The organism is Aequorivita sp. Q41 (genome assembly GCF_039831855.1).
Classification (GTDB): Bacteria; Bacteroidota; Bacteroidia; order Flavobacteriales; family Flavobacteriaceae; genus Aequorivita.
Map to the genome: position 1 here is coordinate 403701 of NZ_JBDPMS010000001.1, position 57671 is coordinate 461371.

The 57671-nt window shown below is 35.3% G+C and carries 58 protein-coding genes and 1 tRNA gene (2 of these 59 cut by a window edge); 18 read left to right on the top strand and 41 right to left on the bottom strand.

Translation table 11 applies throughout. From position 1 onward, the window contains the following. Positions 1–637, top strand: the final stretch of a protein-coding gene (locus tag ABJ955_RS01830; protein WP_347372897.1) for a YCF48-related protein. Its footprint begins 2012 nt before the window's first position; only the last 637 of its 2649 coding nucleotides appear in the window; its start codon lies off the left edge, out of view; the stop codon is at positions 635–637. 162 nt (positions 638–799) lie between these two features. On the opposite strand, the gene ABJ955_RS01835 is transcribed toward ABJ955_RS01830, so the two are convergent. The 3 genes from ABJ955_RS01835 to ABJ955_RS01845 form a co-directional block, all read right to left on the bottom strand. Further along, entirely contained in the window at positions 800–1366 is a 567-nt protein-coding gene (locus ABJ955_RS01835; RefSeq protein ID WP_347372898.1) for a phosphatase PAP2 family protein, read from the bottom strand. After that, positions 1363–1593 carry a hypothetical protein gene (locus tag ABJ955_RS01840; protein ID WP_347372899.1) on the bottom strand — a complete coding sequence of 77 codons (231 nt, stop codon included), beginning with the start codon at positions 1591–1593 and terminating at the stop codon, positions 1363–1365. Before ABJ955_RS01840 ends, ABJ955_RS01835 begins: the two co-directional genes overlap by 4 nt. An 88-nt stretch (positions 1594–1681) precedes the next feature. Continuing rightward, positions 1682–3055: an MATE family efflux transporter gene (locus ABJ955_RS01845; RefSeq protein WP_347374350.1), complete on the bottom strand. Its 1374-nt coding sequence runs from the start codon at positions 3053–3055 to the stop codon at positions 1682–1684. 147 nt (positions 3056–3202) lie between these two features. On the opposite strand from ABJ955_RS01845, the gene ABJ955_RS01850 reads away from it, so the two are divergent. The 5 genes from ABJ955_RS01850 (at position 3203) to rlmF (ending at position 8819) form a co-directional block, all read left to right on the top strand. Then, a complete protein-coding gene (locus tag ABJ955_RS01850) occupies positions 3203–5041 on the top strand; it encodes an ABC transporter ATP-binding protein (RefSeq protein ID WP_347372900.1) in 1839 nt (612 codons plus the stop codon). Between the two features lie 156 nt (positions 5042–5197). Further along, positions 5198–7042 (top strand): cystathionine beta-synthase, encoded by a 1845-nt coding sequence (locus tag ABJ955_RS01855; RefSeq protein ID WP_347372901.1) that lies wholly within the window; start codon positions 5198–5200, stop codon positions 7040–7042. A gap of 88 nt (positions 7043–7130) precedes the next feature. Further along, positions 7131–7298, top strand: a complete 168-nt coding sequence (locus ABJ955_RS01860) for a hypothetical protein (RefSeq protein WP_347372902.1) — start codon at positions 7131–7133, stop codon at positions 7296–7298. A gap of 157 nt (positions 7299–7455) precedes the next feature. Continuing rightward, positions 7456–7875, top strand: a complete 420-nt coding sequence (locus tag ABJ955_RS01865) for a hypothetical protein (protein ID WP_347372903.1) — start codon at positions 7456–7458, stop codon at positions 7873–7875. A 98-nt stretch (positions 7876–7973) separates the two neighbouring features. Further along, entirely contained in the window at positions 7974–8819 is an 846-nt protein-coding gene (gene rlmF, locus ABJ955_RS01870) for a 23S rRNA (adenine(1618)-N(6))-methyltransferase RlmF (RefSeq protein WP_347372904.1), read from the top strand. Positions 8820–8857: 38 nt separating this feature from the next. Here rlmF and ABJ955_RS01875 read toward each other — a convergent pair whose 3' ends face one another. Further along, positions 8858–9193, bottom strand: a complete 336-nt coding sequence (locus ABJ955_RS01875) for a hypothetical protein (protein WP_347372905.1) — start codon at positions 9191–9193, stop codon at positions 8858–8860. A 192-nt stretch (positions 9194–9385) separates the two neighbouring features. On the opposite strand from ABJ955_RS01875, the gene ABJ955_RS01880 reads away from it, so the two are divergent. Both ABJ955_RS01880 and ABJ955_RS01885 read left to right on the top strand, forming a co-directional pair. Further along, entirely contained in the window at positions 9386–9841 is a 456-nt protein-coding gene (locus ABJ955_RS01880) for a DUF1801 domain-containing protein (RefSeq protein WP_347372906.1), read from the top strand. Positions 9842–9981: 140 nt separating this feature from the next. Further along, on the top strand, positions 9982–10647 hold the full coding sequence (locus tag ABJ955_RS01885) for a DUF1853 family protein (RefSeq protein WP_347372907.1): 666 nt from the start codon (positions 9982–9984) through the stop codon (positions 10645–10647). Between the two features lie 17 nt (positions 10648–10664). Here the strand turns inward: ABJ955_RS01885 and ABJ955_RS01890 are convergent, their stop codons facing one another. From ABJ955_RS01890 to ABJ955_RS01925, 8 genes are all read right to left on the bottom strand, one after another. Then, entirely contained in the window at positions 10665–12056 is a 1392-nt protein-coding gene (locus tag ABJ955_RS01890) for a M20/M25/M40 family metallo-hydrolase (protein WP_347372908.1), read from the bottom strand. A gap of 34 nt (positions 12057–12090) precedes the next feature. After that, entirely contained in the window at positions 12091–12969 is an 879-nt protein-coding gene (locus ABJ955_RS01895) for a PPK2 family polyphosphate kinase (protein WP_347372909.1), read from the bottom strand. A gap of 6 nt (positions 12970–12975) precedes the next feature. Beyond that, positions 12976–14139, bottom strand: coding sequence for a sigma-54 dependent transcriptional regulator (locus ABJ955_RS01900; RefSeq protein WP_347372910.1), 1164 nt, complete (start codon positions 14137–14139; stop codon positions 12976–12978). Next, positions 14139–15080 (bottom strand): hypothetical protein, encoded by a 942-nt coding sequence (locus tag ABJ955_RS01905; protein WP_347372911.1) that lies wholly within the window; start codon positions 15078–15080, stop codon positions 14139–14141. Before ABJ955_RS01905 ends, ABJ955_RS01900 begins: the two co-directional genes overlap by 1 nt. 36 nt (positions 15081–15116) lie before the next feature. After that, complete coding sequence (locus ABJ955_RS01910) at positions 15117–16424, bottom strand: ABC transporter permease (protein WP_347372912.1); 1308 nt, start codon at positions 16422–16424, stop codon at positions 15117–15119. Between the two features lie 6 nt (positions 16425–16430). Next, positions 16431–17357, bottom strand: coding sequence for an ABC transporter ATP-binding protein (locus ABJ955_RS01915; RefSeq protein ID WP_347372913.1), 927 nt, complete (start codon positions 17355–17357; stop codon positions 16431–16433). Positions 17358–17645: 288 nt separating this feature from the next. Then, positions 17646–18764: a molecular chaperone DnaJ gene (gene dnaJ / locus ABJ955_RS01920; protein ID WP_347372914.1), complete on the bottom strand. Its 1119-nt coding sequence runs from the start codon at positions 18762–18764 to the stop codon at positions 17646–17648. Between the two features lie 2 nt (positions 18765–18766). Continuing rightward, positions 18767–19333: a nucleotide exchange factor GrpE gene (locus tag ABJ955_RS01925; protein ID WP_347372915.1), complete on the bottom strand. Its 567-nt coding sequence runs from the start codon at positions 19331–19333 to the stop codon at positions 18767–18769. Between the two features lie 139 nt (positions 19334–19472). Between ABJ955_RS01925 and ABJ955_RS01930 the strand changes: the two genes are divergently transcribed. After that, positions 19473–20126 carry a YceI family protein gene (locus ABJ955_RS01930; protein WP_347372916.1) on the top strand — a complete coding sequence of 218 codons (654 nt, stop codon included), beginning with the start codon at positions 19473–19475 and terminating at the stop codon, positions 20124–20126. 55 nt (positions 20127–20181) lie between these two features. On the opposite strand, the gene ABJ955_RS01935 is transcribed toward ABJ955_RS01930, so the two are convergent. The 3 genes from ABJ955_RS01935 to ABJ955_RS01945 all read right to left on the bottom strand — a co-directional run bounded on the left by ABJ955_RS01935 (position 20182) and on the right by ABJ955_RS01945 (position 22349). After that, the gene (locus tag ABJ955_RS01935) at positions 20182–21090 is read right to left on the bottom strand and encodes a TIGR01777 family oxidoreductase (RefSeq protein WP_347372917.1); all 909 of its coding nucleotides are present in this window, start codon (positions 21088–21090) and stop codon (positions 20182–20184) included. 68 nt (positions 21091–21158) lie between these two features. Next, positions 21159–21827: a tRNA (5-methylaminomethyl-2-thiouridine)(34)-methyltransferase MnmD gene (gene mnmD, locus ABJ955_RS01940; protein WP_347372918.1), complete on the bottom strand. Its 669-nt coding sequence runs from the start codon at positions 21825–21827 to the stop codon at positions 21159–21161. 6 nt (positions 21828–21833) lie between these two features. Next, a complete protein-coding gene (locus tag ABJ955_RS01945; protein ID WP_347372919.1) occupies positions 21834–22349 on the bottom strand; it encodes a DUF4920 domain-containing protein in 516 nt (171 codons plus the stop codon). Between the two features lie 113 nt (positions 22350–22462). Between ABJ955_RS01945 and ABJ955_RS01950 the strand changes: the two genes are divergently transcribed. Continuing rightward, positions 22463–23533: a branched-chain amino acid aminotransferase gene (locus ABJ955_RS01950; RefSeq protein WP_347372920.1), complete on the top strand. Its 1071-nt coding sequence runs from the start codon at positions 22463–22465 to the stop codon at positions 23531–23533. Positions 23534–23610: 77 nt separating this feature from the next. Here the strand turns inward: ABJ955_RS01950 and ABJ955_RS01955 are convergent, their stop codons facing one another. Then, on the bottom strand, positions 23611–23997 hold the full coding sequence (locus tag ABJ955_RS01955) for a nucleoside triphosphate pyrophosphohydrolase family protein (RefSeq protein ID WP_347372921.1): 387 nt from the start codon (positions 23995–23997) through the stop codon (positions 23611–23613). 553 nt (positions 23998–24550) lie between these two features. On the opposite strand from ABJ955_RS01955, the gene ABJ955_RS01960 reads away from it, so the two are divergent. Continuing rightward, entirely contained in the window at positions 24551–25360 is an 810-nt protein-coding gene (locus tag ABJ955_RS01960; protein WP_347372922.1) for a hypothetical protein, read from the top strand. 73 nt (positions 25361–25433) lie between these two features. On the opposite strand, the gene ABJ955_RS01965 is transcribed toward ABJ955_RS01960, so the two are convergent. Next, positions 25434–27473 carry a dihydrofolate reductase gene (locus ABJ955_RS01965; protein WP_347372923.1) on the bottom strand — a complete coding sequence of 680 codons (2040 nt, stop codon included), beginning with the start codon at positions 27471–27473 and terminating at the stop codon, positions 25434–25436. 146 nt (positions 27474–27619) lie between these two features. On the opposite strand from ABJ955_RS01965, the gene ABJ955_RS01970 reads away from it, so the two are divergent. Both ABJ955_RS01970 and crcB read left to right on the top strand, forming a co-directional pair. Next, entirely contained in the window at positions 27620–28675 is a 1056-nt protein-coding gene (locus ABJ955_RS01970; protein ID WP_347372924.1) for an SRPBCC family protein, read from the top strand. A gap of 73 nt (positions 28676–28748) precedes the next feature. Continuing rightward, positions 28749–29120, top strand: coding sequence for a fluoride efflux transporter CrcB (crcB, locus tag ABJ955_RS01975; protein WP_347372925.1), 372 nt, complete (start codon positions 28749–28751; stop codon positions 29118–29120). Here the strand turns inward: crcB and ABJ955_RS01980 are convergent. Beyond that, positions 29117–29722 (bottom strand): DUF1684 domain-containing protein, encoded by a 606-nt coding sequence (locus tag ABJ955_RS01980; protein WP_347372926.1) that lies wholly within the window; start codon positions 29720–29722, stop codon positions 29117–29119. The two genes, crcB and ABJ955_RS01980, sit on opposite strands and share 4 nt — an antisense overlap. Before the next feature lie 271 nt (positions 29723–29993). On the opposite strand from ABJ955_RS01980, the gene ABJ955_RS01985 reads away from it, so the two are divergent. Further along, positions 29994–31217, top strand: a complete 1224-nt coding sequence (locus tag ABJ955_RS01985) for an MFS transporter (RefSeq protein WP_347372927.1) — start codon at positions 29994–29996, stop codon at positions 31215–31217. Between the two features lie 25 nt (positions 31218–31242). On the opposite strand, the gene ABJ955_RS01990 is transcribed toward ABJ955_RS01985, so the two are convergent. Beyond that, positions 31243–31686, bottom strand: coding sequence for an Lrp/AsnC family transcriptional regulator (locus ABJ955_RS01990; protein WP_347372928.1), 444 nt, complete (start codon positions 31684–31686; stop codon positions 31243–31245). A 118-nt stretch (positions 31687–31804) separates the two neighbouring features. Here ABJ955_RS01990 and ABJ955_RS01995 point away from each other — a divergent pair, with 118 nt between their 5' ends. Next, positions 31805–32200: a hypothetical protein gene (locus ABJ955_RS01995; protein WP_347372929.1), complete on the top strand. Its 396-nt coding sequence runs from the start codon at positions 31805–31807 to the stop codon at positions 32198–32200. A gap of 105 nt (positions 32201–32305) precedes the next feature. Here the strand turns inward: ABJ955_RS01995 and ABJ955_RS02000 are convergent, their stop codons facing one another. After that, the gene (locus ABJ955_RS02000; protein WP_347372930.1) at positions 32306–35731 is read right to left on the bottom strand and encodes a methylmalonyl-CoA mutase family protein; all 3426 of its coding nucleotides are present in this window, start codon (positions 35729–35731) and stop codon (positions 32306–32308) included. 164 nt (positions 35732–35895) lie between these two features. Here ABJ955_RS02000 and ABJ955_RS02005 point away from each other — a divergent pair, with 164 nt between their 5' ends. The 3 genes from ABJ955_RS02005 (at position 35896) to ABJ955_RS02015 (ending at position 37924) form a co-directional block, all read left to right on the top strand. Next, the gene (locus ABJ955_RS02005) at positions 35896–36834 is read left to right on the top strand and encodes a T9SS type A sorting domain-containing protein (protein ID WP_347372931.1); all 939 of its coding nucleotides are present in this window, start codon (positions 35896–35898) and stop codon (positions 36832–36834) included. A gap of 79 nt (positions 36835–36913) precedes the next feature. Continuing rightward, entirely contained in the window at positions 36914–37624 is a 711-nt protein-coding gene (locus ABJ955_RS02010; RefSeq protein ID WP_347372932.1) for a DUF4197 domain-containing protein, read from the top strand. A gap of 123 nt (positions 37625–37747) precedes the next feature. Further along, a complete protein-coding gene (locus tag ABJ955_RS02015) occupies positions 37748–37924 on the top strand; it encodes a Lacal_2735 family protein (protein ID WP_347372933.1) in 177 nt (58 codons plus the stop codon). On the opposite strand, the gene ABJ955_RS02020 is transcribed toward ABJ955_RS02015, so the two are convergent. From ABJ955_RS02020 to ABJ955_RS02120, 21 genes are all read right to left on the bottom strand, one after another. Continuing rightward, the gene (locus ABJ955_RS02020; protein ID WP_347372934.1) at positions 37925–38707 is read right to left on the bottom strand and encodes a helical backbone metal receptor; all 783 of its coding nucleotides are present in this window, start codon (positions 38705–38707) and stop codon (positions 37925–37927) included. It lies immediately after the preceding gene. Beyond that, complete coding sequence (gene pyrF / locus ABJ955_RS02025; RefSeq protein ID WP_347372935.1) at positions 38694–39515, bottom strand: orotidine-5'-phosphate decarboxylase; 822 nt, start codon at positions 39513–39515, stop codon at positions 38694–38696. Before pyrF ends, ABJ955_RS02020 begins: the two co-directional genes overlap by 14 nt. 27 nt (positions 39516–39542) lie before the next feature. Further along, the gene (gene prfA, locus ABJ955_RS02030) at positions 39543–40619 is read right to left on the bottom strand and encodes a peptide chain release factor 1 (protein WP_347372936.1); all 1077 of its coding nucleotides are present in this window, start codon (positions 40617–40619) and stop codon (positions 39543–39545) included. A gap of 71 nt (positions 40620–40690) precedes the next feature. Next, the gene (locus tag ABJ955_RS02035; protein ID WP_347372937.1) at positions 40691–41869 is read right to left on the bottom strand and encodes an AIR synthase related protein; all 1179 of its coding nucleotides are present in this window, start codon (positions 41867–41869) and stop codon (positions 40691–40693) included. Between the two features lie 83 nt (positions 41870–41952). Next, complete coding sequence (locus ABJ955_RS02040; RefSeq protein ID WP_347372938.1) at positions 41953–43452, bottom strand: carboxypeptidase regulatory-like domain-containing protein; 1500 nt, start codon at positions 43450–43452, stop codon at positions 41953–41955. A 7-nt stretch (positions 43453–43459) separates the two neighbouring features. Then, positions 43460–44872, bottom strand: a complete 1413-nt coding sequence (locus ABJ955_RS02045; protein WP_347372939.1) for a CsgG/HfaB family protein — start codon at positions 44870–44872, stop codon at positions 43460–43462. A 6-nt stretch (positions 44873–44878) separates the two neighbouring features. Continuing rightward, positions 44879–45250, bottom strand: a complete 372-nt coding sequence (locus ABJ955_RS02050) for a curli assembly protein CsgF (protein ID WP_347372940.1) — start codon at positions 45248–45250, stop codon at positions 44879–44881. A 67-nt stretch (positions 45251–45317) separates the two neighbouring features. After that, a complete protein-coding gene (locus ABJ955_RS02055; protein WP_347372941.1) occupies positions 45318–46109 on the bottom strand; it encodes a CsgE family curli-type amyloid fiber assembly protein in 792 nt (263 codons plus the stop codon). A 6-nt stretch (positions 46110–46115) separates the two neighbouring features. Beyond that, the gene (locus tag ABJ955_RS02060) at positions 46116–46646 is read right to left on the bottom strand and encodes a hypothetical protein (RefSeq protein WP_347372942.1); all 531 of its coding nucleotides are present in this window, start codon (positions 46644–46646) and stop codon (positions 46116–46118) included. Between the two features lie 103 nt (positions 46647–46749). After that, positions 46750–47604: a hypothetical protein gene (locus ABJ955_RS02065; RefSeq protein WP_347372943.1), complete on the bottom strand. Its 855-nt coding sequence runs from the start codon at positions 47602–47604 to the stop codon at positions 46750–46752. Positions 47605–48108: 504 nt separating this feature from the next. Continuing rightward, a complete protein-coding gene (locus tag ABJ955_RS02070) occupies positions 48109–50295 on the bottom strand; it encodes a glutamine synthetase III (RefSeq protein ID WP_347372944.1) in 2187 nt (728 codons plus the stop codon). Between the two features lie 138 nt (positions 50296–50433). After that, the gene (locus ABJ955_RS02075) at positions 50434–51387 is read right to left on the bottom strand and encodes a calcium/sodium antiporter (protein ID WP_347372945.1); all 954 of its coding nucleotides are present in this window, start codon (positions 51385–51387) and stop codon (positions 50434–50436) included. 314 nt (positions 51388–51701) lie between these two features. Then, the gene (locus ABJ955_RS02080; RefSeq protein ID WP_347372946.1) at positions 51702–52214 is read right to left on the bottom strand and encodes an adenine phosphoribosyltransferase; all 513 of its coding nucleotides are present in this window, start codon (positions 52212–52214) and stop codon (positions 51702–51704) included. 55 nt (positions 52215–52269) lie between these two features. Further along, positions 52270–52343, bottom strand: a tRNA-Arg gene (locus ABJ955_RS02085). A gap of 64 nt (positions 52344–52407) precedes the next feature. Beyond that, a complete protein-coding gene (locus tag ABJ955_RS02090) occupies positions 52408–52683 on the bottom strand; it encodes an ATP-dependent Clp protease adaptor ClpS (RefSeq protein ID WP_347372947.1) in 276 nt (91 codons plus the stop codon). A gap of 32 nt (positions 52684–52715) precedes the next feature. Continuing rightward, entirely contained in the window at positions 52716–53549 is an 834-nt protein-coding gene (gene prmA, locus ABJ955_RS02095) for a 50S ribosomal protein L11 methyltransferase (protein WP_347372948.1), read from the bottom strand. After that, complete coding sequence (gene tpiA, locus ABJ955_RS02100) at positions 53549–54298, bottom strand: triose-phosphate isomerase (protein WP_347372949.1); 750 nt, start codon at positions 54296–54298, stop codon at positions 53549–53551. Before tpiA ends, prmA begins: the two co-directional genes overlap by 1 nt. After that, the gene (locus ABJ955_RS02105; protein WP_347372950.1) at positions 54295–54771 is read right to left on the bottom strand and encodes a thioredoxin-like domain-containing protein; all 477 of its coding nucleotides are present in this window, start codon (positions 54769–54771) and stop codon (positions 54295–54297) included. The genes tpiA and ABJ955_RS02105 overlap by 4 nt, the downstream gene beginning before the upstream one ends. A 56-nt stretch (positions 54772–54827) precedes the next feature. Further along, a complete protein-coding gene (locus ABJ955_RS02110) occupies positions 54828–55904 on the bottom strand; it encodes an ABC transporter permease (protein WP_347372951.1) in 1077 nt (358 codons plus the stop codon). Positions 55905–55911: 7 nt separating this feature from the next. Then, on the bottom strand, positions 55912–57621 hold the full coding sequence (locus ABJ955_RS02115) for a BT_3928 family protein (protein ID WP_347372952.1): 1710 nt from the start codon (positions 57619–57621) through the stop codon (positions 55912–55914). A 48-nt stretch (positions 57622–57669) separates the two neighbouring features. After that, on the bottom strand, positions 57670–57671 hold a 2-nt sliver of the coding sequence (locus tag ABJ955_RS02120; protein ID WP_347372953.1) for a DUF1599 domain-containing protein. The gene runs 538 nt beyond the window's last position; just 2 of its 540 coding nucleotides fall inside the window; the start codon falls outside the window, past its right edge — the gene reads right to left on this strand; the stop codon is cut by the window's right edge — 2 of its three bases fall inside, at positions 57670–57671.

Sequence of the window (57671 nt, forward strand, 5' to 3'; positions counted from 1 at the left end):
ACAATTACCTAGCGTTCCAACAAATGACGACTGTGTAGCATCAACTCCATTAGCTTGTGGCGATTTAGTTACTAACTCAACTATATTTGCTACAGACTCAGGCGGAAACGCCTCTCCAGATGTGTTTTATTCATATACAGGTTCTGGTACGCCAGAAACTATCACACTAAATGCTTGTGGTCCTGACACAAATTTCCCTACGACCGTTAGAGTTTATAACGATTGTACTTTGGCAACCCAAATTGCATTTAATGATAGCTCTTGTGTAAACCAAGAAGATTTAAATTTTGAGTCTGACGGCACAAGCACCTATATAATTATGATTGAAGGGTATGACGATACCAAATCTGGTAACTTCCAATTAGAATTAACTTGTGAAGACATATTAGGTGTGGGTGAAAATCAACTTTCAGATATAGCCTTATACCCTAACCCAGTTACAGATGTGTTGCAAATTTCAGCAAAAACACAAATAACTTCTGTGGCTATTTTCAATATAAACGGTCAGCAACTAGCAAAGATAAACCTCAATGGTATGCAAGGCGAAATAGATATGGCTGCTTATTCAACAGGAATTTACTTTGCGAAGGTAACTGCTAATGATACTGTTGGAACTTATAAAGTTATAAAAAACTAATCCCCAATTTAGAAGTTAACTTTTTATGGTTAATTCTGTGCTGCTCTCAAGCGATTGAGAGTAGCACTTTCTCTAGTTATAAAAAATCCCCCTTTATATAAAAAGGGGGATTTTTTTAAATCAATTTTCAAATGCATTACATAGTGATTTGCAGGGGTTGCTTTAGGTATTAAACCTACGTTGTGCCCACTGTTGTAATAGATAAAATAGCCAGCCTATTATTCCGCCAAAAGCCATACCCGTACTAACATCTAAGGGGTAATGAACACCTAGATAAATTCTGCTATAACCAGTCATTACTGCCCAAATAAGCAATAAAAAAGGCACGTATTTAAACCATTTTTGAAGACTTAATCCTAAAAAAACCGCTGCAGCCATCGAGCTTGCTGCATGTGCAGAAAAGTATCCAAACCTACCGCAACCATCAGCAACGTAACGCATATGTTCTTTTAGCTCTGCCACTTGGCAAGGCCGCGGGCGACGAATACCATATTTAAAAAGATTCGCAAGTTGATCAGTGGCGGTTATCATTAAAGCAACACAAACAATAATTATAAGCGTTCCTTTCAACCCATATTTCTTGTATATTAAATACAGAAGAACAGCGTAGATAGGAATAGAAGACCATTTTTCAGTTACAAAACGCCAAAATCCATCCCAAGAAGTGTTTCCTAAGTTATTTAGGAAAAGGAAAAGTTGGGTATCGTATTTTAGAAGTTCTTCAATCATTCTTCGTCGTAAAGGGCAATTTCTCTATCGTAAAATTCTGTAGCACCTTGAATTAAATTTTCAGCCTCTGCCTCCAATTCTTTTTGGTCTTCAGCATCAAAATCTTCCAACCATTCCACTTCATCATTTTCAAGATTAATAATAAAACGTGGAAACTCTGTATGTATTACGAAAATCGCCGTTGGAAAATCGCTGTTGTCACCTAATAAATATTTTGGAAAATCCATAGTATGATTGTTAATTGTTTGGTTGTAAAAATAAATATTCCTATCTCAATTCTTAGCCTTCTCCCCTCTTTTATCTTGACTCTTGTTTCTAATTATTCAATATCAATTTCTTCGAAAGATAATTAAATCTAATAACTAACATAATACCACTCGCTGAAAGCCCTGCCAGTAAACCGATCCAAATTCCCATGCTTTCCAATGAAGTATGCATACTTAAGTAATATGAAATTGGGAAGCCAATAATCCAATACGCTATAAAACAAATAACTGTAGGTATTTTCACATCTTGCATGCCGCGTAATGCGCCTAAAGCAACTACTTGTAACGCATCTGTAAATTGAAAAATAGCAGCAATAATCAGTAATTGTGCTGCAATAGTAACAACTTCAAGGTTATCGGCATAATCTACTACGCTATCAAAATCCAAAAATATTTTAGGTAAATCATTATTGAATATTATAAAAAATACTGCAAAAACCAAGGATAAAATACTCGTTAACAAGCCAATAGAAATGGCAACACGTCTTAATTCTTTAAAATTCCGAAGTCCTTTTTGGTTTCCTACGCGTATCATTGCAGCCACACTAAAGCCCATTGCCACCATAAAAGTCATAGATGCAAGATTTAAGGCAACTTGGTTTGCCGCTTGTGGATTTTTCCCAAGAATTCCAGAAAGCCATACTGCGGAAGTAAAAATAGCAACCTCAAAAAACATTTGCATCGCCGATGGAAAACCGAGTCCCAAAAGCTTCTTTAGCATTTTTTTGCTAAGTGTCATTATTTTAATCTGTGTAACAAAATAGTGAGATTTTTTGTCTCGGCTTAATAAATACCACAAATACCCCACCATAACTACACGAGAAACAAGCGTACCAATTGCTGCGCCAACCACCCCTAATTCAGGGGCGCCAAACTTTCCGAAAATAAACATATAGTTAAGCAATACATTTACCAAATTCGCTATAATCGTAGCATACATCGGGAAGCGCGTCATAGACATTCCATCGCTAAACTGCTTAAAACCTTGAAAAATTATTAATGGCACAAGTGATGCCGCCACTAAAGTTAAATAAGGCATCGCCAAATCCACAACTTCCGGTGGTTGCTTCATTACATACATCAAGGGTCTGGCTGCCATTACTACTCCAAAAAGCACAAGACCAAGCATTATGCATAAAAACAAACCGTGTTTAAAAGAAGACTTCCCTTTTTCTCGGTTTCCTTCACCATCGGCTTCAGCAACCAATGGAGTTATGGCAGTAGAAAAACCGACGCCCAGACTCATGGCTACAAACATAAAACTATTTCCTAGTGAAACAGCGGCAAGCTCCGCGCTTCCTAGCTGCCCAACCATAATGTTATCTACCAATGCCACTACTTGATGTCCCAGCATTCCTAAAATGACAGGTGTTGCTAATTTGGTATTGTATTTGAACTCTTTTGTGTAATCGCTAAATGCCAAACTAAAATTTTTGCGCAAAGATAGTTGTTGCTTTTTTTAAATATCTTAGTAAATCATAAAATTGTAGGAAGAAACGAGAATTTAATACGCAGCAGTAAACCGTGTCCCTTAAATAATTCATTAATCAGTATCTAGTACATATCCACCTTGCCAAGACCCATCCTTAAATCCATCACCGAAAAAGAAAAGAAAACCAGCATCAAGGATTCTTTTAAAGCGCTCAAAACAATTCCTCGTTTTTTTCGAGAAATATATCGAAGCAGTCCAAAACTGTTTTTTATAAACACCCTAAGCAGGCTGCTAAATGCTTTTACCCCAGTAGTAATTCTATGGGTAGGAAAAATGATTATCGATGAAATAATTCTCCAAGTTTCGCTTGAAGAGAAAGATTTCACTCTGCTTTGGAATCTTGTTTTAATTGAGTTCTGTGTTGCCGTACTTTCAGATTTGCTGGGAAGATTAATAAACCTAACCGATGGCTTGCTAGGGGATTTATACAGCAATGCTTCCTCCGAAAAAATAATTCGAAAAACTGCAGAGCTCACTATTGCCCAGCTAGAAGACCCAGAATTTTATGACAAATTAGAACGGGCGCGAACCCAAACCAACAGCAGAGTCGATTTAATGAGTAACGCTTTAGGACAAGCGGAAAGCTTAATTTCAATGGTTTCCCTTATTGTCGGACTTGTTTATTTTGAACCTATTTTAATATTAATTTTAGTGCTTAGTATTATTCCTTCTTTTATAAATGAAGCTAAATTTAGCAGCACACGCTATTCGTTAGCTAGAAGTTGGACTGCTGAAAGACGGGAACTGGATTACCTACGTTTTATTGGCGCCAACAACCAAACCGCCAAGGAAATAAAACTTTTCGGCTTGACCGATTTTATTGCCGAACGCTTTAAAAATCTTTCAAACGATTATTACGTAATCAATAAAAAACTATCCCTTAGGCAAAGTCTATACGGCTCATTATTTAACATACTGGGGGTGCTTAGCTATTACGGCGCCTATGTTTACATAATTATGCGTGTGCTTACAGGCGCCATTTCAATTGGGGAGCTTACCTTCCTTTCGGGGTCTTTCAACAGACTCCGCAACAATTTGCAAGGCTTCTTTTCGCGATTTACCCGGATTTCTGAAAGTGCGCTTTACCTTCAGGATTATTTCGATTTTATAGATTTAACGGTAGAGCAGACTTCGGAAGTAAAAACACCAATTCCCAAAACGATTACCAAAGGATTTCAGGTAAACAATTTACATTTCGCGTACCCTGGCAGTGAATCTGAAGTACTAAAAGGTGTAAATTTCACTATGAAAGCAGGTGAAAAAATGGCTTTTGTAGGCCAAAATGGCGCAGGAAAAACAACGCTTATAAAGCTATTTCTTCGGTTTTACGAACCTACGCAAGGGGAAATCCTTTTGGACGGCATTAACATTAACAGATTTGATGTAGATGCCTACCGCAAACGTTTTGGCGTTATTTTTCAGGACTTTTTTAGATACGAATTTACGCTACGTGAAAACATAGCTGTGGGCAATATAGACCAAGTGCAAAACGACGAAGTAATACATTATGCTGCCAGTAAAAGCCTTGCGGAACAAGTGGTAAACGAAATGGCTGACGGGCTGGAACAACGCTTAGGCAGAAGGTTTTATAAAGGCACCGAATTAAGCGGTGGGCAGTGGCAAAAAGTAGCCTTAGCCCGCGCCTATATGAAGGACGCCGATGTTATGGTGCTAGACGAACCTACTAGCGCACTAGACGCCCAAGCAGAGTACGATGTTTTTGAACGTTTTATAGCCCTTACCAAAGGCAAGACCAGTATTATTATTAGTCACCGTTTTAGCACCGTGCGTATGGCAGACCGTATTCTGGTATTGCAAAACGGACAAGTACTGGAGCTAGGCACTCACGATGAACTAATGGCACACCCAAAATTGTACTCAGAATTGTTTAAGTTGCAGGCAGCAGGATATCAGTAGATTTTATAATTCAATCATTTTCTCTGGCACGCTTTTCAAAAGCGCGCCAGGAGCGCGTCAGAATAACCCTGTTAAAAGCATTGTTACAAAAGTCTTAAAACACTTCAAAAAAAATCTAATTAATGTACCTTGCCGACCTATTAAAAAGTGATCGTTATGGAAGACACCAAAGTGCTGAATTATATAAAAAATGTAATAAAAAATATGCCAACAGATTGGTTGAAATTAACCACACATCGGTTGGATATTTATGATGAAAGCTTGGCGAAAACACAGTTTTTAAACCAGTTTGAAACTCTTTATAAAGAAAATAACTCAGAAACAGCTGCCCTAAAAAAACTACCCACTGCGTACGATTATATTCGCTTGGGGCATCCCTTATCGTGCGTTTTAGAATGGGGTATTGCTGCTTTAAATTCGGCGCCGTCTGATAATGTGATTAGTTTTTCTTCAAAAACATCGCCTATTTTGGCAATCCTTCGAAAAAATTTATTGGAAAATAAAAACACCCGAATTGTATATACAGGTGAATTACCACGTTTTTTTGATGCCGAAATACTAAAAAACGTATATGGATATACCTTTGATTTAAAACAAGTTGAAAAAACTTCAGACGTTTCAGCGTTTAGTGGTAGTACTGTCTTTATTTCACAAAAAGATGAAATTGGTGCTATAGATTTCACTGAAAACATAGATTTCTTCATCTGTTTTCACAATCAACTTGGAAGTATTCTAATAGTAAACGGCAAACAAAACGAAAGCTATATTTCAGAGATTCAACACGTTCGGAGACGAGAAACCATAGCAATGACGCCAGCAAATAGCCTTACTGCTTTACAGGCTTTAGTAACAAATTCCGCTATTAATCACCCTAAAAGCAAGCTTGCAGCGAGCAAAGCAAGCGTTTTAAGCTCTATAAAAAATATTACTGGGGCTCCTTCAAAACCGCTGGTAGCCTCTAGTGGGCTATCTATTCAGTATGCAATCATGATGGGGCTCATTCACGATGCGCAGGAAAACCATAAAGGAAAAGCGATCAAATTTATTGTTCCTCCCAATTGTTATGGAGGTACAAACGATCAAGCAAGACGTATTGCCGCCTGCCTTGATACCGTTGAAGTTGTAGATTTATTAGTGGATGGCGATAATAATATGGTGCAAAGTATTGATAGCGTTTTAGCTAATATTGCTTTAGAAGATGCTGTTCCGTATATAATTGCTGAAATTCCAACCAACCCTCGGGTCGAAGTTCCTAACCTTATGCAGTTGAAAGCGGCTTTAAGCAAAGAGCGTAGAACTGCAACAGGTGAAATTGCTATCGATCCTGTTTTTATTTTAGATCAAACGTTTTGTCCAAATTATCAATTTTTAGGTGAAGGCGAAATACTTGCTACGGTACGGGCTATATCGTATGCAAGTGGTTCAAAATTTCCGAGTGGTGGAAAATGTACTGCAGGCTATGTTGTTGGAAATGCAAAAACGGAAACCTTGATGAAAAAAATTGAGCGACACCTTTCCCTTTGTGATAATGAGGCAACCGAGCTGCAATATGAAATATTAGCACAACAATTACCTTCAATGAATCAACGAATTCTTGATGCGTATAAAAACACACGCGAGTTTGTAAATTTTATCCATAAAACATTACCAGCAGCGAAAATCAATTTTGTTTCTGATGAATTGGCAGCACAAGGCTTTACCCCATCAGTTTTTTCATTAGATCTTCCCACGAAAGGAAATTCAGATGCCGAAAAAGAAGAGTATAAAAGAGCTTTAAATTTAAAGCTTATCAACCTAATGATTACAGAAATACCGAACGAAAGTAAATTCTGTGTGAGTTATGGCCAGCTAAAAGGATGCTATTGGACCATACCAGCAACCTCAACACAAGGAACTACAAAAGAAGGTGATAAAGACTATATAGTACGTGCATCACTTTCTCCAAATTTGGACCTTAAGCTGCATAAAAAAGTTTTTCTAGAGTTTGTTGAAAATATATAGGTAATATTGCTGGTATCTCGTCCCTCCCCAGTTTTTTTAAACATTAACCACGCGTTTTATTAGCTACCATTTACTAAATACATAAATTATGAAAACAGAGAAAAAATTAATAATTGGCGCAGCAATCGGAGTTGCCATTGGAAGCCTTGTCGGGGTTTTAACACATAATATAGGGCTATGGATTGCCTTGGGAATTGCTATTGGCGCAGGCATTGGGGCAGCACTAACTCACAAAGAAAATAAAGGTAAAGAATAGTTGTTTTTCTGAAGTTGTGTTTTAAAACCGCTAAGCGATTTATTACAAGAATATATATTTCACTTTTAATTATTCAACACTCACTTTCATTATGATAATTTAAAAATTTTGTATTTTAGGAACCTTATCCATAATTGCAATCACAACAAAAACACACTTGGGAAACTTTTTAAAAAATTTAAAATTCATTCCAAAACCTCCCACTGCTTTAGGGTTTATCTTGCTATTGCTTGCTGTTTTTACATTATTTCAAGGTAGAAAATATGATGCTTTCAAAATAAAAAATATCGATACTCTGTTTCCCGGTTTCTATTCACATATTTCAAATTTTGCCATAAGCTATTTGATTTTTGCTGGCATCGGATATTTTTGGCTGATGGCTGGTGTACCATTTAAATTTATTATCGCCTTAGGTATTGTACTCGTTATTTGTAATTTTAGCTATGAATTATTTATTAATATCTTAAATACCACAGATATTATTGATGCATATTACGGGCTTGCAGGAACAATCGTAGCCTATTTATTTCTTCATATTAGCTATAAATATGGTTTTAAATCAAATACTCCGCAGTAATACCCCTCTCGCAACCCAAAATCTCAGGCTTAATTTTAAGTAACTGAGAAACTAAAAATAAGACTATTCATTTTTAATAACCTTCTAAAAACTAACCTGTGCATTCAAAAAATCCGTTTAAAAATGACTATAATTTTGATGACCTTATAAAACATCATGCTCCTTTAAAAGAATATGTTTTTATAAATGAACACGGCAATAAAAGCATTAAGTTTTCAAACAATCTAGCAGTAAAAGCACTCAACACCGCCCTCTTAAAAGCATATTACAATATCAGCTATTGGGATATTCCAAAAAACAATCTCTGCCCACCAATTCCTGGCAGATTGGATTATTTGTTTCATATAGCAGATTTGCTTGAAAAGACGGACGTAAAATTACTGGATATTGGCACAGGCGCCAACCTCATCTACCCTATTTTAGCCAGTAGACAGTTTAATTGGCAATGTACTGCAAGTGAAGTGTCCCTCGATTCTTTAGATAATGCACAGCAAATTATCGCAAAAAACGATAGCCTAAAAACCATTGAACTGCGCCATCAGAAGTTTAAGAGTAATATTTTAGAACATCTTATCCAACCAAATGATTACTTTGATGTTGTAGTTTGCAATCCACCTTTTTTTAAAAACCGAACAGAGGCTGAACAAAGCAACAGACGTAAGTTTAAAAATTTAGAGTTAAGTGAAGAAAACACTAAGAATTTTGGCGGCTTAAGCAATGAGTTATGGTATAAAGGTGGCGAGGTGGCATTTGTGCAAAAAATGGCCGAAGAAAGTATTCTATTTAAAGAGCAAATTCAATGGTTTACCGCCATCGTTTCCCAAAATGAAAACCTAAAGAAAATTAAAAGAGTAATAAATAAAACCAACCCCACTGAAGTAAGAATCGTTGGAATGGAACAAGGCAATAAACAAAGCCGTTTTATTGCTTGGACGTTTCGGTAAAACACTCGCAACTCTTAATACTTATGCGTCAACACTAACTATTTTCGTTTTCTAAAAATATAACTCATCCAAACTGGGTCATTATCTTCTGAAACTACAGCTTGACGGTCTAGAAATTCCCAGTCGTGGGCGTTCATATAATTAAGTAATGTAGAAGTCTCTTCAATGTCTTCAATTGCATCGATTGAAATGTTCTGTCCAATTAAGGAGGTTTGTTCTTCTACTTTTATACGTTTTACTTTCCCTCTGTTGTTGGCTTTTTGAACTACGATAACTTCAAGAAAGTCATATTTAGTTATTTCTTGCGAATACCCTTCTACTGCAAACATTACAAAAAAGGCTACTATTGAAAACACTATAAAATTTTTCATCATTTTTATATTTCATAGAAAAATACAATTATAATCTTGGGTATCAAAAGCATATTATGAATAATGTTAATACTCTATAAAGTATAGATAAGCTACACCTATTTTTTACTTTAGTAGCTTGAAGTTAAGCTTCAATTAAAGTACACTTCAATTAAAAACACATAACTTTGAGTTTTAAATCATATATTTTTCAACATGCAATCCCAAGCCACAACAGCAGACCAATATATTGCCGAACTCCCTGAAGAACGTAAAGAAATACTTCAAAAACTAAGGGAAATAGCACAGAAAAACCTTCCAAAAGGTTTTAAAGAAACCATGCAATACGGAATGATAAGTTATGTGGTGCCACACAGTATTTATCCTGCTGGCTACCATTGTAAACCTACAGACGCGCTGCTGTTTATGAGCATTGCCTCCCAAAAAAACTATATAAGCTTTTACCATTCTGGCCTTTATTCAGACCCAAAACTTATGGATTGGTTTGTAACTGAATATCCCAAACACCTAAATGGAAAATTAGACATGGGTAAAAGCTGTGTCCGTTTTAAAAATGAAAAAAATATTCCGTATACATTGTTAGGTGAATTAATCACTAAAATTACGGTAAACGAATGGATTGAAAAATATGAAAAAACGATTAAACCATAGTCATTAATACTGTTACTACCCTTCAAACATTTATAAATGCACCCGATTTATTAATCAATTCGGATGCCTTTCCGTTCGATAATTTTAAATTTGGTATTGACGTAATTGATACTACAGAAGTTTTACTTCCCTCAAATTTGATGCTCGGAAAACAAGCCGAAGCTTGCTTTGAAATTTATTTAAAGCATTCAAAAAAATACAAACTTCTTGTATCAAACATTCAAATAAACAGTGTGCATAGCACTTTGGGAGAGTTAGATTATATAATCCGTGATATAAATACGCAAAAAATTCTTCATATAGAATTGGCATGTAAATTCTATTTATACGACAAAAATGCAGGTATTTTGGAAGAAGAAAAATGGCTTGGCCCTAACCGAAAAGACAGGCTTTATGACAAATTGGAAAAAGTAAAAACGAAGCAATTCCCATTACTATATGCTCCTGAGACCATTCAAAAATTAGGGCATTATAACATTCCTGTTCCTATATGGCAACAACTATGTTTAAAAGCTTTTTTGTTTCTGCCGAAGAAATTAAATAGCAGTACGTTTCCTGAGAATTATAGAAACTGTATCGTTGGATATTGGATAAGGTTAAAGGATTTTGAAGAAGAGGAACAAAACTACTACTACACTATTCCCACTAAAAAAGAATGGCTCCTCCCCCCAAATTCACTTAAAAACTGGCTTTCTTTTGCTAAAGTAAAACAAGCAATTGAAACTCAAATTCAGGGCCGTAAATCGCCATTAGTCTATAAAAAAACGCCCTCTAAAATCGAGCGTTTTTTTGTTGTTTGGTGGTAAAAAAATTCTACCCTAACTTATTTAGTACCGTACATATCAAAAAGATAAACCAAGCTAGCCATAGAAGCTGCTCCAAGCTCAAGTTCGCGTTTGTTTACATGTTCAAAAATATCGTTAGCAGCATGGTGATGGTCAAAATATCTTTGAGAATCTGGACGTAAACCAGCGAGCACATCTATATTTCCTTCCAACGGACCAATATCTGCGCCCCCGTGTCCTTTTTCAAAATAGTGTATTAAATAAGGTTTAAACAAAGCTTGCCACGATTGTACTTTTTTAAAATTAGCCTCATTTGTTTGAAAAGAAAAGCCGCGAGGTGTAAATCCGCCAGCATCACTTTCTAATGCAAAAAGATGTTTTTCACCGGTGCGTTTTACTTCTTCCGCATATTTTTTACCACCACGCAAACCGTTTTCTTCATTCATAAATAAAACCACGCGAATGGAATGTTTTGGTTTATAGCCAATTTTTTTAAACAAACGCAACACTTCCATACTCTGCACACAGCCCGCGCCATCATCATGTGAACCATCTGCAAGATCCCAGCTGTCCAAATGACCGCCAACAATCATAAACTCATTAGGATTGGTGCTACCAGTTATTTCGCCAATTACATTGTGTGAGAGTACATCATCATAGGTTTTACAATTTTGCTTGAAGTAAAACATAAGATTAGGTTGTAACTTTAAAAGGCTACTTAAATATTCGGCACCATTGGTACTAATTGCTGCAGCGGGAATACGCATATTTACTGGTGTATCGCCATAACTCATAGCGCCGGCATGCGGTAAATCGTCTAAGCGCAAATTCATTGAACGAACAATTACACCAACTGCGCCGTATTTTCCTGCTTCTGCAGCACCAGAATAACGCTGATCTACGCAGCCGCCATACGCTTCAAACGTATTAATCAAACTTGCATCCATCGGTCTATTGAAAAAAACAATTTTTCCAGCGAGTTTTTCTTCTCCAAGCGAAGCAAGTTCTTCGATACCATGTACCTCTACTACTTCCGCTTTTAAGCCAAGATTTGGAGTAGGCACTGAACCTCCGAGTGCACAAATTTCGGTAATAGTCTTCTCGCCTGTTAGGGTTTCAATGTATGCGTATTCTTTAAAGCCACGAGTCCATCTAGGTACCATTACGGGTTGCAACCAAACCTTATCGAGCCCAAGTTCATTTAGTTGGGCTTCCGTGTATTTTACTGCAGTTTCAGCTTCTATAGAGCCCGAAAGTCGGCTGCCAATTTCATTAGAAAGGTAGTCTAACCATTCATAGCTTTTGCCTTCGGTAAGAGCTGCGGTATATATTTTTTTAAGCATAATAGAATCCTTAACGGCATTCTGTGATGTACTTATTGTTGAAAAAAGTAAAAGAAATAGTACTGTTGGGGTTGAAAAGAGTTTCATTATTGAAATTTTAAATATGGGAAAATAGCTAAAATTAATCATTCATAAGACGTTGTCTATACTCTGAAATTTTGGCTTTTATAGCATCATCCAGTTCGGGTTCTTTAATGTCTTTATACTTTTTGAGTTCCTGAAGCATAATCTCAGCCACAAGAACACGCGCTGTATTTTTATCATCTGCGGGTATTACATACCAAGGTGCATTGGCTTTTGAAGTGCGATTGATAGCCTCTTCGTAACATTTTTGGTATTCATCCCAAAGTTCGCGTTCATCTAAATCGCCTGGAGAAAATTTCCAGTTCTTTTCAGGTTTATCTAGTCTACGGAGTTGGCGATGCTTTTGTTCGTCTTTGGAAAGGTTTAAAAAGAATTTAAAAATAATAGTTCCATTTTCGTGAATCGTTTTTTCAAAATCATTGATTTGCTGAAAGCGTTTGTCCCAAAATTCGTCATTAATTGCATCCAAATTTGTTACATCTGGCAGATTTTCACCCAAAATATAATTTGGGTGCACACGTGTTACCAAAACATTTTCATAGTGCGTTCTATTAAAAACTCCAAATTTTCCACGTTCCGGAAGCGCTATATAATGACGCCATAAGTAATCGTGACGTTTTTCAAGTGAAGTTGGTGTTTTAAAGCTGTGTACCACCACGCCTCGTGCATTAAAATCTTTAAACACTTCACGAATTAAACTGTCTTTCCCCGCAGTATCAATTCCTTGAAGACAAACGAGTACAGCATATTTTCCGTGCGCATATAAGGTGTCTTGAAGTTTTCCAAGTTCCTTTCTGGTATTTTTCAATTTATCTTTTAACTCGGCTTTAGAAGCTTCAAGATTCCAAGTAGTTTTTGTGGTACTGATGTTTATTTTTTCAGAAACTTTAAAATCTTTTATGTGTACTGATTTCATAGGCGTTTATTTGCTAGCAAAGAGTTTTACGTCCTCTTCACTAATTTCACTTCCACCAAGAATTATTAAGCGTTCCACTACATTGCGAAGCTCTCTAATATTTCCAGTCCAGTCATATTCTTGTAAAAGTTTTATCGCTTTTACGGAAAATTTCTTTTGGGAAGTTCCGTGATCGTTTGCTATTTTTCCGGTGAAATACTCCACTAATAATGGAATATCTTTTCGCCTATCGTTTAAAGAAGGTACTTTTATAAGAATAACCGCCAGTCTATGGTATAAATCTTCACGAAAACGCCCTTCCTCAATTTCCTTTTTTAAATCTTTATTGGTAGCGGTAATTATGCGTACATCAACTTTAATATCCCGATCGCTACCTACTCTTTGCACTTTGTTTTCTTGCAAGGCACGAAGTACTTTCGCTTGCGCGGAAAGACTCATGTCGCCAACTTCATCTAAAAAAATAGTACCGCCATTGGCTGCTTCAAACTTACCTGCGCGGTCTTTATTTGCAGAAGTAAAAGCACCTTTTACATGACCGAACAATTCACTCTCAATCAACTCACTCGGAATAGCGGCACAATTTACTTCTATCATTGGTCCACCGCTACGTTCGCTTTTTTGATGAAGCCAGTGTGCAACCAATTCTTTTCCTGTTCCATTGGGCCCCGTAATTAAAACACGTGCTTCGGTAGGCGCCACTTTTTCAATCATCTCCTTTATTTGTTCAATTTCAGGAGACTCACCGATCATTTCGTAGTTTTTAGAAACTTTTTTCTTGAGACGTGTATTTTCAACAACCAGTTCTTTTCTATCTAAAGCAATGCGAACGGTATTCAGTAACCGATTTAAATCTGGTGGCTTAGAAATATAATCAAAAGCACCCAAACGCATTGTATTTACAGCGGTATCAAGATCCCCGTGCCCAGAAATCATAACCATTGGTATTTCTGGTTTTATTTTTTTTACGGCTTCTAAAACCTCAACCCCGTCCATTTTTGGCATTTTAATATCACAAAGCACTAAGTCGAAGTCTTCTTTTTTAATTATTTCCATTCCTACAAGCCCGTCTTCAGCTTCAAAAACTTCATAACCTTGGTTTTCTTCGGAAAGAATTTTCACTAAAACTCTTCGTATTGCCGCTTCGTCTTCTATTATAAGTATTCTTGCCATTAATATTTGAATTTAATTCCAGCCCTAAAATAAGGCGAATTTTCAGTATTGATTTTATAAATTTTATCGCCTTCACCTGTTTCCAACCTAAAATCATTGTAAACAGCATGCGCAGCGTAGCCGTAAAAAAGTAAATTTTCAGTGAAGTAATGCTCATAACCTAATCCCAAAAGCACAATTGTTTCCTGAATACTTTCCGCCATTTTACTATCTGGATTTTGTGTTATAGTTTGCGGTATAAAATTTTGCTGTATGTTAGAATAGATGTTATCGATGGTAGCAAAAGCTTGTATTGCGTCTTTATGAGTATCGTTTAAGTAATACCGAATATTCGTCTTTGGAACCCCAATGGTATACGTCCAATTGGGTTTAAATTCTTTATAATAATTAATAAGCGGTAATGGAAACCACCTACCAGGAGTAGTAGAATACGAAAGCCCTATAATAAATCGATACGGCTTTTTTCCTTCTTCCACATTTTTCTTTTTATCTTTTATAGCATATACTCCAAAATCATAAATAAAATCATCGCTAAGTAAGTTTCCTTCAAAATCACTTTGAATTTTAACTCCTGCTCTAACGCCAAAGCGCCAGTTTTCATTTTGTTTCCAGATGTATCCTACATACCCATCCATTTGCTGTGCAGAGGTCACTACATTATTTCCGAAAGCAAAAGTATCTTCGGCGTCTTTTATATTAATAGCGACATACCGATATTCAAGCGTAACAACAAACATATTATCTTTTTCCTGATCTAAAGGAATTGGAGCTTGTACCAAGGCGCGATACCTATTTATAGCGTTATCCGACTTTGAAAACGGAAGGTATAAATATTCTATTCGAGCCAAATCTGTGGTTTGGGCTGTAATTCCTAGTGAAAAAAATACAAGAACTAGCGTTAGTAAATGGTTTCTCATCGGCATCATTTCTTTTTCATTCATAAATTTACTTATCTAATTTACGGCTTCCTTGTGTTTTTAATATTTAAGCCATTTAAATATTTCTTTATAAGTTGGTTTTTTCCCGTACATTAAAATTCCTACGCGGTAAATTTTTGCAGCAAACCACACCATTCCAATAAAGCTACCAAACAATATTGCAACTGAAACTAGCTGTTGCCAAAGTGGAACGCCAAATGGAATCCGCATTAACATGACCACTGGTGATGTAAAAGGAATGTACGAAAAAACTTGCGAAACAGTTCCATGTGGATTGTCTATGACTGTAAATACACCTACATAAACTGCTAGGATGAGCGGCATTAAAATTGGCATCATAAATTGTTGGGTGTCGGTTTCACTATCCACTGCAGCACCAATTGAAGCGTAAAGTGAAGCATAAAGTAAATAGCCCCCAACGAAGAAAAGGATAAACATCACAATTAAATTGGTAAGCGGTAAATTATTTATTTCTAGCAATACACTTTGCATCATTTGTTGTGTACCTCCATTAACACTAGTGTCTAGCATTTGTTGTGAAGGGGTTGCCGTTGCTGGATCTATTCCAAAAATAGAGGTTACAACAGTGGTAAGCACCAAAATTAAAACGACCCATACCATAAATTGAGTAATTCCAGCCAAAGTGGTTCCAAATATTTTTCCTAAAAGCAATAAACGTGGTTTTACTGAAGAAATAATCACCTCGATTACTCTACTTGTTTTTTCTTCAATTACACTTCGCATAATCATGTTTCCATAAATTATGATAAACATAAACAGCAAATAACCAGCTGCACCACCAAACACTACTTTTATACCCGAGCCAAGTTTTGAGGTTTCTTTGCCCTTAAATGTTTCTTGATTGGCGCTAATGCTTATACGAAGATTTTTAATAGCCTCAGAATCAATCCCTGCTGCTTTTAATTTTACTGTATTCACTTTGCTTTCAAGCATCTTATTTATTTCGCTCATCAATGACATTGCGGGAGCATCTTCAGAATAGAAGGTGATGGCTTTTGAAAGCGCATCCAGATTTTCAACTTTGGGTATGTAAAGCAAGCCGTAAACTTTTTCTGTTTCTGCTATATATTTTGCTTCTTTTAAATCGATTCCGGTAAGAAAATTATACTGTGTATGCGGGGTATTATTGAATTCATCAGTAAATAGACCACTTTCATCAAGCACAGAAATATTCCGAATAGTATCGCTATTTAAATTAGATAAATAAGCAACTAAGGCGAAAATTCCTACAAAAATAAACGGGCTTAAGAAAGTCATAACTATGAACGACTTATTGCGGACTTTAGTTAGATATTCTCTTTTAATTATAAGAGTAAGATGGTTCATCAGGATTTAATTTTTTTGGATGGTTTCAATAAAAATATCACTTGCAGAAGGAATTACTTCTACAAAATGTGTTAACTGTCCTTGGGTGGTCAAATAGCTTACAAAATCGTTTATAGCTACTGAATCCGGTAGTTTCACTTTATATTGAAGCGCTTCGTTAATGCTTTTGAAGGTTGCTGGATATACTTCAAACTTAGCCTTTAATTCAGCTGAAGTTGCCGCGTGGTTTGGAGCAATCAGTCCAATTTCAAAAGTATTGCTTTTGTATTGCCGTTTAATATCTATCAGTTTACCGTCTAAAATTTTGTTGGATTTATGAATGAGCGCAATATGATCACACATTTCTTCCACAGATTCCATTCGATGTGTCGAAAAAATAACCGTTGCTCCATCATCCCGAAGCTTTAATATTTCGTCTTTTATAAGGTTGGCATTTATGGGGTCAAAACCACTAAAAGGTTCATCAAAAATTAAAAGTTTTGGCTTGTGAAGCACGGTAACAACAAATTGAATTTTCTGCGCCATCCCTTTTGAGAGTTCTTGTATTTTTTTGTCCCACCAATCTCCAATTTCCAATCGTTCAAACCAATATTTCAATCGTTTTTTAGCTTCTTGCTTAGAAAGTCCTTTTAATTGTGCTAAATAAAGGGCCTGTTCTCCTACTTTCATAGATTTGTATAAGCCTCTTTCTTCTGGAAGATAACCTATATACTGAATATGATGAGGCTGTAATGGCTCGCCATCTAAAATAACAGAACCCGTATCTGGCATTGTTATTTGGTTAACGATTCTAATTAGAGTTGTTTTTCCAGCACCATTAGGCCCCAAAAGACCAAATATGCTTCCTTTTTCAACCTCGATAGATGCATTGTTTAATGCTTTATAATCTCCGTAGGACTTGGAAACATTATTGACCACTAAAAGTTTTTCCATAAATTTTGTTTGAAGAATGTAAATATATTGATTTGATAGGCTCCTAACCCTCAAGGGGGGAAGTTTTATGATTTTTTTAAACAAAAATTAAAATTGCTAAAAGTGGAATACACTAGTAACTACTATACAACACAGTTATTTCATTAAAGTATTGTTGTATTAAAACAAAACCCACCCAAAAATTAAATTCTTGGGTGGGAAAAAAAATTGCTATGAAAAAGAAAAATTGCCGCTTCTAAAACGAAGCGACAATCCAAATATATATAAAAATATTTATTTAACGTTTATTTAAGAGAACATATCTTTTACTTTTTCAAAAAAAGATTTGTCTTCTTTTTCAGGCTTCGGCTGAAAATGTTCATCGGAACTCATTTTTTCGAAAAAATCTTTTTGCTCCTTCGAAAGTGATTTTGGAGTCCAAACATTTACATGCACTAATAAATCTCCTGTTCCATACCCATTAATACTCGGAATACCTTTGTTTCGAAGTCTTAAAATCTTCCCACTCTGGGCACCTGAGTCTATTTTAATACGCACTTTTCCTGTAACTGTCTCTATTTCCTTTGAAGTTCCTAAAGCTGCTTCAGAAAAACTAATGTATAAATCATAATGTAAATTATCCCCTTCACGCTGCAAACTGTCATGAGGCTTCTCTTCAATTGCAACTAAAAGATCGCCCGCAATTCCGTTACCAGGAGCATCGTTTCCTTTTCCAGAGACCTTAAGTTGCATTCCATCTACAACACCTGCTGGAATTTTAATTGAAACCGTTTCTTCGGTTACCAACATTCCTTCAGCATCAGCATTTGCAGGTTTAGAAGCTACCATTTGTCCCAAACCACCACACGTACTACAAGTTGCTGAAGTTTGCATACGCCCCAAAATAGTATTTTGGATTCTGGTAACTTGCCCCTGTCCGTTACATGTTGCGCATGTTTTGTACGTTGTACCTTGAGCTAGTTTTTTGCGTTTTACTTTTATTTTTTTTTCAACTCCATTGGCAATTTCTTCCAAAGTAAGTTGTACACGAATGCGTAAATTACTTCCTTTTACGGTTCTACGCCCCCCGCCAAAACCACCGCCTCCGAAGCCGCCGCCGCCGCCGAAACCACCAAAAATATCGCCAAACTGACTGAATATGTCTTCCATATTCATTCCACCGCCACCGCCACCAAAGCCGCCACCTTCAAAGGCACGGTGACCATACTGGTCGTAACGAGAACGTTTATTAGGGTCGCTAAGTATCTCGTAAGCTTCTGCAGATTTTTTAAACATCGCTTCAGCTTCGCTATCACCCGGATTTTTATCTGGGTGGTATTGAAGTGCTTTTTTGCGATATGCCTTTTTTATTTCGGCAGCAGTTGCACTTTTTGATATTCCTAAAATTTCGTAAAAATCTTCCTTCATAATTATTGTCCTATAACCACTTTTGGATAGCGGATTATTTTATCGCCCAAGGTGTATCCTTTTGCTATCACATCTATGATTTTTCCTTTTAATTTTTCCTCAGGAGCTGGAATTTGAGTAATGGCTTCATGCGAATCTGCATCAAAGGTATCTCCTGTTTTTACTTCCATTAATTGAAGCCCTTTTGTTCTAAGGGTTTCAGTCAATTTACTATTAATGAGTTTTACACCTTTAAACAAATCGTCATCATCGCTTTTCTCTATTTCTTTTAAAGCACGGTCAAAATCATCTAGAATTGGCAACATTGCAGTAATTACTTCACCACCTGCTGTTTTGAACATTTCAATACGTTCTCGAGAGGTGCGTTTTTTATAATTTTCAAATTCTGCAAAAAGACGTAAATAGCGATCTTTTTCGCGTTCAAATTCGTCTTGTAAGTTTGCCAATGCATCCGTTTCGTTTTCTTCAGCTGGTTCTTGTGCTGTAACTTCACCTTCCGTGAAACCGTTTTCTTCAAGCTCGGTTTCCTTGAATTTATCATTTTTGCTCATAGTAGCGTTTCTTTTCATTTTTTTCAGAAGGGAGCAAAAGTACTGCCATTTGTTGAAAATTGCCAAAATGTCACAGCATTTAATTTAGTATTACTTTATGATAAATTGAATAGTGATACTATTATTTTTGCAGTTCAAAATAATAAACCATTAACAGATGAAATCAAATTTTTTAAAAATTACAATGATGGCTTTTCTTACAGTAGCTGCATTTTCATGCAAAAACACTGAAAAGGAAGCAGAAATAGCAACTGAAGAAGTTGCCGAAGCAACTGAAACTGCTGTAGCGTACACAGTAGATGCGGCAGCTTCACAAATTACTTGGGAAGGTGCAAAACCCGTTGGCACACATAACGGAACAATAAGCCTTACTTCTGGAACAATCCATTTAAACAACGGAGCTGTTGAAGCTGGAAATTTTGTGATTGATATGAATTCTATCAACGACCAAGATTTAGAAGGTGAACAAAAAGCAAATCTAGAAGCACATCTTAAAGGTACTGTTGAAGGAAAAGAAGGTCATTTTTTCAATGTGAAAGAATTTCCAACTGCAACGTTTGAAATGACTGGTGTTGAAAATAATGTAGTTAAAGGAAACCTAACTATAAAAGACAAAACGAACGCAATTGAATTTCCTGCTACTGTGACTATGGACGGTGACAAAATGATGTTAAAGAGTGAAACTTTTGAAATTGACAGAACAAAATGGGATGTTAATTATGGTTCAAAATCTGTCTTTGATAATTTAGGTGATAAATTCATCAATGATGCGATTAAAATTACAGTTTCTTTGGTTGCTACTAAAGCGTAATTAAGAAAACTAAATTTTATTAAAAAGAGAGGCAAAATAGCCTCTCTTTTTTTAATTATAATAAATCCTGCAAGGCGTTTTCCAAATTATAAAACTTAAAATGATAGCCAAGCTCTTCAATTTTATGAGAGCTTACCAATTGCCCTTCTAGTGCTAATATAGCCATTTCGCCAAGGGCAAGTTTTATTACAACTGCTGGTATATTTGGTAACCAAAGCGGATTATCCAGTTTTAAAGCAATCATTTTGATCATTTTTTTGTTTTGCACTGGGTTTGGTGCAACAGCATTGTATATTCCTTCCAATTGATTTTTAAGCAGAAAAAGATAAATACCTGCCATATCTTTAACATGAATCCAAGATTGCCACTGCTCTCCACTACCTAGCGGAGCTCCAACCCCCATTTTTATGGGCTTTACCATCTGGGGCAACGCCCCATCATTTTTAGCCAATACAACTCCCGTACGCACTTTACTTACTTCCATTCCTAAACTTTTAAACTTTACAGCTGCAGCTTCCCAAGCTACTACAACCTTTGCCAAGAAGGTGTCATCGACCTCTTTATTTTCTTCTGTATAAAGTTTTGTTTTTGAATTTGGATAAATACTTACACCACTGGCAGTAATAAAATGTACAATATTATGCTCTATCTGGTTAAGGGTCTCGTACAAAAGGTGCAGGCCATCCAACCTACTGTCAAGAATGATTTTTTTATATTTTTTTGTCCATCGCTTAGAAACTGTAGCACCCGCTAAATTGATTATTGCAGTAACACCCTCAAAAGCTTTTTCATCCAGTTCTCCTTTTTGAGGGTTCCAATAAAAGCCGTTGTAATTTTTAGAATTTTCAATCTTTTCTTTGCGCGTTGTAAAATAATTTACGGCAATATTATCTTCATGGCATTGTTTTACCAGTTCTTTTCCTACAAGCCCTGTGGCTCCTGTAATCAACACTTTCTTAATCATACTTCTAAATTTAAAAATTCAAAGACTAAAAACAAAGGGTGTTAACGGAAGATTGGGAATTAAAAATGCTAAACTTTTGTAGCGCGCAACATTTCTTTTTTTCCAGGGGGCCCTGGAAGCCGTTCCACTGTAAAACCAACTGCTTGCATGGCTCGTCTAGCATTCCCATTTGCGGCGTACGTTACCAATATTCCATTTGGTTTTAACGCTTTGTACATACTCGCAAAAATTACTTCTGTCCAAAGTTCAGGTTGCACACGGATACCAAATGCGTCAAAATAAATAATATTAAAGTCATTGTTTGCGGTAATTTCAGAAAAAAAACGTTTGTGCTTTGTAAGGTTAAAATTTTTAGCGATAGTTGTTTTTTCTTCCCAAGAACACTGGTGAAGTGCTCTAAAATTTTCTTCCGCAGTATTTAAAAGCGACGTATAGTTTAGTTTATTTATTTCATCAATTTCCAAAGGATAGGCTTCGATACCTGTATAATCAATTTGAAAAGGATTTTTTTCAGCTTCTAACAAACTTAGAAATGCGTTTAATCCTGTTCCAAAACCAATTTCAAGTATCGAAAGCTTCTGGGTATCATTTTTAGCAGTCCAATAATAAAGCCCTTCTTTAATAAATACGTGAAGGGCTTCTGCTATTGCGCCATGCTTAGAATGGTACTGTTCGTCCCATTCAGCAATATGTAGTGTATACGAACCGTCTCCAGTTTTTAGTAACGTACGTTTCAAAAAAAATTATTGTTTTTCTACTTCAGGAATAAGCACCCCATCAGCTTCAAAAGCAAGGGTGCGCTTTGGTTCCGTAATTGCTGCAATTTCTTCTGGAGTAGCACCACCATCTTCTGCATAATGACGTTGGTCTTCAACATTCATTTCTTCAGTATAAGCTTTTCCATTTACAATAATTTCTTTGCCAGCGATATCTTTAGGCATAAAGAAAGCATAATCTTTAAAGCGAACCATAGCTTCTTCTTCTCCCATATCTAGGTTCATCCAACATCCTTTTTTCTGACATACTTCTTTTACAAGGGCAGTAAATTTTACAGTTAAAGTATCTCCGGGTTTCATTTCTTTATATTTTTCCATCATTTCAGTGTATGAAATAACATCTTCATCAGAAATTTCATCTCCAAAAGATTGATAGGTTAACGTTATTGCTTCTGCTTCTGTGATTGGTGCTTCGGTTGATTTTTCGTTTTTACAACTTAAAGCGAGTAGTGCAAAACTGAAAATAAGTAGGCTTTTTTTCATTATTATAAGGTTTAATTAAAATATTGATTAGTATGCTATTGCAATTTTAATGATTTTTTGAATTTTATATGGTCTAAATTTTACCTATTTTTACCAAATAAACATTTCTTTTAATGAATTCTTCAACAGCACAAAAACTAGATATACAAAAAGTTAAAACTTCCAGAGTTACAGAGGTTGATTTTAATAATTTAACATTTGGCAGTACCTTTAGTGATCATATGTTTGAATGTGATTATAAAGATGGGGGTTGGCAAAAGCCAACCATTAAACCTTATGGGCCACTTACTATTTCACCTGCAGCAAAAGTTTTTCATTATGGCCAAGCCGTTTTTGAGGGTATGAAAGCCTATAAAGATGATCATGGAAAGGTGTGGTTGTTTAGACCAGAGGAAAATTTTAAACGCATAAACAAGTCATCTGTTAGAATGGCTATTCCAGAATTTCCCAAAGAAATATTCCTTGAAGCATTAACTACGCTTGTAAAATTGGACAAAGAGTGGGTTAAACCTGGGCTAGGAAATTCACTTTACATTCGACCATTTGTAATGGCAACCCAAGTGGGCGTTGGCGCATCTCCTTCTACCGAATATAAATTTATGATTTTAATGTCGCCAGCACAAGCGTATTATACAGGCGATGTAAAAGTGGTTATTGCAGATCATTATAGCCGTTCCGCAAATGGAGGCGTTGGTGCTGCAAAGGCTGCTGGAAATTATGGGGCGCAATTTTTCCCAACAAATTTAGCACGTGAAAAAGGATTTCAGCAAGTAATTTGGACAGATGCTAGCAATCATGAATATCTTGAAGAAGCTGGAACAATGAATGTTTTTTTTAGAGTAAATAACAGTTTGCTAACTGCACCAATTAGTGACAGGATTTTGGACGGTGTTACTCGAAAAAGTGTAATTGCACTTGCAAAAAAAGACAATATTACGGTTGAAGAAAGACCCGTTTTAGTTTCTGAAATAATTGAAGCAGCGAAAAATGGTACTTTAAAAGAAATTTTTGGCGCTGGCACAGCAGCTGTTATAAGTCCTGTAAGCGCTTTTAGCTATAAAGAAGACACATACGAACTTAACAAACAAGAAGACGGTTTTGCCACACGTTTCAAAAAAGAGTTAATGGAGATTCAGCATAATCTTAGTGAAGATCCTTTTGGCTGGAGACTTGAAGTGGTTTAACCCACTCACACCCTTAATATATAAATCCAAGTGCGATTCTAACTAGTTAGAATCGCACTTGGATTTTTTTGTCGTATTTATTTTTCTAGAATAGCCTGAATATTGGGTTTAAAGTAATTTGGTCCTTTTAAAACTTTTCCATCTTCACGATAAATAGGGTTTCCATCTGCGCCTAGTTTACTCATATTACTTCGTTGTATTTCATTAAAAACTTCTTCAATTTTGTGTTGCATGCCGTGTTCGATAATTGTACCACATAAAATATACAACATATCTCCCAACGCATCAGCAACCTCAACCAAATCGTTATTATTTGCTGCCTCCAGATATTCTTCATTTTCCTCCCGCATCAATTCATAACGCAATAGGTTTTTCTTTACAGTAAGATTAGCGGTAGGACTTTCTTTCATTCCAAGGCCAAAAGCTTTATGAAATTCGGAAACTGCAGAGATTTTATTCTTCATAATATAGTTTTAAGGTTGTAAATTTGCCTTGTAAAACTACACATTTATGTTCACTACTGGTCAGTTATTATTTGCACTCTTATTTTTTATTGCCTTTATTTTTGTAATGATATACAGTTATCGTGGCGACAAAAAACTACATAAAAAACAATACAAAGGAAGCCTATGGATTCTGGTTGGCTTTATTGTTTTTATCGCATTTTTATTAGCCATTAAAACATATTTAAAAGATTGAAAATTAATTTATTAAATCTCAATTTAAAAATCCAACTATTAACTACGCTCAAACTAGTTTTACAAATTTTATACCCTATCAAAAAAATACCCTTATAAGGGTATTTTTTTTTTTCATACTCCAAAGTAATTTTGCTACAACAAAACTTTGAATACCTTATAAAAGATCATTTAGTGCATTGCTTATGGGGTTACAATTATGGGAATTTTTTCTCTTTGAGGAGAGAGTGAAAAATTTTTAATAAGCAATGTGCTAGTGATTTTTAAAAAGTTGAATGAGCTCTAGTTTAAATAAATTTAACCTAAACCAGCATTACTTATGAAAAAAATTAAATTTCTATTACCACTAATCTTTATCTTTTCCTTCTTATTGATAAGTTGTGAAGAGGAAGAAGATTCTGAACCAGATGACGAAGTTGTTCAAGTAAACAGCACTTCTATCATACCTTCATCTTATCTAGGAAGGGAAAACAATTACTTAGGCTGTATTGAAATTTCCAGTAGAATTACAAACATTCGGGTATGGGACCACGGTGCTATTGATGGCGATATTGTTTCAATTATCGCAAATGGACGTACAATTATCGATCAAAGAACTCTTGATGGACCATCAAATCCTATTAGTGTAGATTATGATTTTGGATACAATGGTTTTAATTATGTTACGCTTTATGCGCACAACCTAGGAGATCTTCCACCAAATACCTGTACAATTTCAATAAACGGCGTAGAGTTTATACTTGAGGCTAATCTTGACGCAAACGGAGCGATTGATGTTATTGTTGGCGGATATGGAGTTGATTGTGGAGATGCTGGCGGCGGAAGTGGCGGCGGCGGCGGAACCGGCGGCGGCGGTGGCGGAAGCGGTAAAGGTGACGTTAAGTTTTGGACAAGCCAAGATTTTGGTTGCGGACCAATAACGGTAAACCTCAACAGCGTCGGCTCTAGTACAATAACTGGATATTACTATGCTGGAAGCCCTGACTGTACACCTGATGGCTACGGAGGAAACTTTAGCGATCTTACGCCTGGAACTTATACCTATACTGCAAGTTGTCAAGGTTACAACTGGGATGGATCATTGAGCATTACTGAAGATAGTTGCTTGCGATTTCAACTTAAAATTTGATCATTTCGTTTTTTTGTATAAAAAAAAGCTCTTCGAAATTCGAAGAGCTTTTTTTATTTAAACAATAACATTTTTAATTTTCAACAGGCAAATTGCTGTAGTTCTCTGAATAAAACAACATCTGTTCTGTAAATGTTTTAGGTTGCTTAATACTGAAGTTTTCAATCTCTCCATTGGCATCCATTTTTGGTGTAATCACTGGGTTTACAAAACCGCTGTATGGAGCAGCAGTAAATTGCTTATTGCGTTCCAAAATTTCAGCATGTAGTTTTTGATCTACTTTTACGCCATAGGTTTCAACTAAATGCTCTACTGCTGTATAATCACCTTCACTTTTAATACGTTGTGTTTCGCGAAGCAATTGCCCAAATAAATCGTGTAATTTTTCGTAATCATTAATGTTATAATACGTTTTTCCTTCACGTGTTATTTTTTCGATTACATTGTCTGCTTTTCCTTTTTCAAAAACCCAAGCCGAAACCCATTGGCGGTTACGCATATGTGCTTCTTCAACGTCGTCACCTAAATTTAAACGAATTAATTGCGTCATTAAACCATTACGAATATACCCATCATACGCTGCCATTCCCACTTTTTTCCAATCGTCAACCAAGCCAAGCTCTTGTAGTTTTGGATTGTATAAATAATAAAGGCCAACCAAATCTGCGCGACCTTCTTCTAAGGTAGAAGCGTAATTTTTAAGGGTTTCCTTGGTTTCGCCAACTCCAGGGTTTAATTGTCCTGAGGCATGACCTATTACTTCATGAAGTGCTGTATGAAGTTTATCTGCAACTTGACCGTATTTTTCTTCCAGTTCAAATTCGGTGTCATCATGTACAAATTCCTTTAACCTCCCTGTTGAATCAGCATTGTTATAGGAATCGATAATATTTCCAAGGGAAACAGATTTACTACCTACTGCTGCACGAATCCAGTTTGCATTAGGTAAGTTTACTCCTATTGGTGTACTTGGAGAAGCATCCCCAGCTTCGCCAGCAACATTCACCACCTTATAGGTTACCCCCACAACGTTTTTCTTCTTATGGGCATCCATTAACGGTGCGTTATCTTCAAACCATTGTGCATTTTCAGAAACAACCGACATTTTTTCAGACATATCAAAATCTTTAATCTGAACAATTGTTTCATAAGAACCTCTATATCCAAGTGGATCGTTATACACTTCAATAAAGCTATTTATATAGTCTATATTCCCTTCGGTTGCTGCAGTCCACGCTACGTTATAATCATCCCAAGTTTGTAAATCGCCTGTTTTATAATATTTAATTAAAAGTCCTAATGCGTCTCCTTGTGCTTGGTTTTCAGCAACTCCTTGTGCTTTTTCAAGCCACATTACGATTTTGTCTATTGCCGCCCCATAAAGACCGCCAGATTTGTACAGCAATTCTTTTAATTCGCCATTTTCCTTAACCAATTTAGAGTTTAAACCATATGAAAGTGGTTTTTTTGGATCTGGTGATTTCTTTTTTGAATAGAAATTTTCCACATCCTTATTGGTAATGTCAGGGCCATAAAAGTTTACTGCACTTTCCAAAACATTATCAACGCCTTTGGCTTGGTTTACTTTTTTAGAATCTTTATCGTTAAAAATTACATCAAAAGCTTCGCCTTCTAGTTTTGTATTTGTATCTACTAAAAGTTGTTTTAAATACGCTGAAGAAAAGTCAGGCTTAATTTTATCGTTTGAATAGTGATGATGAATACCATTACTAAACCAAATTCTTTTTAAATAGGTTTCAAAGTTATTCCAATCTTCGGTAGTTTTATCCCCTTTATAATTGGTATGAATATTTTCTAAAGCTTTTCTAATAGTAAGGTTATGGCGGTAGTTTTGATCCCACATTATATCTCTACCCTCCAGTCCAGCTTGAGTAAGATAATAAACTAATTTTTGCTCTTTCAGCGTTAATTTGTCCCAACCCGGTATTTGGTAACGCAAAACTTTTATGTCGCCAAACTGCTCCACATTATAATCAAAATCTGTGGATTCAGCTATTTCCACTTGTGCTACTTCTTTATCTTCCGTGTTTTCTTTACAGGAAAAAAAGAGTAGACCACTCATTGCCATTGCAATAAAAAAGGTGTTCTTCATTTTAGAAAATTTAAGATTTAAGCAAATGTACTAAAATATTATTCGCAATTTTAAGACAGTAAATCTTTACAAGATAGGAAGTGCTGATTTTCAAAAGCATCCATGTTTTTTCATTACCTTAGCAACTCCATTAACACCTCAACCAAATGAAAATTATAAAATACTTACTTTTTCTTATCCTAACAATCATTATTGGAAGTGCTATTTATTTTGGCACCAAAGACGGAAATTACGACATTCAAGAAAGCATGGTAATCCAAGCGCCACCTCAAGTTATCTTCAGTAAAGTGAATGACTATAGATCGTGGGAAACATGGGGGCCTTGGAAAAAAGAGGATTCTACAATCGTGTTTAATTATGCCGAAAAAACTTCTGGTGAAGGTGCTTCATATTCATGGGATGGTGAGATGAGTGGGGCTATGATGACAACGAAAGTAATACCGAATAAAGAAATAGAACAAAACTTAACACTGAATACTCCTGCCGGAGTACGTAATCCAAAAGTATCTTGGACTTTTGAAGAAGTTGCTGGCGGCACAAATGTAAGCTGGCGCTTGAAGGGCGAGCATACCATGATTGACAAAGCATACTATTCGCTTAGCGGGTTTGATTTTGATGCAGCAATGCACCAAATGTATAAAAACGGGCTTGAAGGAATTTCGGAAGAAGTTGCGGAAGACATGAGGCAGTATTCCATCAATGTAGATGGCGTTACCCAATATGGCGGCGGGTATTATATGTACACAACTTCAGTTGCAAAAGAAAATGAACTCGATGTAAAAACGGGCCCAATGATGAATGAAGTGATGCAATTTATTACAAAAAATAATCTAAATTTAGCTGGAAAGCCTTTTACATTATACAATGAAATAGATACTCAAAATGGAACTGTTATTTTTTCAACAGGAATTCCTGTAAAAGAACAAGTAATTACACCTCAAGGAAGCCCTGTGGTTTGTGGGTTTATGAACCCTGTTGTTACAGTTAAAACTTCTTTAAAAGGAAATTACAAGCATCTTTCTGAAGCGTATGCCAAAGGAAAGCTATACATTGAGAAAAATGGACTACAAATAGACCCGAAAGGAAAATTATTTGAAGTTTATATTACAGATCCTGAAGAAAATCCAAATCCAGCAAAATGGCTAACAGAGGTATACATTCCTATTATTACTAGTCCAGAATCTCATGGAGAAGCCTTATAAAAACCATTACGCGATTTTTTTAAACAAGCAAGAGTATATTCTCTTCCACTTTCCACAAAAACAATATAGATAAATGAAGCAATTAGCATTGGTTTTTATTGGTGGCGGCCTTGGAAGCACCTTGCGGTATGGCCTGTCAAAATACTTAAATAGCTTTGAAAGCGGAATTCCCTATGGAACGTTTGCTGCAAACATCTTAGGAAGTTTATTAATTGGTATTATCCTTGGACTAGCACTAAAAAACGAAACATTTTCAGCAAATACAGTTTTATTTTTAGCTACCGGATTTTGTGGTGGGTTTACCACATTTTCAACCTTTGCCTATGAAAATCATTTGTTCCTTAGGTCTGGAGATTTTATGACTTTCGCCCTCTATACGCTTGCTAGTTTTGTAGTTGGTTTTGCGATGGTTTTTTTAGGAATGTGGCTGGTAAAGCTTTTTTAATGCTTCCCAAAGTCCTTCACCCCTGCTTCAACTCTAATTAATAAATCATTTTCTCTCGGAGGAATCGGGCATGAATACCGCGCACTATAGGCACAATATGGATTATACGCCTTATTAAAGTCAATTAAAATTGTATCGCCTTTTGGTATGCGCTGATCTAAAAACCTTCCGCCGCCATAGGAACCGTCTCCACTTGTTAAATCAGTAAAAGGAAGAAATAAATAATCTTCATAACCAGGCTCATCATATGGCTGAGTGCTTTTAAATAGGTTTAACACAAAGTTTGCGCCTTCAATTGTAAAATGTGCTTCCCCATATTTTACGTATTCAGGCAATCGGTCTGTGGTAGTTGGCATTAAAAAAGGCTTCTCATTTGGTGTACGTACAAATTTAGCTTCGACTATAAATTTTTTATTAATTGGATAAAACTCTAACCCATGAAAATTTTTAAAATCTGCTGGCTCTAAAATCGTGGTTTCAGGATTGCTAAATTCTTCGTTCAACTCTAATTGTGCAGCTTTACTTTCAACTATTGTAGTATCATTCTGTGCAATTAGCACGCTGTAATAAAATAGTAACAAAAATAGATATAACTGCTTCATTATTCGTTTTTAGTAAAAATAGAAAAGAATTTGAAGAAATGCGTTTTTCTTATCCTTTAAAAAAATATTCTAACAATTAATTTTTTCACTACATTTGAATTCAGTTTATTTAAAAAATGAAATTTAGATTATATAGCAATATAACCACTCAAGTCATTTCAAAATGGGAATGCTGGCGATGTATGTATTGACTATAACGAAATAGATTTTTTCAATATAAAAACGTCCCGGCTAAAACCGGGACGTTTTACTTTTATACCACTAACCTACAATGAAAAAAATATACACTAATTATATAGCAAACTTTCACGGATTGTCTCGTGAAATATGGTTGTTGTCTCTCGTTACCTTTATAAATAGAGCTGGGGCAATGGTTATCCCATTTTTATCGCTCTACCTTATAAACGAAGAAGGCTTCAGCCTACCACAAGTAGGCTGGATTATGTCTTGCTTTGGTCTCGGCTCTTTAGCAGGCACCTATATTGGAGGAAGATTAACAGATACTATTGGATTTTACAAGGTTATACTTTTAAGCTTATTTTTTGGGGGAGTAGGGTTTATTTTGCTTCAATATATAAATACTTTTTATGGTTTTTGTATCGGTATATTTATATTAACGTTAATGGCAGATGCTGGAAGACCAGCAATATTTGTAGCCGCAGACACATACAGTCGTCCGGGCAATACTACACGAAGTATCACACTAATTAGGCTAGCAATTAACTTAGGGTTTTCTGTTGGGCCTTTAATTGGGGGATTAATTATTGCTCATATAAATTACACAGCCCTATTTTGGATTGACGGTCTTTCATGTATGGTAGCCTCTCTTGGAGTTTTTATACTCTTAAAACCAAAAAAACAAAAAGATATAGGAGATGAAAAGACTGCCCTAATTAAGGAAGGGTTGCCTCCCTATATGAACAAATTATTTATAATGTTTTTTATTATAATGGTGGCAAACAGCTTAGCCTTTGTTCAATATTTTTCGGTTATGCCTGTGTATTATGAGAAAGCACACTTTTTATCAGAAGATGTTATAGGTTGGCTTATGTTTTTAAACGGGGCCACGATTGTTATTTTTGAAATGCCACTGATAGGCTGGCTAGATAGAAAAAAAGTATCAAAAACAATGGCAACTTTTTGGGGAATTTTCTTTTTAGGCTTAAGCTTTTTAGTATTAAATTTTACTAGTTGGAGCGGCATTTTGGTTATCGCAATGCTATTAATGACTTTAGGAGAAATGATTGGTTTTCCTTTTTCAAACGCACTTGCTTTAGAAATGGCTCCAAAAGGCAGAAAAGGAAGCTATATGGCTTTTTATAGTATGAGTTTTAGCTTTGCACATTTAATTGGGCATAATGGGGGAATGAATTTGGTTAATAGTTTTGGGTATTTTAAAACTTGGATTCTCTTCGCTATGTTTATGCTACTAATCTGTGGTTTAACAATATGGCTATACCTTTTATTAAAAAAATCTAAACCGGAAAATGTTTAATTATTTTTTTTAATAAATACCAAAATTAAATCAATGGCTTTATATCGCTATTTTTAACTACTCGGGAAAGTACTATTTGTGTTTTTGTTTCACCGTACACAATAAGCTGATCGATAAAAATTTCCAAATGCTTTTGGTTTTTTAGCACAACTTCCATCACAATATTTTCATTTCCTGTAATTCGATAGCAATTTATAACTTCATCATAAGTTTTTACGATTTCTAAAAATGGTTTTAATTTCCCCATAAATGCACGAAGGGTTATTATTGCTTTAAATTGATAACCGGCTTCAAGAGGAGAAACATCTGTAAAATATCCATTAATAATCCCAGAATCTTCCATTTTTTTTATTCGCTCAGAAACTGCTGGTGAACTAATTCCTACTTGCCTACCAATTTCTGTGTTGGGCTGACGGGCGTTTTTTTGAAGACATTTTAATATTTTCCAATTTAAAGAATCTATAGCCATGATTAAAGTTTAAGACGTAAAATAATCAATTATTAAAGCAAATATACATATTAACTTTAATATCAATAGCACAATCCCAAGGCTTGTGATTAAATTTGAGTAAAATAAAAAAAGAAAAATGCCACTCCACTCTTTCGGAAATAATACGCAATCTGCTATCTATAAAAAGTCATTGGAAATATTTTCCCTGGCTAGTAGTATCTCTAGATATTTAAGCCATGATCTAGCCCATCTACAAAGAAATGGAATGGAAGATCCACATATTTATTACACAGGCGATATAGTACAACAATCCGTATCCTTAGGACCACAAATTCTAAAAGCTGAAAGTCAGCCTTTTTCTGAAGAAAAACAGAAACACGCAGCTTCTGTTATGCGCCTTTCGAACCTACTTTACAAAAATTGTAAACGTCTGGAAAGAGTGAATAGCAACGGAAAAGATTTTTTACCCTTACTTCAAAAAGAACTTAAAAAATTTAGAAAACTACAGCATACTTGGAGATTGACGCTCTAGTTAAAAATGAATTTTTAATTGTTTAATTATTTTTTAAAATTCAATTTCCCAATTCGCAAGAACTGGAAAATTGAATTTTTTTTATAAGCAAAGCCTTACTTATCCTTACATATTTCTGCGGTATTGTCCGCCTACTTCAAAAAGAGATTCTGTAATCTGCCCCAAAGAACAAACTTTAGTTGCTTCCATAAGTTTTTCAAACATATTGTCGTTATGTATAGCGGCAGTTTTTACGTTTTCAATCGCTGAAGTTGCTTTATCAGCATACATTTTATGTAGGTTATTGAGTGTTTCTATCTGAACTTGCTTTTCTTCTTCGGTAGCGCGAATAACTTCTGCAGGAAGAACCGTTGGTGAGCCTTTGCTGCTCAAAAATGTATTTACGCCAATAATTGGAAAATCTCCATTGTGCTTCAAGGTTTCATAATAAAGACTCTCTTCTTGGATTTTGCTACGCTGATACATTGTTTCCATTGCTCCCAATACCCCGCCACGTTCCGTAATACTGTCAAATTCTTTTAAAACTGCTTCTTCAACAAGATCCGTTAATTCTTCAATAATAAAAGAACCTTGTATTGGATTTTCATTTTTAGCAAGCCCCAATTCCTTATTAATTATTAACTGAATTGCCATTGCGCGACGTACGCTTTCTTCGGTAGGTGTTGTAATTGCTTCATCATACGCATTGGTATGCAATGAATTACAATTGTCGTAAATTGCATACAAAGCTTGAAGGGTTGTACGAATATCATTAAAATCGATTTCCTGTGCGTGAAGTGAACGCCCAGATGTTTGAATATGATATTTCAACATTTGTGCTCTTGGGTTTGCACCGTATTTTTCCTTTAAAGCTTTTGCCCAAATTTTTCGAGCTACTCTTCCAATAACCGCATATTCTGGATCAATTCCGTTGCTAAAGAAAAAAGAAAGGTTTGGTCCAAATTCATTAATATCCATCCCACGGCTTAAATAATATTCCACATAAGTGAAGCCATTAGAAAGTGTAAAAGCTAACTGGGTTATTGGGTTTGCACCTGCTTCAGCAATGTGGTAACCACTAATGGACACCGAATAAAAATTTCGAACTTTCTTCTCTATGAAATACTCTTGTACATCGCCCATCAACCGAAGTGCAAACTCTGTTGAAAAAATACATGTATTCTGGGCTTGATCCTCCTTTAAAATATCGGCTTGAACTGTCCCGCGAACTTGTTGTAATGTTTCAACCTTAATTTTATTATAAACTTCAGCATCTAAAACCAAATCGCCCGTTACACCCAGCAACATTAACCCAAGCCCATTGTTAGATTCAGGTAATTCCCCTTGGTATTTTGGGCGCGCAATTCCTTTCTCTTTGTATATCTGGTTTATTTTTTCTTGTACCGCTGCTTCTAATCCATTTTCTATAATATATTTTTCACAGTTTTGATCGATTGCTGCATTCATAAAAAAGCCCAACAACATAGGCGCCGGACCATTAATTGTCATACTCACAGAAGTTAACGGGTGACTTAAATCAAAGCCTGAGTAAAGTTTTTTAGCATCGTCAAGACAACAAATAGAAACCCCGGCATTACCTATTTTACCATAAATATCTGGACGATAATCGGGATCATTTCCGTATAAGGTAACACTATCAAAAGCAGTAGAAAGTCTCTTAGCTGGCAAGCCCAGACTCACATAATGAAAGCGTCGGTTTGTACGTTCCGGCCCACCTTCACCTGCAAACATACGCGCAGGATCTTCCCCAGTGCGCTTAAATGGATAAAGACCTGAAGTGTATGGAAACTCTCCAGGCACATTCTCTTGTAGTTCCCATTTCAATATATCGCCCCATGCTTTATATTTAGGAAGTGAAACTTTTGGAATTTGGGTGTGTGAAAGCGATTCGGTATGTGTTTCGATATTTAGTTCTTTGCCACGAACTTTAAAAGTGTAAATAGGGTTTTTGTACTTATTAACTTTTTCATCCCAAGCTGTAATTATTTCCCAATTATAAGGATCTAAATTTAATTTTTCACGATCAAACTCAGCAAGAAGCATTTTTAATAAATTTTTATTTTCTTCTGAATTAACAATAGATTTAGAAATAATTCCAGCTTTATCAAGCGCTGGTTTTTTTCCAGAAATGGATTCCATCGCTTTAAAAATTCCATAAAGTTTTTGTGCAACTTCAGACTGCTCAGTAGCTTTTTTATCATATGCTCTATTACTTTCAGAAATTTCTGAAAGGTAACGTGTTCTGGAAGGGGGAATTACAAAAATTTTTTCTTCCATTTCTTCTGATACATGAAAATCACTTTTCAAATCAACTTTTGTTTTTTCAACAATTTCATTCATCACTGCTTTGTACAGCTTATTCATCCCTGGGTCATTGAATTGCGATGCGATTGTTCCATAAACCGGAAGATCTTCTTGTGGAGTATCCCAAAGATGATGGTTGCGGACGTATTGTTTTTTAACATCACGAAGCGCATCCAGCGAACCGCGTTTATCAAATTTGTTTATTGCCACCAAATCAGCAAAATCCAGCATATCGATTTTCTCTAACTGTGTTGCAGCACCAAATTCTGGCGTCATTACATATAATGAAACATCGCTATGCTCTAAAATTTCGGTATCGCTTTGTCCAATCCCTGAAGTTTCTAGAATAATTAAATCATATTCCGCAGCTTTTAATACCTCAATAGCTTCTGCTACATATTTTGAAAGAGCAAGATTACTTTGGCGTGTCGCCAAACTACGCATATAAACTCTCGGAGAATTAATGGCGTTCATACGAATACGATCGCCTAACAATGCTCCACCCGTTTTTCTTTTGGAAGGATCGACAGAAACAATACCAATGGTCTTTTCTGGGAAATCTATTAGAAATCTTCTGACAAGTTCATCTACCAACGAAGATTTTCCGGCACCTCCTGTTCCCGTAATTCCTAAAACAGGGGTTGTAATTTCTTTATTTTTTTTATGAATTTTATCCAGCGTTTCTTTAGCAATTTCAGGAAAATTTTCAGCTGCTGAAATAATTCTTGCAATAGCCCCTATTTCCTTTTGAGGCAATCTATCTATTTCCCCATTTAATTTATCACCAATGGCATAATCAGATTGTTTTACTAAATCATTAATCATTCCTTGAAGCCCCATTTCGCGTCCATCATCGGGTGCATAAATACGAGTGATGCCGTAATCCATCAATTCTTTTATTTCAGAAGGAAGTATTACGCCGCCACCGCCGCCAAATATTTTAATATGGCTGGCACCTTTTTCTTTCAATAAATCGTACATATACTTAAAGTATTCTGTATGCCCACCTTGATAGGAAGTAAGTGCAATTGCATTTGCATCTTCCTGAATTGCAGTATTTACAACTTCTTCAACACTTCGGTCATGGCCTAAATGTATTACTTCAACCCCAGTAGATTGTATGATTCGACGCATAATATTGATAGCTGCATCATGACCATCAAAAAGTGAAGCTGCTGTAACAATACGAACTTTATATTTTGGTTTGTAAGGATTTATATCTTGCATAATCTGTTTTACTTATTTCTTTAAAATGCAAATTTAGTTAAAACACAACGAAACTGGCATGTTAGGTCAATAATGATAGTATAAATATTTTTCAAATTTGTTGCAATAATATAATATTTTTGTATCTTGCAGCATCAATATTAAACAATTAAAAACTTAACATTATGAAAAAATTTTACATTTTAGCACTTTTATTAGGTGCATTTAGCTTTTCATCTAACGCGCAAGTAGACGTATCAGATGATTTAGAATCTTATACTTTAGGTCCTATTTCAGCACAGTCTCCTGATTGGAGAAACTGGTCTGGTGTTGACGGTGGATCTGATGACGCTGATGTTACTGACAACGAATCTAACTCTGGATCTAAATCTTTACTTATTGGAGATAACACATTAAGCGATATCATTCTTTTAGTACCAAACGCACCAATTAGCGGCATTTATTCAATCGAATTTATGGCTTACATACCAGCTGGTAGATCAGGTTACTTCAACATGCAAGCTGCTTTATCTCCTGAAGGCGCTGCTTGGACTCAAGCTTTAATGGGAGGAAACGTTTACTTTAACTGTGATGGAGCTTCAGGTGGTTCTGGTGGAGTTACTGGCGTAATTGACTGTACTATCTTTGATGCACCATTTAGCTACCCAGAAGATCAGTGGTTTAAAGTTGACTGTATCTACAACCTAGACACTCAAACTTGGAATATGTTTATCGATGATGTTCAAGTAGTAATTGACTACCCATTTGAATTCGGAACTCAAGTATTTATTGAATTAGCTGGTTTAGATTTCTATTCTGCTGCTAACACTAACGAAATGTACATCGATGATGTAGTATTATTCAAAGGTGATATCCTTGCAGTTGATAACTTTACAGAAAACAAATTCTCTGTATACCCTAACCCAGTTACTGATATCTTAAATATCAAATCTGCAGCTTCTGTAGACAATGTTACTGTATACGATATCTTAGGAAAAGTTGTTCTTCAGGAAAACCCTGGGAAAATTTCTCCAGCTATCAACATGAGCGGTCTTGCTTCTGGTTCTTACTTAGTTAAAGTAACTATCGGAGATGCTTCAAAAACTGTTAAAGTTCTTAAATAAGAATTTTTAAATATTTTTACAAAAGGGCCCTTCAACATTGAAGGGCCTTTTTTATATTTGAAAACTAAAAACTAAACTTATGTGGATTAAAAAAGCGTTTCTATTCTGTTCATTCTTTATTTTTATTTCCTGTGCGGAACTTCAACAAGTAGTTAATACACTTCCACAAACAGGAATAGGTATAGACAACACAACCATTGCAAATGGCTTAAAGCAAGCACTAGACCGTGGAATCGATAAACAGGTTGCTAAGCTTACGCAACAAGATGGTTTTTATAAAAATCAATTGGTGAAAATTTTATTACCACAAGAATTACAAAAAGTAGATCAAACCCTTAGAGATATTGGCTTAGGAAGCTTAGCAGATGAAGGCCTTAAGGTATTAAATCGGGCAGCTGAAGATGCTGTAAAAGAAGCGACACCTATATTCATAGATGCTGTAAAAAATATAACCTTTGCAGATGCAAAAAATATACTTATCGGCCCTGATAATGCTGCAACAAATTATTTAGAACAACGCACCAATGTCGCCCTTTACTCAAAATTTAACCCCGTTATAAAAAATTCATTCTCTAAAGTGGGAGCAGATAAAATATGGAGTAATATAATTACAAGATACAATTCCGTTCCTTTTGTAACTAAAGTAAACACAGACTTAACAGACTACGTTACCAAGCAAGCGCTCGAAGGTGTTTATAAAATGATAAGTATAGAGGAAAAAGATATTAGAACTAATATTTCCGCCCGTACCACTACCTTACTCCGCCAAGTTTTTGCCTTACAAGATTAATCAATCACCTCCTCCAAAGTAATGAAAATCACTTGCATATTTTTATGATACAATTAACCTGACTTTAATACTCCCTTTTTTATTTGAAAATTACTTTTGCACAAGTAACTTAAAGCAATAGTAATGAATTGGTTTAGAAAAAAGTCACGTATTGAAAAGTTAAAAGAGAAATACCGTCTTTTAATGAAAAAATCCTTTGAAACAGCTTTAAAAGATGAAGTAAAGAGTGAAAAAATGCATCAACAAGCGGATAAAATATTTCAAGAAATCAAATACCTTTCAAGATTACAAAGGGAATAATTAAAGTCCGGTATGAAGTGTTTTAAAATATTCAAACGCTTTAATTAATCGAGTGCCATACCAACTAAAATATTCCCCATCTACCAAGGAAACTTTAGTACCCACCTCGGCCTGTAAATTTAAAACATGGCTTTCCTTAAATGGATATGGCTCCGTTGAAAGTAAAATTAAATCTACTTTATTAAATAATACTAAATCAATTTCAGGATACCTTGAAACTTCATCCGTAATACTATTCTCAAATTTATTTAAATGCAAAAGCGCATCGATGAACGTAGGTTTACCTACCGCCATAAAAGGATCTTTCCAAATCAAATAAAGTATTTTCTTCGGAAGTTTATCTTCAATAAAAAATTCAAATTCTTTTAACTCCTTTTTTATTTTTGATACTATAGTCAATGCCTTTTCTAAAACATTTAGCACCTCCCCAAGCTTCTCAATCATACCAACACAATCAGCAATAGTATTAACATCACTAACCCAGACTGGCGCTATTATTTCTAGCTGTCGAACCATTGTCTCCGTGTTCTCTTCTTTATTGCAAATAATTAAATCTGGTTTAAGGGCTTTAATTTTTTTAAAATTAACTTTTTTGGTTCCTCCAACCATAGTTTTTTCATTCCTTAAATCAGAGGGATGGATGCAGAATTTTGTTATACCTACAATATTTTCACGCAAACCAAGATCAACCAATAATTCTGTTTGAGATGGAACTAATGAAACTATACGCGAAGGTGTTTTGGAAAGAGTTACTACGTTATTTAATTGATCAATGAATTCCATCAAGTATGGTTTTCATTTCAACTTGAATATTTTTGGCTTCTCGTGCTGAAGCTTCTGCAAAATCTTTTTCATTGGAAGCATAAATTATTCCTCGTGAAGAATTTACAAGCAATCCAACATTTTTAGTCAATCCGTATCTACAAACATCCGTTAAGTTTCCGCCCTGTGCCCCAATACCTGGAACCAAAAGAAAATGATCAGGAATAATTTTACGAATCTCTGCAAAATACTCAGCCTTTGTAGCGCCAACAACATACATTAAGTTTTCACTATGCTTCCATTGTTTTGAAGTACCAAGAACTTGCTTGTACAATTCCTGCCCATCAATTTGTCGTGTTTGGAAATCGAATGCTCCTTCATTAGACGTTAACGCAAGTAAAATAGTGTGTTTATCTTTAAAAGCAAGAAAAGGTTCAACAGAATCTTTGCCCATATAAGGTGCAACAGTAACCGAATCAAACCCTAAGTCATCAAAAAAAGCTTTAGCATAACGAGAAGCCGTATTTCCTATATCCCCCCGTTTTGCATCAGCAATGGTAAAAACTTCTGGATATTTTTCGTTTAAGTATTTTATGGTTTTCTCTAATGATTTCCACCCACAAATACCATAAGCTTCATAAAATGCTGTGTTTGGCTTATAAGCTACCGCAAACTGATGCGTAGCGTCTATAATAGCTTTGTTAAAAGAAAAAATAGGATCTTCTTCTTTTAAAAGAAATTTAGGTATTTTATCAAGGTCTACATCAAGACCAACACAAAGAAAAGAGTTTTTCTTTTTAATTTCTGAAATCAATTTTTCTGTAGTCATAATCTAATATTTCAGAAGAGTAGGTATTTAAAATGTTTCCCCTGTTTCCTTCAGTTTCTCCGTATTACTCACTAACTGAAGTTCATCAATAATTTCTTGAACATCCCCATTCATAATATTACTAAGATTATATAACGTAAAATTGATACGGTGGTCTGTAACACGACCTTGCGAATAATTATACGTTCTAATCTTTGCACTACGGTCGCCACTTGTAACCATAGAACCACGTTTTAGCGCATCTTCAGCCTGCTTTTTCGCCAATTCAAGATCGTATAATCTGGAGCGAAGTACTCTAAAGGCCTTGTCTTTATTTTTATGTTGTGATTTTTGATCCTGACATTGTGCCACCAATCCTGTTGGTACGTGCGTTAATCGCACTGCAGAGTAAGTTGTATTTACAGACTGCCCACCTGGCCCCGAAGAACAGAAAAAGTCTACCCGAACATCTTTGGGGTTAATCTCAATATCAAAATCTTCCGCTTCAGGAAAAACCATTACAGTTGCGGCACTAGTATGTACACGCCCTTGGGTTTCAGTCTGTGGTACGCGTTGTACACGGTGCACACCTGCTTCAAATTTTAAGGTTCCATACACATCATCTCCCTCAATTTCAAACTGTATTTCTTTAAAACCTCCACTTGTTCCTTCGTTTAAATCGATCACGTTTGTTTTCCAACCTTTTCCTTCACAATATTTTGTATACATTCTATAAAGATCGCCTGCAAAAATACTCGCTTCATCACCCCCAGTACCTGCTCTAATCTCCATCACCGCATTTTTAGCATCTTCAGGATCTTTGGGCACTAATAAAAACTTTATTTCTTCTTCCAACTGTGGCAAACGTGTCTTTGCCTCTTCCATTTGTAGCTTAGCCATTTCAACCATTTCGGCATCGCTCCCATCCGAAAGTATTTCTTCAGCCTCAGTAATATTATCGGTAAGTTCTAAAAACTCCGATCGCTTGTCCATTAAAACTCGTAAGTCTTTATACTCTTTATTTAATTGAATATAACGTTTTTGGTCGCTTATTATATCTGGTTGAATAATAAGGTCGCTCACCTCGTCAAAACGTTGTTTTATTATTTGAAGCCTTTCTAACATATAGATTTTATAATGGGTGCAAATTTACAATTTTTTAATCGAACTATTTTAGCTACAAAAACGATCGTCGATTAATAATGGAATTCTCCGAACTCAGATTTAATTGTAAGCTTTTTTGTTTTTGAAGTTTCAACCCTACCAACAATTTGAGCATCCACATTAAATGAATTTGAAATTTTAATAATGGTTTCAGCAATTTCTTCAGGCACATAAAGCTCCATTCTATGCCCCATATTAAACACTTGATACATTTCCTTCCATTCTGTTTTACTTTCAGCTTGGATAAGTTTAAATAACGGAGGTGCTTCAAATAAGTTGTCCTTAATAATATGAAGGTTTTCTACAAAGTGAAGAATTTTTGTTTGTGCTCCACCACTACAATGCACCATTCCGTGAATTTGTTCGTTGGTAAATTGAGATAAAATTTCTTTAATAATAGGCGCATAGGTTCGGGTTGGCGAAAGTACTAGTTTCCCTGCATCTAAAGGGCTGTCCGCAACCGCATCCTGTAATTTTTTTGAACCAGAATAAACCAATTCTTCTGGAACTGCAGCGTCAAAACTTTCTGGGTATTTAGTTGCTAACTGTTTTTCAAAAACATCATGCCTTGCAGAAGTAAGCCCATTGCTCCCCATGCCTCCGTTATATTCTTTTTCATAAGTAGCTTGCCCAAAGGAAGCCAAGCCAACAATAACATCGCCAGGTTTAATATTTGCGTTATCAATAACATCCTTTCGTTTTATCCGCGCAGTAACTGTAGAATCTACAATTATAGTACGCACCAAATCCCCAACATCAGCCGTTTCACCACCCGTTGCGTGAATGGTTACGCCAAATGCTTTCATCTCCGCAATTAACTCCTCTGTTCCATTTATAATTGCAGAAATAACTTCACCTGTTATAAGGCTTTTATTTCGTCCAATTGTTGAAGATAGCATAATATTATCTACTGCACCAACACAAAGAAGGTCGTCAATATTCATCACCAAAGCATCTTGTGCAATGCCTTTCCAAACAGATATGTCGCCAGTCTCTTTCCAATACGTATAGGCCAAAGAAGATTTTGTACCTGCCCCATCCGCATGCATAATCAAACAATAATCATCATCGTTTGTTAGATAATCTGGAACAACTTTACAGAATGCCTTTGGAAAAATACCTTTATCTACATTCTTGATTGCATTATGCACATCTTCCTTACCTGCTGAAACGCCTCGTTGGGCATACCGTTTTGAAATCTCTTTGCTCATTATACTATTATTATGGTTGCAAAAGTACGGATTAAAAAAAAGCCCACAAAGGTGGGCTTTCAAGGTTTTGAAATTTATTTTGGTTATTCCCAATCAGGCATAAAGGCATTCGAGTAAAGCAACTCTCTTGTTTCATTTTCTCCAATCTCTAATGTATAGACATCCTTTTGGGAAATACCGTCGTTAGAAGTGTTGGTAAAAATAACAAAAGCTTCATTGGGCGCAAATATTGGTTCCAAATCATTAGTTCCGTTTGGCTTTTCAGCGGAAATAACTACTGGTGGCTCTCCTGTATTAATATCATACATAAATATTTTAGAATCTAACCTTCTATAATCTGAACTTTGAAACCCTGAAGTATCGTATGAATAAATAATTTTACCATTTGTAACAGATAAATCCAAACCGCTTGCAGCTCCTGGCAGTCCCGATATTAAGGTATCGATTACCGTTCCATTAAAACGAATTGTAAAAATCGAAACATCATATCCATCTAAATTATTCGTTTTTAAAACTATTAAATCATTGTTTTCACTTACAGCAATTTCCGAAATCATAGAACCATCGGGTGTTTGATATACAAGTTGAAGTCCTTGACCACTAGAGCGTATTCTATATAATTTATCTAAGTTTGGAAAGTAGATTCTATCGCTGGTTTTTGGCCAAGCTATATTTATCTCATTTAAGTTAAAGCCATTCGGCTTAACGTTTGATGTTACCTTTACTTTATCCGTTCCATCGCGTTTCATAGTGTAAATATCAACCTGCGCCCCTGTGGTCTGTAAATACGCTATTCTATTGGCAGAAACACTTCTTCTCGGCCTATAACTATTTTTGTTTTCAGAGGTAAGCTGAAATTCGTTTCCATCTTTATCTGCAGAAAAAACAACGTTATTTCCATTTATATTTCTAACAAATAAGAACCTGTTTTCTACAGGTGCATTTATCACACTAAATGTACCTACAGGGCTTAAAACTGCTGGATTATACTCATCTTTGGCAGATACTTGCCAAAAGTATTGTGCTCCAAGCAGTAACTCTGAATATGCGAATGTGGGTTCTGTAATATCGTCAAACAGTAATACGTCTTCATTTTGATCATTTCTCAACTCCAAAGAATAGGTTATAGGGTCTTCCTCAGGATCGGTGGAACTCCACTCAAAGATTGCCTCTATGCTTTCTAAAACTTCATTTTCAGCAGGCTTAGTTAATTCTGGAGCTGTTGGCGGTCGATTATTTGCTGTTGAAATCTGCATTTCAAAGATAACATTCACAGCTTCATTTGTTACAACGGTAGCTGGCATAAAAGTAGCAAGATAGCCATCCAAACGAACTCCAACTGAATATTCACCTACTGGCACATTTTCAATTTTGAATTTTCCTTTATCATCTGAAAAAACAGTACTTGTAACAGGGCTGGTTGACACCCTTACATTTTCTAAAGGGGCATTTGTTCCTTCCGCAACAACTTTACCTTGAATGATACCAAAATCGTTTTCGTTAATTCTATCTTCATTACAAGAAACCAAAAGAATCAAGAAAACACTTAGCAACTTTATATATGTTAAATTCCCTTTCATCATTATTTGTTTATTGATTAGTTTTAAATTTTGAATTTACTGGTCCAAAATGATAATTTAGACCAAGACTAAAAGTGTAATAGTAATCGTCTCTTCTCCCGTGAAGTAAATTGTCAATTTTATCTGAAAAGGTGACATTCCATTCTCCATTCAATTCAAAAGAAACTCTATTAGAAACATCATATTCAAGTCCTGCTCCCAATTTTAAATTAAAGAAGCTATTCCATCGTTGTAAATATAGCAGTGGGCTATCATCTGCAAAGAGCAAGATCCCTGGACCTACATAAAAAAGTGGAGAAAGCTTGTCATTAGGCAACATATTATACTCAACCTTAAAGGTTTCACTAACCCACCAGTGGTTTGTTTTTGGTGTTGAATTAAGTCTAAATAATTGAAAATCAGAGCCCACACTTAACTCCGGTAGTATTCTGTATTTATAGCCCAGCCCTATCTTATAATCCAATATTCCCGTAGTATAATCTCCATCAACCAAAGCCATCCCAAAATTTATATTAGCCGTATTTCTAAAATCATTTTTCAGATATTTTCTTTCATAAAGACCTGTAGACTCTTCAACTTTCTTTTCAAATAAATATGCGTCAACCACTTCTTTATTTTTTTCTTCACCTTCTTTTGTAGACCAAAGTTTATCCTTTATTCCTTCCAAAATAAGCACTTCTACAGATTTTTCGATTGCTTCTTGAACTGCCATCTGCGCAGGTTCATTTTTTGTAAACCCTGTTTCAACTTCAAGCAAACGTTCAAAATTTACATAACGAAACAAACTAATATCGACAGCCTGCGATAAGATTGTTTTTGAAACGTATACCGTTTTTAATACCTCGCCTGTAGATGTTGATACTGCTCTTAAGTATACTGTTATTCTATCCTGTCTATATTGAGTAGATCCCCCAACCCCAAAATAACGTGCTCCTGCTCCCCCTGTCATAATATTAGAGTCATACGAAACTACGCCACCTTCCAGTAAAATCCCTGCAAATAAAAGCGGGGTAAGTCTTGTTGGGCTGTTGTCATCTGCTTTTTTGTATTCTTCGCGCGTACTTCTAATTATGTTCCGTTCGTTTAGCAAATTGTTTAGATTTTCTCTTTCAATGGGTCTAAACCACTTAGAATCTTGCAATGCTTTAATAAGAATGGTAGTGGCGCCCTGTGTTATTGCGGTACTAAAAGTACTTCCTGCCTCAATACTTTTATATTGACCTGTTTGGTCCTTAAAATTATAGACACCTGCAATTATAGGCTCTCCTGGATCTGGTAGGGTGTGTAGTTTTTTGGTCTGTTTTGTTGTTTCACCTATACGAGCTTCTTGGTTCCCTACAGGTTGATTAAAGTAAGCACCACAACTCACCAATAGAAAGGAGGTAAATACAATACATAGTTTTGTAAGTGTATTTTTTTTCATGATTTTTTAGTTTGGAATGATAATCTGGCTTGCTTCTCCAGTAACTATGTTCAAAACATTTATTACCAAGCCCGCGGTTGATTCAAAAACCTCATATTCAAAATTCCCTTCGGTAGATGTGCCCATTGGAGGTGTATTGTTTTGGCCAAATTGATTTCCAAATTGATTGTCCAAATTACTGTTTAAATCATTTAATCCTTCAAATCCTGCAAGCCCTATAGAGTCATCAAAAGAGTTTTGTGCATTCGCAGAGTTCAACAACCATGTATAATTAAAAGGATCACCTCCAAACGCCGGATTTATAGGGGTATAAACTAATTGTTGCGCAAAGCCGTAGGAGGAAGCTATCAAAAAAACAAGCGTAATAATAGGTTTCATTTGGCAGTAATTTAATTTTTAATTTTCTTTTTTTTAATAATTGATTTCAGAAAAAAAATGAAAGAGACTAATAATATTTCTTAAGATTTTTATCTTGTTTAATTTTTTGCAAAAACCAATAAACCCTCTTGATAGAAATTTCAGACATTGTTTTCAAATATTCGTCTTGAGGTCTTATAAAAAATTCAACGACTTTTTCAGTAGCTACAAAAATTTCTATTTTAGTATTGTTGTTAATGGCTAAAACTTCTTTTACTGTAACTATTTCGTCTCCATCTACATTGTTCGCAGCATATAGCGAGTAAAACATTTTATAAAAATCTCTACCAGGCTTAGTTTTCGTTTCTTCTATAACAACACCCCTTAACACTACACCATCAGCTTCTTTTTCAGATGCATCTGGGGAAGTATTGCGTAAGCTTTCTTTTTGTTCGTTTTCAGCGTCTTCTAATTTTAGATCTTCCTCTGTCCCATTTATTACCATACGTTCCATTCCTAATAGCTTATCATTTTCATCATAAACCAATAAAAGAATAATAATTCTATCCTTATCTTTACTATTTATAGTGGTTGAGGAAAGGTTCTTTTTTTCTCCTAAATCTAAAACAAAACGGCCACGCTGCTTATTATTTGAATTATTTGAATTGCTAGAATTGTTTTTAATCACAGAAAGAATATAGCGTAAACTCTGACTTGAAGATGTTTTATTTATTGCAGAACCTGTAATCTGAATTACATCGCCATATTGTTGCATATCTATCTTTGCCGCTACTTGTGTATTGTATACTTGTGAAAAACCACAATTAGTAAACACCACGGCCAGTATAATTAATATGGTATGTGTATTTTTTGCCTGCAAAATATTTTAATTTATTATATTACGAATAAGGATCGTCTGTTTTTTTCCTTGCATTGAAATTATCATATTATTCGATATAGAATTTGACCCCAATAAGATAAGGTTTTGGTTGGCCCCTCTTTGGATGACCGCCGTGGTATGCGAAATAGCCCCTTTTGCATTTAAATCAATAATACTATTATTAATTCCGGTTTGCAGCAGAGTTTCTTTTATTACACCTGCAGTTATACCTAGTAAAACTTCATTATTATTCCCTTTTTGAAATAACCCAATATCACTATAAATAGAGTGAGTGCTCGAAACAACATCGTTATTATTCCCTACTTGTTGAATGTAAATATTATTTGAAGCAGTAACACTTCTTGTATTGCTGAGGGAACCAGTTTGGGAAGTTAGGCTATTAAACTGCTCTGGTTTATTTTGAAGCGTAGCAATAATGGCTGCTGAAGAATCATCTATTCTATATGTTTGGGCATAAGTAAAACTACTCATTAACCCCACCAAAAAAACAATCGCTATTTTAATTATACATTTCATCTTCTTCTTTTTAATCGGTTTGAGTAAAGCGTAAGAGCATGTGTTAAATGCTCTTACTGTTTTACTATTTTTGCTATAAATACGACTGTTTATTTTAGTCCCCTTATAGGTTATTTTGAACTACTATAGAACCATTACCTATCCCAATTTGGTTTACAACACTATTGTGTCCAAGGCCAGTTTGAGAAACTATACTCCAGTTAGCAACACCCAATTGATTAACTAAAGAAGTATTAAGAATACCTGTTTGGGCAACCAAACTAATATTTCCAATACCTATTTGGTTTACATCTGAATCGTTAGCAATACCTAATTGACTTACAAATGATATGTTTCCTGACCCAAGTTGAAAAACATCAGAATCATTAAACAAACCTGTTTGGTCAACATCTGAGAAATTACTCACCCCAAGTTGAGTAACTGTAGAAGTGTTTGCAATTCCCAATTGATCTACACTAGAACTATTTGTTGTTCCTATTTGAAGAACATCCGAGTCATTTAAAAGACCAATTTGAGTTACAGTCGATCCATTTCCAGTGCCTATTTGAATAACATCTGAATCATTAGAGATACCCAGCTGACCTACAACTGATATATTTCCAGTACCCACTTGAAGGACATCTGAATCATTCAAAAAACCAATTTGAACTACAGTTGATCCATTTCCAAGACCTAACTGTACAACATCTGAATCGTTAAGAATTCCAAGCTGATCAACACTAGAAGTGTTAAGCGTTCCAACTTGTAAAACATCTGAATCGTTAGCTATTCCTATTTGATTTACAGCGGAATTGTTTGCAAGACCAAATTGAATAACATCAGAATCATTCACCAAACCTTGTTGGTTGACAGCTGAATTATTTAACACCCCTACTTGAAGAACATTACTGTCATTGAATTGTGCGAACATTGCTGTTCCGGCCATTAGCGCTACTGCGCAAAAAACTACTTTTTTCATAATTTAAAGATTTAAAGATTAATATTTGATTAAAAAAAAAATTCTACTTTACAGTAAGGAAATGAATCCTTATTTTTTGATCAATCAGTATAAAATGATTAACCTACTTTAATTATGGGGCCGTTTATGAATTTTAAAAAATGGTCTTCTTAAATATTAAAGAACATTTTTAAATTAAGGAGTTTAAATTTTCTGAACTTTTAGACAATTAAATATGCCAATCAAATTCAAAAAAATATTTAAGGGGCAGCGTTTTGTTATTTAACAATTATTGAGGAGAGGTGTCTTCAAACATTGCTGTCATCCAATCACAATTCAAAGATGCGATAAAAAAAATCATTACGCTAATGTTTTGAAAATCAAAAAGTAAGAATAGGGAAAACCCCTTTTTCTCAAGGGGTTTTTCTTGTTAATAATTGATGTTTTATTAGATGAATAACATAAAAAAACCGACTAAATACACTTAATCGGTTTTTAATGTAAAATGTTAATTTTTTGTTAAATTTACTTAGTAAACAAAAGTTCTCTGTATTTCGTTAATGGCCAAATTTCATCATCCACTAAAAGTTCAAGCTTATCGCAATGGTAACGAATTACTTCAAAAAATGGTTTTACATCTTCACAATAAGCAAATGCCTTCTTTTCTATATTAACTAGCTTATTAGACTTCTTTCTCGCCTCTATCATATCGGTAATTCCCTTGTTGATTTTAGCAATATGCTCGCTAATCTCTTCAATTAGAAGCATCTGTTCCTTAGATAGCTTTTTAAAGTCCGTTCCGTATATATCTTTTAAGCCACGAACGTTTTCAATCAAAATATTCTGATAACGAATTGCTGTTGGGATTACATGGTTTCGGGCAATATCACCTAGAATACGTCCTTCTATTTGAATTCGCATTGCATAATCCTCCATTTCAATTTCATAACGAGCTTCAAGTTCTACCTTACTCATAATACCAAGCCCTTCAAAAAGTGAAATTGTCTTTTTAGAAACTTTCGCTTTCAATGCTTCAGGAGTTGTTTTATGATTGCTCAAACCACGCTTCGCAGCTTCCTTTTCCCATGCCTCACCATAACCATCACCTTCAAAACGAATCCTTTTCGAATCTTTTATATACTCTTTAAGAACATTGAAGATGGCATCATCCTTCTTCATCTTCTTATTTTTTATCAATGCATCAACTTCTTCTTTGAAATCTATTAATTGTCTTGCAACAATCGCATTCAAGATAGTCATTGGGTTCGCACAGTTTGCAGTTGAACCTACCGCACGGAATTCAAACTTATTTCCTGTGAAAGCAAATGGAGACGTTCTATTTCTATCTGTATTGTCTAATAGAATTTCTGGAATTTTACCAACCACATTTAACTTAAGGTCTGTTTTTTCCTGAGGTGAAAGTTTACCACTGGTAACTTTTTCAAGCTCATCAAGCACATCTGTTAACTGCGAACCAATAAATGCAGAGATAATCGCTGGCGGAGCTTCATTTGCACCCAAACGGTGATCATTACTCGCGCTTGCAATCGATGCTCTCAATAATTCTTCGTGTTCATTAACCGCTTTAAGTGTATTAATAAAGAAGGTAAGAAACTGAAGATTTTTCATTGGTGTACTTCCTGGCCCTAGAAGGTTAACACCTGTATTTGTAGCTAAAGACCAGTTATTATGCTTCCCACTTCCGTTTACATTTGCAAAAGGTTTTTCATGAAACAGAACCTTAAAGTTATGTTTTTCAGCAACTTTATGCATTAAATCCATCAATAAGGAGTTGTGATCTACTGCCAAATTAGTTTCTTCAAAAATAGGAGCTAACTCAAATTGGTTTGGTGCCACTTCATTATGACGCGTTTTTACAGGAATACCGAGCAACATACACTCCGTTTCCAATTGGCGCATAAAATTAAGCACTCTTGAGGGGATCGACCCAAAGTAATGATCATCTAATTGTTGTCCTTTTGCTGAAGAATGCCCTAACAACGTTCTACCTGCCAAAGAAATATCTGGTCGAGAAGCCGCCAAAGCACTATCTACTAGAAAATATTCCTGCTCCCAACCTAAGGTTGCGTTTACTTTAGTTACATTTTTATCGAAATATTTTGCCACAGCAGTCGCTGCGTTATCAATAGATTGTAAGGCACGAAGCAAAGGTGTTTTATAATCTAATGCTTCTCCTGTATAAGAAACAAAAACCGTTGGTATACACAAGGTAGTTCCGTACACAAAAGCAGGCGATGTTGGATCCCAAGCGGTATACCCTCTGGCTTCAAATGTATTTCTAATGCCACCATTTGGGAAACTTGAAGCATCAGGTTCTTGTTGTACTAATTGTCCTCCACCAAATTTTTCAATAGCCTGACCATTATCTATTGTTTCAAAAAAGGCATCATGCTTTTCAGCTGTTGCACCAGTTAATGGTTGAAACCAGTGTGTGTAATGCGTAGCGCCTTTTCCAATTGCCCATTCTTTCATCCCTGTAGAGATGTGATCTGCAATATGGCGTTCTATTTTAGACCCATTTTCAATGGCATCCATAACACTTTTAAAAGAATCTTTTGTAAGGTATTGGCGCATTGCACCTTCATTGAACACGTTTTTTCCAAAAATTTCGGAACGTCTTTCTGGTTCTGTAACTGGAACAGGAACTCTTTTATAAGTTTCCTTAATGGCATGAAATCTTAAAGTAGGCATTGTTTTGGTTTTATTGATTCGACCGTGCAAAAATATATAAAAAACAAAAACGACCCCCTATTTTTTTAATTTAATTCGCTTAAAACATAAAAAAAACACAAACACCCCCTAAAATTATAGGGGTGGTTTTGCAATGTATTATTTTAATATAGTCATTCCAATAAAAATCGCATAGGCAGCAACTAATAAAATTCCTCTTTTGCGCCCAAGCTGATAGGATTTAGGCAGGAATATTAAAGGAAGTATAATTGCAGAAAAACCAATCATCCAAAAAATATCATTTGTAAGCACCTCTTCACTTTTAACGAAAATAGGTTGAATTATGGCCGTTATTCCCAACACAGAAGAAATATTGAATATGTTTGACCCAATAAGGTTTCCAAGAGAAATAGCTTTTTCCTTTTTAAGTGCTGCTATAACTGAAGCCGCTAACTCTGGGATGCTTGTGCCTACCGCAATCATGGTAACGGCAATTACGCGTTCACTTACACCAAAGCCTTCAGCCAAAGTCACAGCGCCATTCACCAAGAATTCACTTCCTGCATACAGCGAAACCCCTCCTATTAGTAACCAAACAATTATTTTAAAGTTTGAAGTTTTAGATAAGCCTTCATCAATACTGTCATCAACAGGCATGGTGCTTCTTTCGTTCTTTGCGTGTTTAATTAAAACCCAGAGATACACTAAAAGCATCAATAATAAAGCAACACCTTCTGAACGTGTTATCACCTTACCGCTTTTTAGGATAAAATACAACGCAACAGAAAGCACCATCATTACCGGCCAATTCAACTTATAAAAACCTTTATCGATTGCCAAAGGTGAAATAATTGCAGTAATTCCAAGCACCAACCCTATATTTGCAATGTTTGAACCTATTACGTTTCCTAAGGAAATATCTGAAAATCCATTTAGTGCAGCTTGAAGACTTACTAATAGTTCAGGAGCAGAAGTTGCAAAAGAAACAACCGTTAACCCTATTACCATCTTAGAAATATGGAGCCTAAAAGAAAGTGCAACAGATGAACGAACTAAAAATTCACCCCCAACTACCAATAACACCAGTCCTAAAAAAACATATAAATACTCCATATACTATGATTTGGCTGCGAAGATACTAAATACCGAAATGAAATAAATAGCTATTCAATACTCTTCTTAAAGTTTTAATAGGTAGAAAATACCGATGCTATTTTAACTTCTTTTTAAATAAAGATTGTTCTAAATTGTGTAATTTCAGATGAAATATAACCCGCTGTGAAAAAGAATATTTTTAAAATACTATCAAAAGTAAACAGAAAAGTTTTGCCTAGTTTTACGAAGCAAGGTGTAAACCTAGAAAGCGCTTCAAAGCTCCAAATGGCTATTTTCGCTTATAAATTATGGGTGACAAAAAACGCATTAGATTAATATTGAAGCAGTGAATTCACTATATGCTTTTTTAATTTTTGAATTCCATTTAAGCCTTTTAATTCAATCAAAAAATTACATTGTACAATTTCTCCACCCAATTTTTCAATCAAACTACATGCTGCGCTTGCAGTACCACCAGTTGCCAAAACATCATCATGTAGCAAAACACGATCCCCTTTTTTAATAGCATCTTCATGAATTTCAAGCGCATCCATTCCGTACTCTAATTGATACGACTCTTTTAAAGTTGTATAAGGAAGTTTTCCTGGTTTTCTAATAGGTATAAAGCCTGCATTAAGCTTTTGCGCCAGTAATGTGCCGAAGAAAAAACCCCGAGACTCGATTCCAACAACCTTATCAATTTTTTGACCTCCTACCAATTGCAGTAAGTTTTCTAAGCATTGTGCTGAAGCATCTTTATTAGCTAGTAAAGGAGTAATATCTTTAAACTGAATACCCTGCTTAGGAAAATCAGCTATATTCCGAATGTATTTTTCTATATCCATCTGGTTAAAAATAATCAAAAAAAAATCCGAACTTAAAAAGTCCGGAATTTTATAGTGACCTTGCCAGGATTCAAACCTGGAACCTCCTGAGCCGTAATCAGGTGCGCTATTCAGTTGCGCCACAAGGCCATATTGGGGTGCAAATGTAAAAAAAATAGCTCACATTAAAACAACCATTTTAAAAAAATATTTATTAAATTATTTCGGCACTCAAACCAGCTTCCAAAAGCATCGTACATCGTGGCTTTAACTCCTTGAAAACACCTGTTTTAACAGTGCACTTCCCCTTATAATGAACAATGATAGAACATTGTTCTGCTTGCTCTGGGGTATGCTCACAAGCAAATATTAAGCTATTTATTACATGATCGAATGTGTTTACATCGTCATTGTAAAGCACAATTTCATTTTGATTGCTTTCTTTTTCAACAACCGAAACATCTTCCTGAATCTTTTCCTTGGTACTCATAATTTTATATAATTCTAAAAAAACTAAATTTACTAATTAGTAAACTTAGCGGCAACCCATTTATTTTTCTCTTTGTTTTCAACGAAACTAAGGCCTAAATTATTGCAACTTTCTGTGATGATGGGTAAGTCTTCTTTATAAAATCCGCTTAAATAAAGAGCTCCATTATCGTTTAAACTTCTGCAATAGGTTTGCATATCGTTTAATAGTATGTTTCGGTTTATATTGGCTATAATAACGTCATACTTTCTACCGCTTAGCAAGGAAGCATCCCCGAGATAGACAGAAATGTTTTTGCAATTATTCCTTTCTATGTTTTCAGCAGAATTTTCAAAACACCATTCATCAATATCTATTGCGTCTAGTTTTGAAGCCCCGCGCATTTCAGCTAATATCGCTAAAACTGCAGTGCCACAACCCATATCTAGAACTGATTTTCCTTCAAAATTGTTTTCTAGTATAAACTGAAGCATCATAAAAGTAGTTTCGTGATGCCCTGTTCCGAAAGACATTTTAGGCTCTATCACGATTTCATATTCAAAATTTTTAACCGGGTGAAATGGCGCTCTAACAGTGCATTTACCAGCTACTTCAATGGGGTCAAAATTCTTTTCCCATTCTGCATTCCAGTTTATTTGTTCAATTTCTGAAAAAGTGTGGGTAATTTTAAATTCCTCTGATTGAAGGATGTTTATGTTTTCCAAAATAGCAGCATTCCACTCTTCTTTTTGAATGTATGCCGTAACTCCATCTTCGGTTTCCACAAAACTTTCAAAACCCGCATAACCCAATTCAGCAATCAGAATCTCTGTTCCTGGTTGGAGCGGAGTTACCTTAAAGTCGTATCCTAAATAAATCTGTGACATTAAAATGCATTTACAATTTTCATAAAACTAGCTACTTTTAGCGAAGCGCCGCCAATTAAGCCACCATCAACGTCTGCCTGCCCAAAGATTTCAGCGGCATTATCTGGTTTTACACTTCCACCATAAAGTATCGAAACTTTTTTTGCAATCGTTTCATTATAATTTTCATTAATAAGTTTTCTGATATATTGGTGCATTTCCTGCGCCTGTTCAGGGCTCGCAGTTTCGCCGGTGCCAATCGCCCAAACGGGTTCGTATGCAATAATTACATTTTCCCATGCCGCTTCAGAAATATGAAAAAGCCCTTCTGAAAGCTGTCTATTAATTAATGAAAAATGATTCTCAGCTTTTCTATCTGCCAACTCTTCTCCTATACAAAAAATAAGAGTCATTTTATTTTCTAAGGCTGTATTTACTTTTTCAGCAAGCAAACTCCCATCTTCATTAAAAAAAGCACGGCGTTCGCTATGCCCCAAAATAACAGTGCTTACACCTACACTTTTAAGCATTTTAGCTGAAACTTCGCCAGTGAAAGCACCTTCATTACTTTGATGCATATTTTGTGCTGCGATTGTTACAGGATGTTCCCGCAACGAATTGAATGTATGATGTAAACTTGTAAATGGTGGAGCCACCATTACCGCTACATCTTCTGGAAATACTTGCTTCTTTAAATCAACCAAAAACATTTCAGTTTCGGCTAAATCGTTATTCATTTTCCAGTTTCCTGCTACTATATTTTTTCTCATTTTAATGCTTTTATAAGGTTTTCGTCATTCGTTTCAATGGCTTTGTAGAGACTAATTTCTCCCTTTGGATTAACAACCATATATCGAGGAATCCAGTCCAGGTCTATGGAAGAACAAAATTTGCCTTTCCAACCTTCTTTAATAAAATAATTTTCACCAACAACATTATATTTTTTAATACCGTTTTTCCAACTACTCGTTTCCTTATCTAAGGAAAGAAATAGAAACACGATTTCTGGATTTTCTTTACGAAGGTTTTGAACTTTTGGCATTCCAACAATACAATCTTTACACCAACTAGCCCAAATATCTATAAAAATGGTTTTACCTTGGTATTGCTTCAAAATTTCTAAAAGCGAAATTTCTTCATTGTTTTCTGAAAGAAATTTTTCACCCAAAGCTTCTTCAGTAAAAGAGGTTTGTTGTGCTTGCGCGAAAGCGACAAATAATAAAAAGACAACGATTGTTTTCATAAAAATTAATTTTAATTAACTGGCATTCGCTACATCCTATACCATTACAAAAAAAATTATTGCCTACTAATTTTAGGATCCAGCCAGCCATAAATAATATCGACAAAAATATTGATTAAAATAAACAATGTGGCTATTACCAGCACAGAACCCATAATTATGGGCAAATCTAATGTGTTTAAGGCATTGACAATTTCTTTCCCCAAACCATTCCACCCAAATATATACTCCACAAAAACTGCACCTGCCAACATGGAAGCGAACCATCCTGAAATTGCTGTAACAACAGGGTTTAACGAATTTTTAAGTGCATGTTTTCTAATAACCTGATACGAAGAAAGACCTTTTGCTTTTGCAGTACGAATGTAATCTTGGTTTAAAACTTCGAGTAATGAATTCCGCATTAATTGACTTACAACTGCCAGCGGACGTATTCCTAGAACGATTGCTGGAAGTATTAAATTTTTCCATTGAATGTGTTTTCCGTTTCCAAAATCATCTACTTCATACAAGCTTCCAGTCATATTTAAATTTGTGTATTCATGCAGCAAAAATCCAAAAATCCATGCAAAAATAATGGCGCTAAAAAATGAAGGTACACTCATGCCAAGCGTACTTGTTAATTGGATAAATTTATCTAAAAATCTATCTTTAAAAAGCACGGAAACAACTCCCAGAAACACTCCCATAAGCATTGCAATAACAATTGCTGAAACCGCTAAAACAAATGTATTTGGCAATGTTTCAGCAATAACCTCACTTACTTTTTTTCCATTCTTTTGAAATGACTCACGCAAATATGGGAATTTTAAAGCGACAGTAGTATTTGCTATGGAAAAAAGGGTTGCTGCGCTATATTTTTTTTTAGAAAGAAAGGTGTAATCATCTATGTTTTTACTGTGAAATGAAATAGGCGATAAATCGTTTATATACCGCAGGTATTGCACAGAAACAGGTTGATCAAAACCATACTTTTTTTTCACAATGGCAAGTTGTTCAGCAGTTTCATTTTGCCCCAACATCATCCGTGCGGGATCGCCAGGAAGGATTGTAAAAAGAAGAAAAATTACGGTTACAACTCCAACCAACGTCAACAGTGCGTATCCTAATTTTTGAAGTATGTAACGTACCAAAATTTTATTATTTTATTTGCTCCAAAGTTCGTGGCTCGTATTCAAAATCGGCTCCGAAAAGTATCTTTGAATAGGCTTCGATGGTTTCATCAAAACCAGCTTCTTTTCTTCGTTGGTTTACGGTTTCAGCATTTTCTATTGGCCAAATAAAAGACCCTCTTTCATCATCAAACGTCATTCCTTGTGTTCCGTAAATTTGCAACTTTCCTTCCATCATTAAATACCGATCTTCCATCATTGCAGCAGAAGTTTTTGGAATTTCATTTGCTGCCGCAGCTTTTTTCACCAAAGGTAAAAACAGCGGTATTTTCTCTGGATTGTGCTGTAAAACGTTCCATGCAACGAGGCTAGATTCTTCTCCAACAACCGATTTACCTGGATAGCCCTTTTCTCTTAAATATTTTTCAACGAAAATCATATTTACACTATCTAACACACTTTGCATTCCTACAAGATCGCCACTATACTCTGCTTCAGAAAGCCCCATTTTTTCGCCTAACTTTTTTCTTTCTTCTAAAGATCTAGTTTGCATCAACGATCGGTATTTTTGATCGAGAACCGCAATACTATCCAGACGTTGTTTTAACGAAAGATCCAACTTTGGTTTTGCATTTTCAACTACGGGAAGTGCTAATTTATGAATATCGTTCCAGTGAAGTTTTTGTTTTATAGTTCCATTATCCAATTCTAAAATCCCTGGATTACTTCTCACAATCGTTTTTAAAGTGGTTTCATCACAGAAATAAAACTTGAAATTTAGTTTGTATTCAGCTACAAGTGCTTCCGTCATTTCTTGCGAAGAAGCCGAAAGACCAATTACATTATAACCGTTTTTTATTGCTTTATCCGTGGCGGTTTTTATAGGAATATAGCCGTCTTTTTCGGTATTTCCAAGGCTATATGCAATTACAATTACAAGGTTTTCTTCTTCCAAAAATTGTGCAGTAAAATCCTCCCCATCACGCTCCATTGTAAAATCATGGATTGGTGGCTCATACCCTTCTTGAATCATTTCGGTTTCCGTGCCTATCAATTCACCATCCACTTGTGGGTATTCACCATTTGTAATAATAATTTTTTCTTCGCCATCGATTTTAAATTTCCATTTATATTCAAAAACAGGAGCTGGTGCATCTTTAGGAACAGACATTCCTTCAGTTATATTTGCGCCAATTTTATACGGACGAAAATCTATTATTGGTAGGTGCAGCAATACATAATACGTTACGCCAAGACAGGCTACAAATGAAGCGAGTATAAAGATACTACGCAATCCTTTTGTAAAGAATGGGCGAATGTATTTACTGCCAAAGAAAAGAATTAAAATTAAAACTAACAGTATAATATCCTTGGTGAAAGATTCCCAAGGGGTTAGCTTTATTGCATCTCCAAAGCATCCACAATCGGTCACCTTATTGAAATATGCCGAATAAAAAGTGAGAAACGTAAAAAACACAATCATTAGCAAAAGGCTCCAAAGTGTAAATTTTTTCAGATACCCTAAAAGCAATGCAACGCCCAGCAATACCTCAAAAATAACAACAAAAATTGCAATTAATAAGGCGTATGGCACCAAGAATTCAAGGTCTAAAACTTCAGGCGCAAAATAATCTTTCAGCTTAAATGAAAACCCAACGGGATCGTTCAACTTTATCAACCCGCTGATAATAAAAAGTACTCCGACAATAATTCTTGATATTCCTACTAGTATTTTCATTTTTATAATTTCTTAATTCTACTTTCCTAGCTTTTAATTCTTGGTTCGTT

Excerpts from the sequence above, each read along its gene's own strand:
- ABJ955_RS01835 (WP_347372898.1), bottom strand. The coding sequence starts at position 1,366 with ATGATTGAAGAACTTCTAAAATACGATACCCAACTTTTCCTTTTCCTA.
- ABJ955_RS01840 (WP_347372899.1), bottom strand. The coding sequence starts at position 1,593 with ATGGATTTTCCAAAATATTTATTAGGTGACAACAGCGATTTTCCAACG.
- ABJ955_RS01855 (WP_347372901.1), top strand. The coding sequence starts at position 5,198 with ATGGAAGACACCAAAGTGCTGAATTATATAAAAAATGTAATAAAAAAT.
- ABJ955_RS01860 (WP_347372902.1), top strand. The coding sequence starts at position 7,131 with ATGAAAACAGAGAAAAAATTAATAATTGGCGCAGCAATCGGAGTTGCC.
- ABJ955_RS01875 (WP_347372905.1), bottom strand. The coding sequence starts at position 9,193 with ATGATGAAAAATTTTATAGTGTTTTCAATAGTAGCCTTTTTTGTAATG.
- ABJ955_RS01880 (WP_347372906.1), top strand. The coding sequence starts at position 9,386 with ATGCAATCCCAAGCCACAACAGCAGACCAATATATTGCCGAACTCCCT.
- ABJ955_RS01885 (WP_347372907.1), top strand. The coding sequence starts at position 9,982 with ATGCTCGGAAAACAAGCCGAAGCTTGCTTTGAAATTTATTTAAAGCAT.
- ABJ955_RS01890 (WP_347372908.1), bottom strand. The coding sequence starts at position 12,056 with ATGAAACTCTTTTCAACCCCAACAGTACTATTTCTTTTACTTTTTTCA.
- ABJ955_RS01895 (WP_347372909.1), bottom strand. The coding sequence starts at position 12,969 with ATGAAATCAGTACACATAAAAGATTTTAAAGTTTCTGAAAAAATAAAC.
- ABJ955_RS01900 (WP_347372910.1), bottom strand. The coding sequence starts at position 14,139 with ATGGCAAGAATACTTATAATAGAAGACGAAGCGGCAATACGAAGAGTT.
- ABJ955_RS01905 (WP_347372911.1), bottom strand. The coding sequence starts at position 15,080 with ATGAATGAAAAAGAAATGATGCCGATGAGAAACCATTTACTAACGCTA.
- ABJ955_RS01910 (WP_347372912.1), bottom strand. The coding sequence starts at position 16,424 with ATGAACCATCTTACTCTTATAATTAAAAGAGAATATCTAACTAAAGTC.
- ABJ955_RS01915 (WP_347372913.1), bottom strand. The coding sequence starts at position 17,357 with ATGGAAAAACTTTTAGTGGTCAATAATGTTTCCAAGTCCTACGGAGAT.
- dnaJ (WP_347372914.1), bottom strand. The coding sequence starts at position 18,764 with ATGAAGGAAGATTTTTACGAAATTTTAGGAATATCAAAAAGTGCAACT.
- ABJ955_RS01925 (WP_347372915.1), bottom strand. The coding sequence starts at position 19,333 with ATGAAAAGAAACGCTACTATGAGCAAAAATGATAAATTCAAGGAAACC.
- ABJ955_RS01930 (WP_347372916.1), top strand. The coding sequence starts at position 19,473 with ATGAAATCAAATTTTTTAAAAATTACAATGATGGCTTTTCTTACAGTA.
- ABJ955_RS01935 (WP_347372917.1), bottom strand. The coding sequence starts at position 21,090 with ATGATTAAGAAAGTGTTGATTACAGGAGCCACAGGGCTTGTAGGAAAA.
- ABJ955_RS01945 (WP_347372919.1), bottom strand. The coding sequence starts at position 22,349 with ATGAAAAAAAGCCTACTTATTTTCAGTTTTGCACTACTCGCTTTAAGT.
- ABJ955_RS01950 (WP_347372920.1), top strand. The coding sequence starts at position 22,463 with ATGAATTCTTCAACAGCACAAAAACTAGATATACAAAAAGTTAAAACT.
- ABJ955_RS01955 (WP_347372921.1), bottom strand. The coding sequence starts at position 23,997 with ATGAAGAATAAAATCTCTGCAGTTTCCGAATTTCATAAAGCTTTTGGC.
- ABJ955_RS01960 (WP_347372922.1), top strand. The coding sequence starts at position 24,551 with ATGAAAAAAATTAAATTTCTATTACCACTAATCTTTATCTTTTCCTTC.
- ABJ955_RS01965 (WP_347372923.1), bottom strand. The coding sequence starts at position 27,473 with ATGAAGAACACCTTTTTTATTGCAATGGCAATGAGTGGTCTACTCTTT.
- ABJ955_RS01970 (WP_347372924.1), top strand. The coding sequence starts at position 27,620 with ATGAAAATTATAAAATACTTACTTTTTCTTATCCTAACAATCATTATT.
- crcB (WP_347372925.1), top strand. The coding sequence starts at position 28,749 with ATGAAGCAATTAGCATTGGTTTTTATTGGTGGCGGCCTTGGAAGCACC.
- ABJ955_RS01980 (WP_347372926.1), bottom strand. The coding sequence starts at position 29,722 with ATGAAGCAGTTATATCTATTTTTGTTACTATTTTATTACAGCGTGCTA.
- ABJ955_RS01985 (WP_347372927.1), top strand. The coding sequence starts at position 29,994 with ATGAAAAAAATATACACTAATTATATAGCAAACTTTCACGGATTGTCT.
- ABJ955_RS01990 (WP_347372928.1), bottom strand. The coding sequence starts at position 31,686 with ATGGCTATAGATTCTTTAAATTGGAAAATATTAAAATGTCTTCAAAAA.
- ABJ955_RS01995 (WP_347372929.1), top strand. The coding sequence starts at position 31,805 with ATGCCACTCCACTCTTTCGGAAATAATACGCAATCTGCTATCTATAAA.
- ABJ955_RS02000 (WP_347372930.1), bottom strand. The coding sequence starts at position 35,731 with ATGCAAGATATAAATCCTTACAAACCAAAATATAAAGTTCGTATTGTT.
- ABJ955_RS02005 (WP_347372931.1), top strand. The coding sequence starts at position 35,896 with ATGAAAAAATTTTACATTTTAGCACTTTTATTAGGTGCATTTAGCTTT.
- ABJ955_RS02010 (WP_347372932.1), top strand. The coding sequence starts at position 36,914 with ATGTGGATTAAAAAAGCGTTTCTATTCTGTTCATTCTTTATTTTTATT.
- ABJ955_RS02015 (WP_347372933.1), top strand. The coding sequence starts at position 37,748 with ATGAATTGGTTTAGAAAAAAGTCACGTATTGAAAAGTTAAAAGAGAAA.
- ABJ955_RS02020 (WP_347372934.1), bottom strand. The coding sequence starts at position 38,707 with ATGGAATTCATTGATCAATTAAATAACGTAGTAACTCTTTCCAAAACA.
- pyrF (WP_347372935.1), bottom strand. The coding sequence starts at position 39,515 with ATGACTACAGAAAAATTGATTTCAGAAATTAAAAAGAAAAACTCTTTT.
- prfA (WP_347372936.1), bottom strand. The coding sequence starts at position 40,619 with ATGTTAGAAAGGCTTCAAATAATAAAACAACGTTTTGACGAGGTGAGC.
- ABJ955_RS02035 (WP_347372937.1), bottom strand. The coding sequence starts at position 41,869 with ATGAGCAAAGAGATTTCAAAACGGTATGCCCAACGAGGCGTTTCAGCA.
- ABJ955_RS02040 (WP_347372938.1), bottom strand. The coding sequence starts at position 43,452 with ATGATGAAAGGGAATTTAACATATATAAAGTTGCTAAGTGTTTTCTTG.
- ABJ955_RS02045 (WP_347372939.1), bottom strand. The coding sequence starts at position 44,872 with ATGAAAAAAAATACACTTACAAAACTATGTATTGTATTTACCTCCTTT.
- ABJ955_RS02050 (WP_347372940.1), bottom strand. The coding sequence starts at position 45,250 with ATGAAACCTATTATTACGCTTGTTTTTTTGATAGCTTCCTCCTACGGC.
- ABJ955_RS02060 (WP_347372942.1), bottom strand. The coding sequence starts at position 46,646 with ATGAAATGTATAATTAAAATAGCGATTGTTTTTTTGGTGGGGTTAATG.
- ABJ955_RS02065 (WP_347372943.1), bottom strand. The coding sequence starts at position 47,604 with ATGAAAAAAGTAGTTTTTTGCGCAGTAGCGCTAATGGCCGGAACAGCA.
- ABJ955_RS02070 (WP_347372944.1), bottom strand. The coding sequence starts at position 50,295 with ATGCCTACTTTAAGATTTCATGCCATTAAGGAAACTTATAAAAGAGTT.
- ABJ955_RS02075 (WP_347372945.1), bottom strand. The coding sequence starts at position 51,387 with ATGGAGTATTTATATGTTTTTTTAGGACTGGTGTTATTGGTAGTTGGG.
- ABJ955_RS02080 (WP_347372946.1), bottom strand. The coding sequence starts at position 52,214 with ATGGATATAGAAAAATACATTCGGAATATAGCTGATTTTCCTAAGCAG.
- ABJ955_RS02090 (WP_347372947.1), bottom strand. The coding sequence starts at position 52,683 with ATGAGTACCAAGGAAAAGATTCAGGAAGATGTTTCGGTTGTTGAAAAA.
- prmA (WP_347372948.1), bottom strand. The coding sequence starts at position 53,549 with ATGTCACAGATTTATTTAGGATACGACTTTAAGGTAACTCCGCTCCAA.
- tpiA (WP_347372949.1), bottom strand. The coding sequence starts at position 54,298 with ATGAGAAAAAATATAGTAGCAGGAAACTGGAAAATGAATAACGATTTA.
- ABJ955_RS02105 (WP_347372950.1), bottom strand. The coding sequence starts at position 54,771 with ATGAAAACAATCGTTGTCTTTTTATTATTTGTCGCTTTCGCGCAAGCA.
- ABJ955_RS02115 (WP_347372952.1), bottom strand. The coding sequence starts at position 57,621 with ATGAAAATACTAGTAGGAATATCAAGAATTATTGTCGGAGTACTTTTT.